38 protein-coding genes (2 of these 38 running past the window's edge) are annotated in these 57671 nt (G+C 36.4%); 22 read left to right on the forward strand and 16 right to left on the reverse strand.

The window, feature by feature from the left end:
* Positions 1-1401: the 5' end (the start) of a SusC/RagA family TonB-linked outer membrane protein gene (locus tag C1A06_RS06535; protein ID WP_101689445.1), read on the reverse strand. Its footprint begins 1809 nt before the window's first position; the window shows 1401 of its 3210 coding nt (coding positions 1-1401); its start codon is at positions 1399-1401; its stop codon lies off the left edge, out of view.
* Between the two features lie 30 nt (positions 1402-1431).
* The gene (locus C1A06_RS06540) at positions 1432-1656 is read right to left on the reverse strand and encodes a hypothetical protein (protein ID WP_101689446.1); all 225 of its coding nucleotides are present in this window, start codon (positions 1654-1656) and stop codon (positions 1432-1434) included.
* A 711-nt stretch (positions 1657-2367) separates the two neighbouring features.
* Between C1A06_RS06540 and C1A06_RS06545 the strand changes: the two genes are divergently transcribed.
* Positions 2368-3780: a family 43 glycosylhydrolase gene (locus tag C1A06_RS06545; protein ID WP_101689447.1), complete on the forward strand. Its 1413-nt coding sequence runs from the start codon at positions 2368-2370 to the stop codon at positions 3778-3780.
* A gap of 121 nt (positions 3781-3901) precedes the next feature.
* Here C1A06_RS06545 and C1A06_RS06550 read toward each other — a convergent pair whose 3' ends face one another.
* From C1A06_RS06550 to C1A06_RS06595, 10 genes are all read right to left on the reverse strand, one after another.
* The gene (locus C1A06_RS06550) at positions 3902-5284 is read right to left on the reverse strand and encodes a hypothetical protein (RefSeq protein ID WP_101689448.1); all 1383 of its coding nucleotides are present in this window, start codon (positions 5282-5284) and stop codon (positions 3902-3904) included.
* Between the two features lie 83 nt (positions 5285-5367).
* The gene (locus C1A06_RS06555) at positions 5368-6309 is read right to left on the reverse strand and encodes a hypothetical protein (RefSeq protein ID WP_101689449.1); all 942 of its coding nucleotides are present in this window, start codon (positions 6307-6309) and stop codon (positions 5368-5370) included.
* Positions 6310-6360: 51 nt separating this feature from the next.
* On the reverse strand, positions 6361-7311 hold the full coding sequence (locus C1A06_RS06560) for a DUF6175 family protein (protein WP_101689450.1): 951 nt from the start codon (positions 7309-7311) through the stop codon (positions 6361-6363).
* Between the two features lie 3 nt (positions 7312-7314).
* Positions 7315-7806, reverse strand: coding sequence for a hypothetical protein (locus C1A06_RS06565; protein ID WP_101689451.1), 492 nt, complete (start codon positions 7804-7806; stop codon positions 7315-7317).
* A 102-nt stretch (positions 7807-7908) separates the two neighbouring features.
* Positions 7909-8406: a hypothetical protein gene (locus C1A06_RS06570; protein ID WP_145996355.1), complete on the reverse strand. Its 498-nt coding sequence runs from the start codon at positions 8404-8406 to the stop codon at positions 7909-7911.
* Positions 8407-8752: 346 nt separating this feature from the next.
* The gene (locus tag C1A06_RS06575) at positions 8753-13603 is read right to left on the reverse strand and encodes a DNA repair ATPase (protein WP_101689453.1); all 4851 of its coding nucleotides are present in this window, start codon (positions 13601-13603) and stop codon (positions 8753-8755) included.
* A gap of 186 nt (positions 13604-13789) precedes the next feature.
* Positions 13790-15976, reverse strand: a complete 2187-nt coding sequence (locus tag C1A06_RS06580; protein WP_101689454.1) for a flotillin — start codon at positions 15974-15976, stop codon at positions 13790-13792.
* 32 nt (positions 15977-16008) lie between these two features.
* A complete protein-coding gene (locus C1A06_RS06585) occupies positions 16009-16659 on the reverse strand; it encodes an OB-fold-containig protein (protein WP_101689455.1) in 651 nt (216 codons plus the stop codon).
* Between the two features lie 66 nt (positions 16660-16725).
* Complete coding sequence (locus tag C1A06_RS06590; RefSeq protein WP_101689456.1) at positions 16726-17427, reverse strand: PspA/IM30 family protein; 702 nt, start codon at positions 17425-17427, stop codon at positions 16726-16728.
* Positions 17428-17431: 4 nt separating this feature from the next.
* Positions 17432-17824: a YbjN domain-containing protein gene (locus tag C1A06_RS06595; protein WP_221405679.1), complete on the reverse strand. Its 393-nt coding sequence runs from the start codon at positions 17822-17824 to the stop codon at positions 17432-17434.
* 154 nt (positions 17825-17978) lie between these two features.
* Between C1A06_RS06595 and C1A06_RS06600 the strand changes: the two genes are divergently transcribed.
* From C1A06_RS06600 to C1A06_RS06660, 13 genes are all read left to right on the forward strand, one after another.
* A complete protein-coding gene (locus tag C1A06_RS06600) occupies positions 17979-18653 on the forward strand; it encodes a helix-turn-helix domain-containing protein (RefSeq protein WP_101689458.1) in 675 nt (224 codons plus the stop codon).
* 261 nt (positions 18654-18914) lie between these two features.
* Positions 18915-19340, forward strand: coding sequence for a MarR family winged helix-turn-helix transcriptional regulator (locus tag C1A06_RS06605; RefSeq protein ID WP_159461387.1), 426 nt, complete (start codon positions 18915-18917; stop codon positions 19338-19340).
* Positions 19341-20645 (forward strand): TolC family protein, encoded by a 1305-nt coding sequence (locus C1A06_RS06610; protein WP_245872017.1) that lies wholly within the window; start codon positions 19341-19343, stop codon positions 20643-20645.
* Complete coding sequence (locus C1A06_RS06615) at positions 20645-21745, forward strand: HlyD family secretion protein (RefSeq protein WP_370738363.1); 1101 nt, start codon at positions 20645-20647, stop codon at positions 21743-21745. Before C1A06_RS06610 ends, C1A06_RS06615 begins: the two co-directional genes overlap by 1 nt.
* A gap of 14 nt (positions 21746-21759) precedes the next feature.
* Positions 21760-23373 (forward strand): MFS transporter, encoded by a 1614-nt coding sequence (locus C1A06_RS06620; protein WP_101689461.1) that lies wholly within the window; start codon positions 21760-21762, stop codon positions 23371-23373.
* Between the two features lie 432 nt (positions 23374-23805).
* Entirely contained in the window at positions 23806-24420 is a 615-nt protein-coding gene (locus C1A06_RS06625; RefSeq protein WP_101689462.1) for a DUF3575 domain-containing protein, read from the forward strand.
* A gap of 8 nt (positions 24421-24428) precedes the next feature.
* Positions 24429-25865, forward strand: coding sequence for a tetratricopeptide repeat protein (locus C1A06_RS06630; protein ID WP_101689463.1), 1437 nt, complete (start codon positions 24429-24431; stop codon positions 25863-25865).
* A 67-nt stretch (positions 25866-25932) separates the two neighbouring features.
* A complete protein-coding gene (locus tag C1A06_RS06635; RefSeq protein WP_185116824.1) occupies positions 25933-27561 on the forward strand; it encodes an Mfa1 family fimbria major subunit in 1629 nt (542 codons plus the stop codon).
* Between the two features lie 84 nt (positions 27562-27645).
* Positions 27646-28611, forward strand: a complete 966-nt coding sequence (locus C1A06_RS06640) for a FimB/Mfa2 family fimbrial subunit (protein ID WP_101689464.1) — start codon at positions 27646-27648, stop codon at positions 28609-28611.
* 10 nt (positions 28612-28621) lie between these two features.
* Positions 28622-30088, forward strand: coding sequence for a hypothetical protein (locus C1A06_RS06645; protein WP_145996356.1), 1467 nt, complete (start codon positions 28622-28624; stop codon positions 30086-30088).
* A 20-nt stretch (positions 30089-30108) separates the two neighbouring features.
* Complete coding sequence (locus C1A06_RS06650; protein ID WP_159461388.1) at positions 30109-33039, forward strand: fimbrial protein; 2931 nt, start codon at positions 30109-30111, stop codon at positions 33037-33039.
* A gap of 508 nt (positions 33040-33547) precedes the next feature.
* Positions 33548-35431, forward strand: coding sequence for a helix-turn-helix domain-containing protein (locus C1A06_RS06655; protein WP_101689467.1), 1884 nt, complete (start codon positions 33548-33550; stop codon positions 35429-35431).
* Positions 35432-35453: 22 nt separating this feature from the next.
* Complete coding sequence (locus C1A06_RS06660; protein WP_101689468.1) at positions 35454-36404, forward strand: DUF5106 domain-containing protein; 951 nt, start codon at positions 35454-35456, stop codon at positions 36402-36404.
* Between the two features lie 79 nt (positions 36405-36483).
* Here the strand turns inward: C1A06_RS06660 and C1A06_RS06665 are convergent, their stop codons facing one another.
* Positions 36484-38808, reverse strand: coding sequence for a glycoside hydrolase family 20 protein (locus tag C1A06_RS06665; RefSeq protein ID WP_101689469.1), 2325 nt, complete (start codon positions 38806-38808; stop codon positions 36484-36486).
* Between the two features lie 174 nt (positions 38809-38982).
* Here C1A06_RS06665 and C1A06_RS06670 point away from each other — a divergent pair, with 174 nt between their 5' ends.
* Positions 38983-41022 (forward strand): glycoside hydrolase family 20 protein, encoded by a 2040-nt coding sequence (locus C1A06_RS06670; protein ID WP_101689470.1) that lies wholly within the window; start codon positions 38983-38985, stop codon positions 41020-41022.
* A gap of 75 nt (positions 41023-41097) precedes the next feature.
* Here C1A06_RS06670 and C1A06_RS06675 read toward each other — a convergent pair whose 3' ends face one another.
* Both C1A06_RS06675 and C1A06_RS06680 read right to left on the reverse strand, forming a co-directional pair.
* Positions 41098-44181, reverse strand: a complete 3084-nt coding sequence (locus tag C1A06_RS06675; protein WP_101689471.1) for an AAA family ATPase — start codon at positions 44179-44181, stop codon at positions 41098-41100.
* Positions 44178-45389: an exonuclease SbcCD subunit D gene (locus tag C1A06_RS06680; protein WP_101689472.1), complete on the reverse strand. Its 1212-nt coding sequence runs from the start codon at positions 45387-45389 to the stop codon at positions 44178-44180. The genes C1A06_RS06675 and C1A06_RS06680 overlap by 4 nt, the downstream gene beginning before the upstream one ends.
* A 223-nt stretch (positions 45390-45612) precedes the next feature.
* Here C1A06_RS06680 and C1A06_RS06685 point away from each other — a divergent pair, with 223 nt between their 5' ends.
* The 7 genes from C1A06_RS06685 (at position 45613) to C1A06_RS06715 (ending at position 55950) form a co-directional block, all read left to right on the forward strand.
* Complete coding sequence (locus C1A06_RS06685; RefSeq protein ID WP_101689473.1) at positions 45613-46155, forward strand: RNA polymerase sigma-70 factor; 543 nt, start codon at positions 45613-45615, stop codon at positions 46153-46155.
* Between the two features lie 66 nt (positions 46156-46221).
* Entirely contained in the window at positions 46222-47223 is a 1002-nt protein-coding gene (locus C1A06_RS06690; RefSeq protein WP_101689474.1) for a FecR family protein, read from the forward strand.
* 193 nt (positions 47224-47416) lie between these two features.
* Positions 47417-50755 (forward strand): SusC/RagA family TonB-linked outer membrane protein, encoded by a 3339-nt coding sequence (locus tag C1A06_RS06695; protein WP_101689475.1) that lies wholly within the window; start codon positions 47417-47419, stop codon positions 50753-50755.
* Positions 50756-50775: 20 nt separating this feature from the next.
* The gene (locus C1A06_RS06700; protein ID WP_101689476.1) at positions 50776-52401 is read left to right on the forward strand and encodes a SusD/RagB family nutrient-binding outer membrane lipoprotein; all 1626 of its coding nucleotides are present in this window, start codon (positions 50776-50778) and stop codon (positions 52399-52401) included.
* Between the two features lie 31 nt (positions 52402-52432).
* A complete protein-coding gene (locus tag C1A06_RS06705; protein ID WP_101689477.1) occupies positions 52433-53485 on the forward strand; it encodes a glycoside hydrolase family 18 in 1053 nt (350 codons plus the stop codon).
* A 24-nt stretch (positions 53486-53509) separates the two neighbouring features.
* The gene (locus C1A06_RS06710) at positions 53510-54715 is read left to right on the forward strand and encodes a DUF1735 and LamG domain-containing protein (protein ID WP_101689478.1); all 1206 of its coding nucleotides are present in this window, start codon (positions 53510-53512) and stop codon (positions 54713-54715) included.
* A gap of 74 nt (positions 54716-54789) precedes the next feature.
* A complete protein-coding gene (locus C1A06_RS06715) occupies positions 54790-55950 on the forward strand; it encodes a BACON domain-containing protein (RefSeq protein WP_101689479.1) in 1161 nt (386 codons plus the stop codon).
* A 180-nt stretch (positions 55951-56130) separates the two neighbouring features.
* Here the strand turns inward: C1A06_RS06715 and C1A06_RS06720 are convergent, their stop codons facing one another.
* Positions 56131-57671 carry the 3' portion of a glycoside hydrolase family 31 protein gene (locus C1A06_RS06720; RefSeq protein ID WP_101689480.1) on the reverse strand. 916 nt of this gene lie beyond the right edge of the window, so 1541 of the gene's 2457 nt are visible here — the last part of the coding sequence; its start codon lies beyond the right edge, outside the window — the gene reads right to left on this strand; its stop codon occupies positions 56131-56133.

Consider the following 57671-nt stretch of genomic DNA (forward strand, 5'->3'; position numbering starts at 1 on the left):
ATAGTCGTAAGCCTGATTGCCATATTGATCTTTTTTGATAACAACATTACCAGCTTCATCTACTACACGTACGTAAACTGGATAGATAGGAGCTATCATCGAAGTATAATACATAAGGTTTGTAGAACCTAATGATGTATCCATGTTCGGGTTCGACATCTGGTTCGAATGTACATATGCAACATTTGCTCCGATTTTTAACCATTTTTTAGCTTGATAATCAGCCTTGATTCTTGCATTTAGACGTTCGAAACCCGAATATTCGATAATACCATCTTCGTTTAGATAGCCGAAACTTGCATAGAATGAAGATTTATCTGTTCCTCCATTGATACTAACGTTATATTCTTGACGTAGAGCACTCTTATATGCCATATTGGTCCAATCATCAGGTTGCATATAATATTCGGTACCGTTGTATGTGTATTTACGACCAAGAGTAGCGTTTGGATTTAGTCTACCATTTAGTCCTATCAATTGTTCGCCTTCTGGAACATTATATACATTGTATCCCAGATCACTGATCATTCTTGAGTTTGCGCTCGAGTTTGCACTCGATTGATCGTAACCCAGACCATAATAATAGTAGTTGTTAAGTTGTGCATAGTAAGCCTCATAGTATTGACCAGCATCTCTGATTACATCATAATCTTGAACACCTCTGGTATTAACACCCCATCTTACGTCTGCATTAACTATTGCGCTATTAGTCTTTCCTTTTTTAGTCGTCACGATAATAACCCCTGCTGCACCACGTGCTCCGTATAGAGCTGCAGATGCAGCATCTTTCAATACTGTGACAGATTCAATATCGCTTTGAGCAATATTTGATAAGCTAGCAGTGTAGGGAGCACCATCAACGATAATCAACGGATCGGTAGCCGCATACATTGAAGCGATACCACGGATGTTGATTGATGCATTCTCGGCACCTGGAGCACCGGAACTTCCACGCATTTGCAGACCAGGAACAGCACCAGTCAAGGCGTTAGCGACGTTTGTTGTAACACGTTTAGATATGTCTTCAGAACTAACAACTGCAGCCGATCCCGTAAATGCAGATTTTTTAGATGTGCTGAAAGCCACAACCATGACCTCGTCTAATGCTTTGAGGTCTTCTTTCATTACCACTCTCATTCCTTGTGTAGCTTTTGCTTCTACAACTTCCATTCCAATGAGTGTGAATACCAGAGTGTTTTTTCCATCGGGAACATTTATTGTAAATGCTCCATCAAGATCGGTAATTGTACCGATTGTTGTGCCTTTTACTGTTACTGTTGCACTTATGACTCCTTCGCCATTACCGTCAACTACGGTTCCGGAGATTTTAGTCGTCTGTGCCGCAATATATCCTATGCTCAAAAGCAAGCAGGATAAAATTAACATCACTTTTCTTCTCATACCTAAATTAGTAAATTAATATTTGACAAACTATTCTAATATCTTATTTGTATACAAGGCTCTTCCGTTCGGCTTATTATTGGGTACAACAATATCCGTCACGTATAAGAACCATACGATAATTTCTTCCTTACATCGGAAGCTTATAAGCTTCGATAAACGAGATAATTTTTGAGAGTGAACAGACTGAGGCTTCTTCTTATCTTGATTTCCGAAAATGTACGGATGAGATACATTTTCAGTTTTTTTCAGCATGTTCCTATTTCTAAATATGTCTAGCTAAAGAGATCTTGACAACTACCTAGAGTTGTATCCTCTTAATTTTTCTAATGGATGACAACGACTACTTTATTAATTCCCCTATCTAATTATTAAAATTATAACTTATGTCTATTTAGCGAGTATCCGCCTTGTTTTTCGGTAAAATTAATTGGTTGGAATGAGAAATGCTAGAGATTTGATAGTTTTTTTAATAGTTTGTGTGATTTTTGTTATTTTGATAGCGATGAGTTGTCAAAATAATATTTCATAATATGGCCTGAATTTTATTGTAACAAATTTATTAAAATGTTTTAAAATTGAATTATGATTATATATTATTTTTTTTGTATATAAAACGATTTGGTGTAATGTGTTGTTTATTAGCATTATATGTATGAGTGTATTTCTTGGCTATATAAGGCTTTTCTGAGTTTGTTGAATTAAATACTGTTATTTGAGAATGTGAAATTTGTTTTTATAAAAGAAAGCAAAATGTGTTAAAATGATATGGTTAAAATAGGCATTTTAGTGTATTGTTTCTTAAATAGCTTTAATGATATGGGGTAGGCTATATGAAATGTCTATATTTTTAACAATAAATGTGATATGATGTCATGGATAAATAGCTTTACTCAAACTCTAGTATTGAAAGTAATGTTAAAAAGGAGTATATTGCGCTCTAATTCATAAACCAAATAATAAAACATGATGTTAAGGAAAATATTTTTATTACTAATTACAGCTAGCACGCTAATAGCATGTTCGGAGAAAAAAGTAGAGGAATATGTAGAACTTCAAAATCCAATATTGCCTGGCTATTTTGCAGATCCATCGTTGGTGCAGCATGACGGCAAATTTTATCTTTATGCGACAGCAGATCCATGGGGCGCAAACTTTTTATCTTGTTGGGAATCTGCCGATTTTCAGAATTGGACTTTCAATAAATTGAATTGGCCGACTAAAGAAGCTTGTTCTTCTCCACTATCGACTTCGAGTATGGTGTGGGCTCCTTCTGTTATAAAAAAAGGAGATAAATTCTATATGTATGTTTCTGTTGGATCAGAAGTGTGGTGTGGTGTTGCCGATCATCCGCTAGGTCCTTGGCAGAATATGCTAGGAGATAAACAGATGATAGAGCACGATACAACAAGATTCTATCATGCAATTGATGCTGAAATATTCATTGATGATGATCAAAGAGCTTATTTGTATTGGGGATCGGGTTGGAACTGGATCAACGGACATTGCTATGTTGCAGAGTTGAACGATGATATGTGTACATTCAAAACAGAGAAAAAAGAGGTTACTCCTACAAATTATTTTGAAGGTCCGATCATTTTGAAAGATGATTCGAAATATTATCTAACATACTCAGAAGGACGCACGATGGATGATACTTACGAAGTGCGCTATGCAGTGAGCGATTCTCCGCTCGGTCCGTTCGAAGAAGGTGTGAACAGTCCGATTTTGACTACTAATAAAGAATTGGATGTATATGGCCCTGGACATCATACGCTTTTCTCTTACGAAGGTAAAAATTATATGCTCTATCATCGTCATCGCTTGCCTTTCGAGACAGAAACAGCTTTCCGTCAACTTTGTATAAGCGAAATAAATGTTGATAGAGAAAAAAATCAGATAAATACAATCATACCTTATGGTAAACAAGTTTTCCCTAAACTGGCATCTGCAGAAAAAGAAAATATCCAATTTGAGTCTGTAAAAGCTAGCAGCGAAAGTGCAGATTACAGAAATGTAAGCAATTTGTCAGACAATAGCTACGCTACACGTTGGGAAGCATCGAAAGATGAAGCTAACCCAAGTCTGTCATTCGAGTTTGCTCCCGAAACTACTTTAGAAACACTAAGTATTCGATTTGAATATCCATGGAAAAAATATTATTTCGATGTTGAAGTTTCTACTGATGGTGAAAATTGGACACAGGTAGCTGATTATAAAGCAGAAGGTATTGAAGGATCTCCGGTTGAGGTGCCTCTAAAATCGAAAGCTACTTTTGTGAGAATTAACTTCAACGCTAATAGCGGTGTAAGTAGTGAAGAAGATGGTGAAGTAAAAAGCGAATATGTGCCATCAATCTGGGAAGTGAAATTTTTCTAATTATCAATAAGGCCCATTGCTCAAATGATTCATAAAAATAAAAAAACACCATCATTGCGATGGTGTTTTTTATTGTGAAGATAAAGGATAACCTTTAGTTCAAGTAGTGTTAAGGTTAGGATTAGTCAATTTGTCTTATAAGCATTCCTGGATAAATGTTCTTGTTAGAACCAGTGAATGAAGTAGCTGTTATCGATTGAACTTCACCAGCATTGTTTGCTGCATTCTCGGCTTGCTCAACATCTGCTGCATAACGGTTATCCCATATTTTGTTTTTATCAACTTTTATTACTGCTACACGTTTGTAAGTCACAATTCCAGTTTCAGGATCTTGTATTTTCTCTAGAACTTCATATTTATCACCACCCTCAAGGTCTTCTTTCATTCCTATATGTGCAGTGATTTCAGGATCAGTAGTAACTAGAGGAGTTTTTGTTCGGAACGCCTCGAATTTTTTCTGCAATTTAGCAATCACGTTATCTATTGCACGTACTGTGGCACGTTCTACAAGTTGATCTTCAGATGACTTAGAAAATACAGAAGACTGAATATCTGCCCAAGCTGTTTCTGATCCTACATATTTCAGATTAAAATCATCAGTATGTGCAAAGTCTGCTAAATCACTGGCATTATAATACTCTGTATAGAATTTATTCGAAGCCTCGTCGTTCCAATCCAATTGGTATAAGAAAGCAGTTGCTTTGATTACATATCCTTTTCCTGCAACAGCAGATCCTGCCTGAACTACTGTATTTGTCAGAGCAGCAGCTTTACCTCCGATGAGACCAGTTACGGCACTTGTTGTAGATGCAAGTTGTTTAGCCATATCCTCTTTACTTACGTAGTTGAAGCGGATTCCTACAATAAATGTATTGTTTATAAGATTTTCTCCGGCATCAGCCAGCATAGCTAATCCGCGAGTTGATTTATCTGCAATGTTTTTATCAAATTCAGATGCACTATACAAACCTCGTTCTTTGATCAGTTCCATGTCAAAATATGATTGAGTCTCAGGATCGTATGAACCAAGGTTATACCATCTAGCGACCATTTGGTTTGCTATTTGCTTGTCCTTGAAGTATTTTATGAACTTAGCGGGGAGCTTACTAGTGTCTGTAGTGTCTATTACACCTGCCGAAGCATTACTTGCAGTTTTCTTAGCAAATTTGCCAATACCTTTTCCAATACCTCCTTTTTTCTTTCCTTCCTGCGATTTTCCGGTGACAGCTGCTACTTCGGCATCAGTAACTTCATATCTTGCAGGATCGAATGTTCTGTATTCGCGACTTAAATTATGATCATTAAATTTTTCGGGTAGAGGAGTTTCAAAGAAAGTATTCTTAATGATTTCGGCATTGTGTCCATCCATCAAACCATGATCGTCGAGAATTATAGTATATAGAGAACTTCTCATGTATTTTTCGATACCATCTTTCTTCTCTTGCGCAAACGAGATTTGTCCTGCTATGAGTGCGAGTACAAGTATTATTCCTGATTTTTTCATAAAAGTTTTATCTAATTGTTTTCTAAGTATTTGGTGTGTTTTTTAAGTATAAGTTTCAGATATAATGTCGATTGATTGCTTTTCTAGCGTCTCCAGTATACATGAGTTGTCGAAGGTTGTTGGCCTTTGCCATAAGCTACGCCAACTTCTTTCCAAGCATTGATTCTTTGCTTTTCAAGATTTACTTCATCATTATACATCTTCATTACAAAGTTCCAGTCGTCTTTTACCTTAGCTTTAATTTCTTTATATAGTACCATTGCGTCGCCATAGCATTTTGCATCTGGATAGATGTGTGTCAAGTATTCTCCAGCCTCTTCAGCTCCATAGCTGTTTTGTTGCGAAGCCCATGCTGTGCGAGCTTTGTTCAGATAACGGTTACACATGTCATCCACATATTGTTGATAAACCTTAGAAGCAACAGCTAAAGATGCATCATAGCCTTTGCTACATTCAGGGATTGCCATCAATAGGAACATAGCTTCTTCGAAATTTTTCTGAGCGGCTAAAGACTGTGCTTTCTTGATAATATTTTGATAATTGTTGTTGTAATATTCAACAATCTTATCTTTCCCGTCAGTTAGAAACGCTTGGATATCTTTCGATTTAGGAGCTATTTTTCGGATAGCATCTATATATGCTTTTGTCTCATTTTCACCAATGCCTTTCAGGCTAAGAGTTGTAGATGAAAAGATTTTCTGACCGAAAGAATCTCCAATAAATAGAGTTAGTTCGAAATCATATACAAATGAACGTGGAGGTCCAGGTAAGATGTTTTTTCCTAGAACTGAGAATTGTGGAGAAATTACGAACTGCGCATAACCATTGCTGGCTGCTAAACCATTGTCGGCTGCAACTCTAATCAATTTGTTTGACAATTGGCTTTCGGCAGTTCGCGGCAAAGATTCATCTTGCTCAGATATGTAAACCATTAATGGAATATCACATGTGCCCGTTTGTGCAACAATACTCTTCCCCGTAAAGAGGAAGAGTATCAGCATGCTGAATATCGATAGTTGTTTCATGAATTTATTTTATAAATGTGATGAATTTATCTAAGAGAGAAATCTCTATTGTTATTTTTCACCGATTATTAGTAATGCTCTACCTAAACCTCTGTTCACAACTTTCGACTCCAGATTATAAGGAGCTGCGCGAAGGAAACGTCTTAGATCGCGAACGAAAGCATCGGTATCCATAGCCATCCCGTTTTTCTTATAGAGAGGAATACGTACTTGCTCGAATAGTATGAAGGTTTCTGTTCCGTCAGATTTGCTGAATCTGTGATTAACGGTGTTTTCTGCCATCCAATTGTCGATGATCTCTGTCAGTTCATATCCATCAAATTCGCTTTCGAGATCTACACCCGAACCATTGTCAAATACTTGAATATCTACAGTTACTTCGCGTCCATTTTCAAGTAGATCATCAAAGTGCGATTGTAGTTGTGATACGAAGTTGTCCATATTAACCAATACAGCTTCTTCTAGAAGAATTGGAACTTCTGCCGAGAAAGAGGGTGCTCCGGTACCTTGTGCTCCGGCAACTTGTTTTCCGGTATAGGCATCTAATCCACGAAGATTGTACGTGATTGATTTTTTAGGACCTGTCGAATTAATAGTCCAATCTACTTCCATAATGATATCCGATTTGGCCGTACGTCTGATCTTATCGATTGGGCTTTCTGCTAAAACAGCTCCGCTTGTTTTGCTAGTAAGTAAGCTGTTTTCGGTATTTGTGTTATTTATCGATTTTAGAGTTTGTGATAAGTCTTTTAATGGAAAACCTCTGTCAGCCATCATTATGTTCAGCTTCGAAATAACATTCATCAAATCCGAACTAGTTTGAAGCGCTATTTTATAGTGGGGGATAAGTTCAGGACTTCCTTGGTTGTCGAACATTTCCATATAGCCGTTCTTCGTACACCAAGTATCAGCCGGAACTACCATTATCGAAGGCTTTTTCGCTTGCCCAATAGCCGCCAGTGTTATTACACACAGACTGATTGTAAGGAATATTTTTTTCATGTTTTAATTAAGTTTTAGTATGTTGTCATTTATAAGTTTTTCTTTCAATTCGGCACGTAGTACACGAACTACAATACTGTATTTCTGCTGATTGTCATTTGCTTCTCCTTTTATTGAGCTTTTGCGGGTATCTTTCATCGAAACGTATTTTTTATACTCGCCGTTGTCACGAAAAAAAGCGTTGAAGTAGTCCTGATACTTTACCTCAGCGTTCACTTCCAGCATCAGAGGTCTTTTGTTACATTGCCCTGTTCCGTCGACAATACCTTTAAAAAGGATAGCATGTACAGCATTCTTCTTAGCTTGTTCCAAAGCATCAGCTTTATTTTTTCCAGTTCCCCACGCTAAAAGGGTTTCAGAACCATCTAATTCGGTTCCTAAACATTCAATTTTGGAAGTATAATACGAACTTAAGTTCTGTTTGGGGCTGCTACATGCCATCATACTCAGTGTAACAAGAAAGACACTAAGCACTTTGATAATTGATTTATTCATAATTGGTTTGTGAGTTGATGTTATATGTATACTTCGATCATATATTGTTGATCGTATATATTATTCTGATTTTAAAACAACTTTGGGTCTTATAATTCTTTTTTAGAATCCAGAAGATAGGCTTCTGATGATCCCTGCGGCTTCTAGGTCTTTGCGTAGCTGGTCTTTCGAAATCGAGATAACATAACCAACTTTGTACTCATTTTTGCCAACTTTTACAATCTCAGGTGTTGTAGATATGATAGAAGCATATTTTAGATACGTATTTTCTTTATCGAAGAATTTATCAAAGAAGTCAGCCTTGTCGTTTTGAGTCGCAGGATCTTTCACGATTGCTTTTTGCGCAGTACAGCCTTGTGCTCCAGCAAAACCTTTGAAAAGGACACCATGTACGGCATTCTTTTTTGCTTCTTCAGCAGGAATATTGGCTTTTTTACCGTATGACCATACTTTTACCATAAAAGTTCCTTCGCTACCGGTACCGGCACACTCAATATCATACTTCCATTCTTTAGTTACTTTTTTTTGTTCTTTAGCGGTAGTTGTTGTAGTGTAGATTGATGCTACAAACATGATAATTAAAATGATCGTTTGTCTCATGTGGCAATTGTATTAATTCTGTTATTTGGTTATTGTTTATGCATGAATTAATATGGCCTAATTAATAGTTTGTTATGCCATATTGTTATATAATAGGGTAAAGGTAAATGATTTTGCAACGCTGATTCTTGATCTAAATCAAGAATATAGGTTGAGGTAAAAATGAAATTGGTATATGGTGCAGTGTAATAGTATTTTAGTAGACGAGTCACTCCAGCCCCTTTTGGTCGGTTTTAGTCAGTTATTAACATAAAAGTAAAACGACTTTGCTGCACTTTTGCGAAATAGCTGAGTGGCAAAGTCGTTTTGTTTCAACTTTATATAGGTCGTTCAGGAGAATTTAATTCTATTTACCTTTGCTTAGAGCTTTGATTATGCCTTGAAGATTGTCGTTGAATTCTGACAATTGTGCCAATACCTGCCCTGACTGATTACTCTGATCAATACCTGCAAACTTATTATTTTTTCTGAAGATGTCTTTTATTTGCTCCCAACGCTCTTTTTCAGAAGGGGTAAGGATATTTGCAAGCTCTTTCAGTTTCAGTAGATTGGCTTCACTGTCAGAGGTTAGAGTCTGCGATTCACTTTCGTAATGAGTAAGGATAAGATTCTCGATCTCCTCTTTATTCATAAGCGGAACAATTTGTCCGGCCACTTTATTCATATCGCGGTACGATCCTTGTAGTTTGAATGCCGGTTCGGTACGATACGCGTCTTGCATAGCTGCGCTGGTAATATAGTTCTGGTTCACTTTCAGAATGATATTCCTAACAGCTAGGCAATTTTTGATTACGGCTGCAAAGTTATCAATATCTTGCTGTATATGATTTCCTTCTAGCTCAGGCATTACTTCGCTGTTCGATTCTATGAATTCAACAAGGTTGTAGAAATCTTTGAAACTCTTACTTGCAATCTTCTGTATAAATGGATTCTCAACAATTGCATTTTCAAGCATACTGAGTTTGAACAATGTATCGGATCCGCCAATAACGTCTCCCAGATTATACACATCTGCACGATTGGCTAACATGTCTGGAATCTGGAATTTTTCACCACTTTCGGTGTACGGGTTTCCTGCCATGATGATACAAAAACGCTTGCCGCGTAAATCGTAAGTTCTGCTTTCGCCTTCGAATACACCTTCTATTTTACGTTGCCCATCGGCCAAAGAGATGAATTTCTGTAGGAACTCTGAACTGCAATGTTGTATGTCATCCAGATAAAGCATGACATTATCAGCCATCTCAAACGATAAGTTTATCTTTTTCAGTTCCTCTCTAGCTCCCGATGTTTTTGCTTCGTTCGGATCAATTGATGTGATGGAATGACCAATAGTCGGTCCATTGATTTTTACAAAAGTAAGTCCCATCACATTTGCCAGATATTCCATCAATGTGGTTTTACCATATCCCGGAGGCGAAATCAATAGCAACATACCCATGCGTGCAGTTCGCTTATTATCACCAGCAACGCCTAGTTGTTTGGCCATATTAAATCCGATTAATGGTAAATAAGTTTCATTAATCAATTTGTTACGAACAAACGAAGTCAATACTTTCGGTTTAAATTCGTCTAGTCGTAACGATTTCTTGTATGATTGTATAAGATTCTCTTTGAGTGAAGTGAAGTTATTGAAAGCAGGAACTACTCCGCTGGTAAACTTAGCCAGCTTCTTCATGAAAGCATGATAGTCTATCTCGTATAGATTATTTTCTATAATAGGGTGGCTACCTCTCAAATCCTGAGTCGAGAATCGGTCAGGACTTCTACGCAATAGATAATCATTTTCTTTCAGCAGAAGAATACATGCTGTTTCACCTATATACTTTCTGTACTTCTCATTTTCTTTCGAGATATCGATAAACGATGATAGCCAGTTCCGTACAAGGAAGTATCTTTCGACCACGCCGAAGTATTCGTCTTCCAGGTCGGCATTGAAGTCTTCAGTCAGTTTTTGTTCTTTCAGGTAGAATAAGAATTTATCTTCAAGCTCTTTTGCTTGCTGACTCATTGTAAATGCCGACGAATCTGCAAACTCGGTAAACAGATACATGGCAACTTCTTGTACCATATTGGATGAGGCGTTGAAATAGGTATTCCATTTTAAGAATCTCTCGCGAATTTGTCCCAGAACATATTCGTAGTTGCGCGATGTCGGGAAAGCTTTCAATACGTTATTAGCTGATTCTATCATGCCTTTCAGTACAACACGGTCGCTTGCATCCATCTTGTACCAATAGAGTTGTGCTACAGTTCTTACTCCCGGTCTGAAAGCCAATACTCCCAGCTCTTTATTTATTTCGACTAACTTCTCGTAAATGCAGATTGCGTCAAAATCGTGTACACCTTTCATGTACGATTCTGAATAGCTCTGCTCAACTTTCTTGGTTATAAATTCTTTCAGATTGAAATCTTTCGATTTCAGATGTTCTTCGTAAGCCAGATAGGCCAAATATTCAGATCTGTATACGTATTTGTTTTCCGAAACAATTTCTTGTTCCCAGATATCTTTATATTTTATCAGATCGTCATTCTTCATCTCGTGATAGAACCCAGTTCCGGTCAAATGATAGAATAACTTATCATCACGACGAACGACAGTTAGGTCAAGAAGCTGCTTGTTGACTGCAAATTTATAATTGCCAAGTGCGATAATATTTTCTCCATCAACAAATAATTCGGTCTTATCTTTCAGAATGCGCAAGGCTTCTTCTAGGGATGTTTTCAGACTGTTTAGTAAGTTTTCGGATTTCGATACATCACCAAGCTCTTTCAGTGATTCGGCTAGGCTTCGTACCTTATCAACCATTAGGTCGGTGGTATAAAATGACTGAATTTCTTCTTTTGTTTTGAATGATTTAGCCTTACTTTCGATATTCTTCAATACGCGAAGTCCGATCTGTTCTAGTGATGAAGTTCGTCTGTTTATCTGTTCGATCAGCTGATTTTTTTTGCTGTCAAAAGCTTTTACAATCTCATTTCTCTTATCGGAAATAATGAGAATGAAATCGTCGAAATCGGCAAATTTGCTTTCAATTTCTTCGAGTTGTACGCTTGCTTTTGTGAAATATTCGTCACACTTAGTAGGGCTGGTAGCTAGTTCCAGATAATTGACAATGCTTTGTTCAAGTAATGTCAATTGAGCTTTGAATTCAGCTATGGCTTCGTTATTCTTTAACGAATCTGTCTTTTTCTTGAGTTGGGCACGAACCTCGTTGAGCGAAGCAAAAATCAGAGAGATTTTCTCAATTATTTTCGTTGTATGCGTCGCGTCTTCTATCTTCAGACTATTCAGAATATCGATCAATAGCTCCAATTCGGAAGATATTGCCTTGCAATTATCTTCAATTTTATTGGCATCAACAACTTTCAGAACATTGCTTACTTCTTTCTTTTGTTCCGAAACTTTAGCTTCGTATGGCAGTAGAGCTTCATCTTTCAGGAGAAACTGTATAGTGGCATCAGACAACTTACTATTGATACTCGAAAGTGTTTCTTTGAGTTCGTCTATCTTAGCTATATTGATGTATTTCTCATTAACTAGCTCGATAACCTCTCCTTGCAATTTTCGAACATCAGCAAGCATCTTGACAAGCTGCTCCAAAGTATTGAATTTTGCATTCTTGGTAGCAATGAGAATACTGTCAACTCTTTTTTCTGCATTTTCCAATAGATCGGCAGAATGCTTTTTCTGCGCCTTTACTTTTTCGAACTCGTCGATGGCCGTATTTGCAACTTCTTTTATCTGAGCCAAAGGTTCCGATAAAGCATAAGTTTCGGGGTCGGATATCCAAAAATAAGCATCAAGCACATCATTTGCTTTCTTCATGATATCCTCGTAAAGCCTTTCGTAAGTATCTTCTTTGTTGATCAGAAGAATAACTTCATGGCTTTCGGCCATTGCTTTTACGATGTCTTTATTCCCGATTTTGTATAGTACATTATCTTTTTTCTCGTAATTCTCTTTTAGCCTTAATGAATATGGCGTCTGCCAAATCTGAATCTGATGATGGCGGGTTGCTTCGCCCTGTGCATCGGTGCGGAAGAAGATCAATGTGCCATCTGGAAATAATGTGAAGCCATTACAAATAATAGGAGTTTCTACACTTTGTTTGATAATGTTGTAAGACATCATCAGATATACATTCGTCTTTGGCTGATAGAATATATACATGAAATCCTCGCCATTCGGGGAGATGATTTTTCGGAAGAAACTGAATCCATTGACTTCACTGTCGAATGTCTTATAATCTCCGTTTTGTAAATAATAGCCATTCGAGAAAATTACACCCTGATTATCCGGTAAAAGAATTCCGTTGTTGTTCAAGGCTTTTATGTTGTGTACTTCTTTTGTCCTTGTATTGAATACAAAGGCTCTGAAATCTTCTTGATAGGGTTTTATCTTGATCAATATAAGATTTCCTAGATCAGCATAGTAATATTCGGCATCGTCTAACTGTTGATCTTTATTTTCAACAATCTCCGAATAGATTCCTTTACCCGTCTGTGTGTTATCCTCTACTTTGAAGGTTATATCGCCATTCACGGCTTCGATGAATACCTTGTTGAGGATAGATATATGCGGATGAACTCCCAATCGGCGATCTTCGAGTGTAGTCTTTTGCCACTTGAATTCGTATTGCGGAGCCTCAACAATTTCGTGAATACTTCTGTCGTCTTGGTAAACGAGTTGATTTCCTCTAATCAGCCATTTAAATGCCTTCAGCTCGCCGGTTTTTATGCTGGTACGAAATACCAGATATAGATAATTCTCTGTTTTGCGGAATCTGGCAAATTCGGCCTCTCTGTAGTATTTATAGAGATTCTGAAAATCAGTCATAAACGAATCGTCATCTAACAAATCGAGCGACTGAGGTATGAATTGATTGTTCTCGAACTGATAGATGCTGAATACATCACTCAGTTTTATATCGGTGCGCAGTCCGAAATGTACATTATATCCGAAAATACAGATATTGCCCAAAGCTAGAATACCTCTAGGAACGCAATTGTTTTCGGTAGTTATGCGCTGATTGGCAACAAGGCTTAAATCAGCCGAGGTGAAAACACTTTTCCGGGCTTCGTTCAGCGAGTTTAGTCGGCTGACGAGCTCTTCTTTTTGTGTTTGCAGGCGTTTTCTGATAATCTCGTAAGTTCCTGCTTCGAGTATTTCGGCTGGTTTTGTTTCTTTCGACATAGTTTGCTGTTTTTATCTTACAAGTTGGAACTTGTTTATTACTTCTTAACTCCAGCTGCAATTTGCTGTTCGAGAGGTAATAGCTGCAAAATAGTTATGTGATCAGTTGAGCCACACTCTGCCTCCTACTCATGGGGTACTTGGTAGAGTAGGAGATAGGTGTTGCTATGTATAATATTGATGGGTTTATTTCAGTTTTTTGTTTGACAAGCCCATCGATTTGGCCATGTTTAGTAAGTCAGACAAAAATCCTCTGTCTTCGTCGCTATCAACATTAGCCTGCATCTTCATGATCAATGCTGCGATACTTAGGTTTTTTACATCTTCGGTCGAGATTCCCGTACGATTCGCATAGTAGCGGATTCTTTCGAGCAAGTCGCCTTCCGATTGTCCGTCGCCTAGTAAAGCATTTTTTATCTGAGTAACATTTTCGCTTTCATTCACTAGGCGGTCAAAGCCTTTGGCATTCGATATTTGTTTGATAATATTTTCAAAGAACATTGTTTCACCACCCACGATGTCAATCTTAGCTTGTTTAAGCGCATCCGATAATACCTGAGCTTGTGATGCTGCAATATCTTTTTGGATATTGATCTGAGCAAGTTCCACGTCTTTCGCTTTTTGTAGAGAAAGTTTAAATTCTTCGTGATCTTTACCAACACCGTCAAGTTTCTTCATGGCAGCAGCTTTTTCTTCGATACCAGTTGCTTCGGCCAATGCTTTCTCCTTAGTAACTTCAGCTTCCATCAATCCTTCTTTACGTTTAGCTTCCGCTTTAGCTTCAATTCCTGTAGCTTCGGCCAACGATGTTTTCTCGATGATACTTGCTTCACCAACGGCAGATGCCAGTGCTTTTTCTTTAGTAACTTCGGCTTGAACAAGACCTTCTTTTTTCTGAGCTTCAGCTTTCACTTCAATGCCAATAGCTTCAGCTTTCGCTTTCTTCTCGATAACCAATGCCTCAGCTACACCTTGTTTTTCCAAAGCTTCGGCTTTAGCCTTGATGACTTCTGCTTCGGCAAGACCGTAAGTTGCATCTTCACGAGCTTTAGCATCAGCTAATATCTTACGAGCTTCGGCCTGTTTGGCAGATGCTTCTTTTTGTGCTTCAGCATCTATCAATAGCTCTTTTGCTTGTTGTTCGGCAGCCATTTTACTAGCTTCGGCACTCTTCACAGTTTGGATTAACTTTTGTTCTGCAGCCAATTGCGCTTCGGTCAATCCTACCTGTTTCAAACGTTCAACAGTTCTAAGTTCTTCGATGTCTTTCTTGTTTTGTTCTTCTTCAACAACACCTTTTTCCAGTTGGACTCTTTCGCGGATAACATCCTGAATATTCTTGTTCTCGATTTCGATAACACGTGTTTTTTCGATTTGTGCAAGAGTTACGATACGTTCACGTTCGGTTTGTTCCAGAGCTCTGTCTTTTTCTACGCGTTCAGTTTCTACAGCATCAGTGCGTTGCTTGTTCTTTTCGGCAATGATTATTTGGCGAAGTTTATTTTCTTCTTGAACAGCCAAACTTTCTTCGGTGCTGATGCGTACTGTTTCGGCTTTTAATCTTTCTTGTTCTCTTACAGTCTCTATTTCAGCTTGCTCTCTTGATTTTACATTTTCTATTTCGCGTCTTTGTTTTTCTTCTTTCTCCGCAAGCTGTCTTTCCAATTCGAGAATTGCCTCGCGAGCTTCAACATTTTGCTTTTTTATCACCTTTTCTTCTTCGCGGCGGATCAGGTTTGCTTTGATATTCTGCGCAGCAGTCAGGTCAGTAATCTTTCGGATACCTTCCGAGTCTAGAATGTTTTGAGCGCTAAGGAATTGTACTTCTGTTTGTTCTAGATAGTCAATAGCACAGTCGTCCAATACATAGCCATTCAAGTCGGTTCCGATGATGTTTATAATTTCATCGCGGAATTCACGGCGAGCCTCGTATAGTTCAATAAAATCGAACTTCTTACCTACGGTTTTCAACGCTTCCGAGAATTTTGCTTCGAATATATCTTTCAATGTCGAGATATCGCTGGCTCTCTCGGTTCCTATCGATTGTGCTACGTTCACAACATCATTTACCGATTTATTTACTCGAACGAAAAATGCTACTTTGATATCCGCACGGATGTTGTCTTTACAGATCAAACCATCGTGCTGCATCCTTTCGATTTGTACTTTCTTCAGCGATATATCCATGATTTCCATTTTGTGGAAAACCGGAACTACATACATTCCTTTGTTGAAAGCTACTTTTGTGCCGCCAACGCCGGTGCGGACAATTGTCTTTCCTTGGGGGATTTTCTTGTAAAATGAGGCCAAAACTGCAAAAAAGGCCAAGATGCCGATGACTACGGCAGCTACTACGATTAAGATTACATCCATTGTGTTAGTTAAGTTTTTATAGTTGTTAATGTTTAGATATTTCTTAGGCTGATTTCTTTGCTGACGAGATAAACTTTTCGGTCGGGAGTCTCGTCTGCTATGATTATATAATCTCCGTATTTCAATTCTTCTCCATCTATGCTTCTCACGTTGAGCCGGATCGGGTTCTTATCAACAACAAATTCGGCTGTTCCTACTTTGTCTTTGGCTATAGTAGATGTCATCTTACCCGAACGACCAAGAAAGTCTATCTCTTCTTCACCACGATATCCTATTTTGTCGAAAAATTTAGCCATAGGCGCTGTTGTTAGTTTGGTTAAGAAAATACTGACTATTGCCAGTGGTATAAGAATAAGAGCCGATAGGCTTCCAAGGAATTCTATATTGATTACACCGGTAATTATCAATGATCCAATCCATATAATCAGCATAAATACCGTGACGACTAGCATAAACGGAACTCGACCTATATTTAGAAAACTTAGAAACTCGGATACTGCACTTGGTGATCCTATATCTGCATCAATATCCGCGTCCACATCTACATCTCCGCCTATATCAATAGCATCCATATCCATGCCTCCCAGAAGTGTGAAAATCCAGAATATTGTGAGTATTGCAACTATAACGGTCATTATGCCATTAGGCAATGGATGCATCAGGTTGTATATAAAGTCTTGCATAGTATAAGTATCGAGTGTGAAATAAGTCAAAATAATTGAAATAGCATAGGTTTAAGCCCTAAAATGTCAGATCATACCCAGTTTACGTTTGATTTCGTCGAGTTCACTATTAACGTTAGCTGTATCGGTTCCAAGCACTTTATTGATCTCGTCGTCCACGTTCTTTGTCTCATTGGCAATTTGCCCATAAGCTTTTGCTAAAGCCTCTTCTTCTTCAACTTTCTCTTTCATGCGTTCAAGCATACTGATTGTACTATTGCTGTCTATTTGAGCTAGTTGTTTGTTGACTTCTTTAGTAGCTTTGCTTACTTTGACGCGAGATTTCAGCGTTCTTAGCTCATTTTCCCATTTAGTGATGTTGAAACGAAGAATTTCTACATTCTTGTGAATTTCATCAGCTGAATTTTCGTGTGTAAGTTGTTCTGTAGCTAGAGTGTTAGCTTCGTTCAATAGGTTCTCTCTCAGAGTAATAGCTTCTTTTGCAAGTTTTTCGGCCTGCTCTAGTGTGATCTCTTCCTTCTGAGCTTTAGTCATTAACTGTATAGCCTTGGTTTCATAATCTTTGGCTGCGGCTTCTTTCTTGTTTTTTTCGTTTTTTGTACGGATTGCAGCAGCTTTGATTTGTGCCAATGCTTCTAATGCCTTGTCCAGATCTTCGCGCATTTCGCGTATGCCTTGTTCTGTCATGCGGATTGGATCTTCCATTCTATCTACTGCCGAATGCATTTCGGCTTGTCCGATTCTGATTAATCTTTTAAAAATATTCATAGTGTTATTTTTTAGAGAATTCGATAATTTGTTCGTAATATTCGCTTAGTAATAAGCTTAGAGAGTTTAGTGCGCCTTCAAATTCGTTAATGTCCAGATTTTCGATTTGCATTGTGTAGCGGAAGATCACTTTCTTCCCTTCTTCGTCTAGTACAAATGCACCGTGTATCATGTCTCTGTTCTTCTTCAGAAGCGATTTCAGAACTTCATTGTCATCATTTCGTAGCTCAAAAATGAATTGTTCTATGATTACGATCGGCGGAGCGATCCCGATAATGAGGTTCTTGATGCCATCTTCTTCGTTTTCGATGCAGAAAATGCCTTGCTTTTCATTCTGATACGAAACCTGGTACCCTAGTTTCGAAATGTATGATTCTATTTTTCTGAAGTACATCATTTGTGTGTTTTTATTCAGGTTAGAAAATCAGTTTTCTGTTTTATTAAATTGAGTTTATCGTTTGGATTTGTGAAATTTTAAAAGTATGTTTGCTAATATTTTTAGCAATGTAGAAATAATATTTTAAATCTGCAAATATTTTTAGCAATATTTTATGTCTGTGATAGGAAAAAATATAAAAAAGATTAGAAACGTCAAAGGGCTTAGTCAGCAAGCTTTTGCCGATTTATTTCAGCTAACGCGTGGAAACATATCTTCGTATGAGGAATTACGAGCAGAGCCAAAGATTGAAGTGCTTATTAAGATTGCTAATTATTTTGGCATTCCGTTAACCGATTTTGTTGAAAAAGATTTGTCGGTTAATGAGCTTTTACATTATAATACCCGTTTGGTTTTCGATACTGAAAGACTAAAAGTTGGTCAGCAGATGGTAAATATACCTTTTGTACCTGCTATATATATTGGAGACTTGGTTCAGAAATATGAAGATAATGATTTTCTGTCCAGTCTGCCAAGTATTACTGTCCCATCCAATTCGCGACTAAAACTTTTAGCAATAGAGATTGATAATCCCGAATCTTTGCCGGCAGGTTTAGATCTTCGTAGTGGTGATGTCGTGATTTTAGAAAATGTGGTTGAAGAGAATTATCATCGCATAGATGGTAAATTTGGAATGATGATCAATCGTGAGGCTTTGAAATTTGGAGTTTTCAGAGAAACAGATGCTAAAATCTATTTGTCTCTTAATGAAATGGTGAAATATCCTTTCGATTTTAATTCTGCAACACAGTACTGGTTTTTAAAGGCTACTTATAAACAAGATCTGTAATATGCTACTTCGTTTTATTAAGAAATATTTTGGCTTATTGGAGGCTTATTGATTCTTGGATATTCTCTTTATGGACTTAGTATCAGTAGTTAACGTTCTGCTGTTAAAGCTGGATCTGTATCACTGATTTGGTTTGCTGCATATTACTTTCGGGTATAAATTTTAACTCTTATTTCATAATTTAATCTGTATACATATATTTTTTGCTATTATAGTTGAATGTTCAACTATTATTATTACTTTTGCAGAAAAATAAAGAATATGGTCAAAGATTTTGTTCAGGCTATACTTCAGACCCAATCTTCTTACCGGCAAGCTATCCATCGAAAAATACGAGAACATAATATTGATGTAACATTCGAGATGTTGCATGTAATGCGTTGTTTGGCTACCGAAGGAAAAGTGAATCAGCAGGAGTTGGCGTATAAGACTTATAAAGATAAATCGAGTTTGTCGTATTTGATTAAGAATTTGGAGAAACGAGGTTTGGTCTGTCGTGAAGAAGATGTACACGATAAGCGTAATAAATTAGTTGCATTTACGCACGAAGGTGAAAAGCTATACGAGCATATACATGGATTAGTTGAAGAAGTGTATAGTAAGATAGAACAAGATGTGAATCGTGATCACATGGCTAAGTGTATAGCTTATTTAGAAGAGTTTAATAAATCGATAAAAGAAGGTTAAGTGAAGAGAGTAATAATAGGAATTGTTTTGTCAATGTTTATTGCACTGCATGCACAAGAGCAAGGTTATCGTTTGTCGATAGATGAACTTTTTGCTAAGAGCATGGAGCATAGTGTACGTATTCGTAGTGCCGAGATGAGAACTCAGATAGCTACAGATAGAACAGCGTTGGCTAAAAATAAACAATTGCCAGATGTTGGATTCAGTGGCTCTTTTGGATATGCAGGAACACCAGTAGTATTAAATACCGATCTGTCGTTTATGCAAAGAGTCGATAATCCGGATTGGAAGCAAAATTATCAGATAAATGTATCGCAACCCCTTTACACAGGAGGTCAAATTAAAGGAAATATTGAGAAAGAGAAATTGGAGCAAAAAATAGCAGATCTTTCTCTGCTAAGGGATAAGTCGGAATTAAAGCTTTTTTTAGTAGGTCAATATCTCGATTTATTCAATAGTTATAAGCAACTTGAGGTTTATAAGGAAAATATCGAGCAAGCAAAAGTTCGTCTGCATGATATTGAGCAAATGAAAAGTCAGGGTATGCTGACTAATAATGATGTATTGCGTACTAAATTGTTAATTACAAATTATGAATTGGCCTACAAAACTGTAGTAAATAATATTAAACTGATATCGCAGCAGTTGGCTATAGTAATGGGTATGGATGAAGAAACAATTTATCGACCCGATGAGGCTTTTTTACTTCAACAACTTGAGGTCGAAACAGAGTCTGATTATGTCTTGAATGCTTATGGAAATTATCCCGATTTGCAGATTGCAGAAGTCAATGTTCAAAAAGCTCAGACTGATGTGAAACTAGCCAAAGCAAGCCTTTATCCAAAGCTGTCATTACAGCTAGGGAATGCTTTTGCTCGTCCTATACCAAACTCATCTCCAGCTCAAGACTTTTATGTCAATTCGTGGGGCATATCACTCAATCTGTCTTATAATATTTCGGCCTGGTTCGATAAGAAACACAATGTTGGAATGTCGAAACGGCAAGTTTACATGCAAGAGTTGGTTCGCGAAGAACAGAAACAGACAATTCGTACATCGGTGCGAAGTGCTTACGTAAAACATAAAGAAGCTCTGGACCGAATTGAAGCAAACGAGGAATCTCTGATTCAAGCGAAAGAAAATTATAGGATTGTCAACAATAAGTACTTCAATCAATTGGCTATTCTAACCGATTTGCTAGATGCAAATGCGGTATTATTAGATACTGAGTTGCAGATGATAAATGCTCAGACAAATGCTATTTATACATATTATCAATTACAAAAGGTCAGCGGACGATTATAATGGAAGATAAGAATAGAACAGAAAATATGAAAGAAAAGCAGTTTGTGAAAGAATCATATCACAAATTGAGAAAGAAGCGTATGCGAAACATAATTCTTAATGTGATAACTATCATTCTTGCAGTGATAGCTATTATATGGGTAGGGAATTTATTCTATCGCTATTATCGTTACGAGATAACAAATGATGCCACTGTTGAACAATATATTACCCCAATCAATGTTCGTGTTTCGGGATATATTAAAGAAATTCGTTTTACTGAACACCAGTTTGTAAATGCCGGAGATACGCTATTGATCTTGGATGATAGAGAATTTCGAATCAAAGAGAAGGATGCCGAGGCTGCATTGCTGGATGCCGAGAATTCATTGTCAGTTTTAGGTGCGAGTATAAATACAACAGCAGCCAATGTTGCTGTATCGAAGGCTAATATTGAAGAAGCTAAAGCCAGATTATGGCGTGCCGAGCAAGATTTGAAGCGTTATAAGAATTTATTGGATTCAGAATCCGTATCACAGCAGCAATACGATCAGGTGAAAGCTGATTATGAGGCTCAGAAAGCTCACTACGAAGCATTGGTCAACCAGAAAGAGTCATTGAAATCTACATCACAGGAAACTAGTCAGCGCCAAAAAAATGCTCAGGCAAATATTATGCGCCGTGAGGCTGATTTGGACATGGCAAAGTTAAACTTGTCGTATACGGTAATAATAGCTCCTTACAATGGTTATGTCGGTCGTCGTACATTAGAAGCAGGACAATATGTACAAGCAGGGCAGACAATAACCAATCTGATAAAAAATGAGAATAAATGGGTAGTTGCAAACTTTAAAGAAACACAAATCTCCAATATATATATTGGGCAATCAGTTCATCTGAAGATTGATGCCATAAAAGGCAAAGTATTCGAAGGGCAGGTATCAGCTATTTCGGAAGCCACCGGGGCTAAATATTCGATGTTACCAACGGATAACTCGGCCGGAAACTTCGTGAAAATACAACAACGTATTCCGGTACGTATCGAATTTGTAGATGCAACGAAAGAAGATATGGAACTGTTGCGTGCCGGTATGATGGTTGTAGTAGAAGCTACAAAATAGGATAAAGCAAGAATATGAAGAATTATAATCCGCTAACGATAAAAAATAACTTTAGAAGCTGGGTACCTGTCTGGCTTCAATTGACAGTTGCGTTTATAATTCTAATACCCGTGCTATTGGTTAATGGGGCATATGTGGGTAGTAATGTTGATATTGCAGGCTCGTTGGGCGTTTTGTCCGAAGATATCAATATGGCATATTATATTTCCTCGGCTGGAATGGCTATCTCTCATATTGCGATTCCTAAGATCAAACCTATTGCAACTGCTAAAACTATTATTCTTTTAGCTTTGTTTGCGCAAGTAGTGCTCAGCTATATCTGTGCCCGCACATCAATGATGGAAATCATCATTATTTGCAGTTTTTGGATTGGCTGTTTCAAAGGCTTGTCAATGATAGAGGTCATCGGTATGCTGATGCCTTATCTAGCACCAAGTGGTACACGAAATCAGTTTTATGCAGTTTTCTATCCAATCGTTTTGTGTGTTGGGCAATTGTCTCTCGTTATTACAGCCGAACTTGCTTATCAGTATCAATGGCAGCATATGTATTATTTTATGATTGTATTGCTGTTATTCGCTATGCTTGCTGTTGTGGTTTGTATGGCATACGCAAGGCGTTTGATACGTATTCCTTATAAAGAACTAGATTGGCTGAGCTTATTTCTCGTTTCTATTTGTGTAACTAGTATACTTTATGTTACTACATATGGCAAGGTAGAAGATTGGTTTAATTCGAAATATATAATAGGAGCTACATTTCTTATTCCGATTACCGGGTGGCTTTTTATTCGACGACAATTGATAGATACGGGTAAGCCTCCTGCTTTGGATCTGAGTGTGCTTAAGCATCGGAATGCTGTGACTGTGTATATTACATCATTTGTGATGATGTTTTACGTTTCATTCAGTCTTCTTGTGTCTGCTTATGTTCAGAATATATTGCATCTGACATCAGCTTTAGCCAATGAGTTGTATTTGTGGATGATTCCAGGGATTGTGTTTGGGGGACTATTAGCATATTATTTTTATGTGAAAGCTGTGCGTATGGCATGGTATATTCTCTTGGGATTCTTGTGTTTTACGATAGCTATCGGAATTTTGTATTTCAAAGTCGATCCGATGGGTAGGTATGAAGATTTATATTTACCTATGTTTCTGCGTGGAGCAGGAATGTTGCTTTTATTTGTTGCTTTGGCCATATATGGTATACAAGGTCTGGAAAGAAAAGAAATGTTGAGTAATGCTTTTTTTATGATTAGTACGCGTTCGGTTCTAGCTCCTGCCGTTGGTAGCTCTATATTGACCAATTGGCTGTATAGATCTCAGCAAAGTAATATAACCAATCTAATTCAGAATGTTGATTTTCAGAACGAAGTAGCAGTTTCGAGATTTAATTCATCTTTGCATACAGCTCTGGCTCAAGGTTGGAGTATAGAGGATGCAAATCGCATAGCTTCTAATACTATTTATCAAACTGTTCAATCGCAAGCTACGCTTGTCAGTGTAAAAATGATTTTAGGCTGGCTCCTAATAGGTGGTATTGCATTACTTATTTTTATCGTATTATACTTCTTCCACTTCAATGCTGTCCGTTGGATAAGTACGGATAGTGATATGACTACTTGATTCTTTATATATATCAATATTCATTTAATCAAGTAGTGTATTAATGAATAATTTAGATTTGCTTCAGGTAGACAGCCTTCTTGAATCCTGTTTATTGTAGCTTGTAAGGTGTTGGTACTCAGTGTTTATTTTGCTTTTTGCAAAAAGGAAACATTGATTTTGCGCAAAAAAAACACCAGCAAAAAAAGAGTCAATATTTTTGCTTTCGTAAGTAAACGATAATCTTAATTAACACATTCGTTTTTTACACGAACATACAAACAACATAATATTAGGTAAATACAAACTTTATAAAATATAGATAGAATTTTATCTGTCAATGTCTAATATCGACAAATATAAAGTCAAGTAATTTTACATTAATACATTAATAACAATACACAAAAAAAACTACGATATCCATAACAACGATACTAATAACTTTTGAAAAGTATGAAGCGAATAATACATAATTTGTTTATTGTTTTTCTGTTTTCGATGTTGGCGCATACAGCCAATGCCCAAGATAGTGTATTTGGTACTCCCGAATTGAAACAACCTAATTTTGCATTGAAAACAAACTTGTTGTACGATGCTACCTCAACTATAAATTTGGGTGCAGAAATTCGTCTGGACAAAAAGAAGACACTAACTCTTCCTTTTAATTTCAATCCTTGGACTTTTTCGGAAGGTAAAAAGCTAAAGCATATTGCTGCACAGCCTGAATTGCGTTTTTGGACTTGTGAAGCTTTTAATGGTTTCTATTGGGGAATTCATCTTCATGGAGGTCAGTTTAATGTTGGAGGACTTAAACTCCCTTTTAATATGTTCCCAACTCTGGAGCATCGTCGTTATGAAGGCTATTTCTATGGTGGTGGTCTAGGATTAGGATATCAATGGATCTTGAATAATCGCTGGAATCTTGAACTTGGAATGGGTGTTGGATATGCGCGTATACATTATGATAAATTCAAATGTGGACATTGTGGAGAGAAAATAAAAGATGATGTCCGGAACTATTGGGGACCAGACAGAATTGCTATTTCGTTAATATATGTTATACGCTAAAAATATAAATGATGAGACTTCTAAATATAACGTTAGTGTTTTTTATTGCTGTTCTTTCGCTAAAAGGACAGTCTGAAACTCCTGAAAAAAAGCTAGAACTGAAGGATGTAAACATTGCTTTGATTGATTCTATGTTTACAACAGAAGCAAAATTGGATTTCCTTTCATCTAAATTTCCTTCAGAAGCAATGATGGTCTTGACTCCTCGCTTGGAATCGACAAAAACAGGAGACTCATATACGTTTGACGACCAAATTTATGTTGGACGCAATCGAGCTAAAGTACTTAGCCGCTCTGATATGTTGACTGGTCAAAAAACAGAAAATGTAACAGTAGTTAGAAATAAAGAGAACCTGAATTCAGCATTCCTACGTATCGCAGTACCATTCGAAAGTTGGATGAACAAGTCTCGCTTGGTATTAGTTGAGCAGTCTACTGGTTGTGCGAGCTGCGATTTGGGTACAAATGAGCATATTGTGGAAATACCTACATTAGTCCCTTACTATCCTAATTATTCTTTGGCTTATGTAGTCCCTGAAGCAGAGGCTGTAAAAGAGCGTTCGCGTGAGTATTCTGCTAAATTGAACTTTATTGTAGCTAGATATGAAATAGTACCATCGTTAGGGAATAATGCTATAATACTGAATGAAGTACAAGAAGTGATTAATGAAGTTAAGAATGATAAAGATCTTACGATCAGTAAAATTTCGATGACAGGATATGCTTCGCCTGAAGGTAATGAAGCTAGCAATATGAAACTGTCAGAAAATCGCGCGAAATCATTTGCCAATCACTTACGCAAACTGTACAATTTCGATGGAAACCTATTCTCCTTAGATTGGAAAGGAGAAGACTGGAATGGGTTGAGAAAAGTAGTTGAGGCATCCGGTCTTACACACAAAAAACAAGTACTGGATATTTTAGATAATTCAAGTTCTGTTGCCGATAGAAAACGCAGACTAAAGGCTTTGGAAGGCGGTACTGTGTATAAAGAATTATTAGCAGATTACTATCCTGATCTTCGTCGTAATGAAATGGTTGTACATTTCGTAGTTAAACCATTTGATATAGAAGAGGCTAAAGAGATAATAAAGACACGACCTCAATACTTGAGCTTGAATGAAATGTATTTGTTAGCAAATAGTTATCCTAAGGATAGCAAAGAATTTAAAGAAGTATTTGACATCGCTTCAAGACTTTATCCAGATGATCAGACAGCAAATCTGAATGCTGCAACCGCAGAATTAGAGAATGGATCGATTGATAAAGCTATAGAAAAGCTATCGGGCGTAGATGTGCCTGAAGCCTGGAATAATCTGGCTGTAGCATATGCTAAAAAAGGAGACTTTGCTAAGGCATATGAACTGATGCAGAAAGCTGCGAAAGCAGGTGTTGAAAATGCTAATAATAATATAGCAGAATTAGAAAAAGCACGAGAAAACTAATAGAACTATCATATAGTACATTAACATAATTTTTAGACAATAGTAAACTTTTTAAAACAACATGAGTATGAAAAAACTTTTCTTATCAAGTGTTATCGCATTAGGCTTAGTTGCTTGTAGCGATAGTAATGAGTCTATCGACAATGGTGGCGGTACCCAAGCAGGGAATACGTATACCAGCGTTGAGGTTACATTAGGTAAAGGCTTGAGAGCAGCTTCTCAGAATGACAATCCAGGTACTGCTGCAGAACAAAAATTGAATGCATTGTTAGTCCTTTCGTCTAAAGCAGATCAAAACTTTACATATGCTGCAGCTCCAGCTGATCCATTGAATGCTGATGGCCAATTCTGGACTGTAAACGACAAGTACACAACATCTGCTTGGAAAACTACTTCAGGTTCACAATTCTTAGCTCTACTTTTTAACCAAAATGGTATAGCTGCTGGTACAGCCACAAATACTAAATCTCATCTGTATGAAGGTTGGTCAACAGCGTTGACTGCTACAGAAAGTCTGACTATGACATCAAAAGCAATTGCTGTTAATGTTAAGCCAAATATTTCTAAAGAAACTGCTACAAATGGAACTACTGAAGCTGATAACGTATTCGACGGAGTAGAAGTCGAAAGAGTCGTAGCAAAAGGAATTGTACGTCTTGCTGATAACGTAGACTATGATATCAAAGACGAAAAAGACCAGTCAGTGATAGCTGGTAAAATTTCGGATGTAACATTTGCTGCTGTAAATGGCGCTAAGAAAACTTACCTATATCGTGATAACGCAGGTGAAAGAACAATGCAAACTGCTGATCCTAATAAATATCTAGGATTTACTTCGGCAATTGATGCACTTGGTCCAATCAAAGATGCAGTTGCTGCTGATGCTGCAGGTTTAGTGCGTTTGGGAACTCCTGGTATCCCTGCAGAGTTGTCTACAGCTAAAGCTGTTAATGCTGCAGGAGCAGCAGTTGATGCAGAAAGCACTAATGCTTTCTATTTCCTAGAGAACTCGGGTAACCTTGATGGTGATAAAATGAAATCGGAAGGTTATTATCGTTTTGCATATGCAAAAGTTTATGCAGTTTTCACTCCAACAAGCTTATTAGAAGCGAATAAGGATGTTCCAGCTAGATTAGTAGAAGAAACTGGTACTGGTAAATTTTACAAGCCTAATGCAGAAGGTGGTTACGAAGTTTCTACAGATCCTGCAGATGAAGGTAGAAAAGAAGGATATCTGGTATGGCAATTGACGAAAAAAGAAAATATAGCTACAGGAACAACTTTCTATAAAGGAGAAAAAGATGGTATTCTATATGCAAGTTTAGATGCTGCAATATCTAGTGAATATGCTCCTAACCAATCTGCATACAAATATACAGATGGAAAATGTGGTTATCGTACACTATGGAATCGCCAAACTGCTGATGCAAATGCAGAAAGTGTTGTAAATGCTGATGTGCGTCGTAACAATACATACTTGTTGACTATCTCTAAATTCGCGAAATTAGGTTTCCCTTGGGACGAGTCTGATCCAGAAGATCCAAACCTTCCAAAACCAGATCCGGAAGATCCTAATCATCCAGATCCAGAAGATCCAACAGATCCACACATCGAACCTCAAGAAACTTACATGAGAGTAGTAGCTGAAGTTCTAGAATGGAATTTGGTTATTCGTGAAGATGTTGACTTACACTAATTAATCTATATTACTCAATCAAACGGGAGTAATTCCCGTTTGATTGTTTCTGAAATTTTCCACAGTTAAAGCACATTAGACCAAATGCGAAAAATATTTTACATTATACAGATTTTAGGGCTATTGATTCTGTTTACAGGATGCAATGACTTAATATATGACGATCTGAGCGATTGTGAACAGGGAGTGAATTTTACGTTCTACGCACAGACACCATGCCAAACTGGTCCGTCATATCCTGCCGAAATAAAGCAAGTTCGTGTTTTTGCATTCGATAGCAAAAATATTTTAGTTGAGGTCTACGAAGATAAAAGTGCTGTACTAGCTCCCGAATATTTATTGAAGACATTCTTCAACCAACTTGGTACTTTCACTTTTGTGGCATGGGGTGGAACAGATCTTGATTCGTATGATTTTAGTTCATTCGAAAAAAATAAAACAACAAAAGACCAGATGCTTGTTTCTTTGAAACGTCAGTCTGATCAATTTCCGGCTAATGCTGAGCCTCTATATTATGGGGTTTCTGAGCCGTTAACTGTAATAGATCGTACAGATGAGGGTTCTTTCTTCGATCTAGTAAAATTCAATATGCAAGAACTCACAAACCGAATTACATTCAATATACAAGGTTTATCCGAAACTGCAGATTATAGCGTGACTATCACGGACGATAATGGTGTGTACGACTTCGATGCCAATTTTGCTCCAGACTCTCGCTTCGATTATATAACAGATGTATATCGCGATCAAGGTAATTTGCTTGCTAACTTCTCAGTAATGAAATTAGCTGAAAATCGCAATACGCATCTTACAATTAAAAATATAACTACCGGAAAAGTAGTTTATGAAGTCAACCTAATTGATGATTTGATTCTATACACAGGTGATACGGGTATGAAGCCTCCATACAGCTTAGAGTGTGATCATGATTTCATCGTTATAATCAAATTTATTGATGATCCAGAAGGAGATGAAACTCATATAAGATTAGAAGTCAATGTAAATGACTGGAATGTTATCAATAGAACAGTAATACTTGGATTAGAATAATAATATAAATATGAAAAGAACTGCATTATACATATATTCCCTCGTTGTCGGGATTCTCTTGATGGCTTGTAGTGAAGATGGAGAAGCCAATGGCACAGATCCAAAGGTGGCTACGGTAGTTCGTATTCAGACAACTCTGGACTTGGGTGGAAGTATGTCTTCGACCAGAAGTCTCACTAAAGCAGCTGGAGAAACTGAGGATGGAAATACTGATTATAGTGAAGGAAAAGAACCTGGTAATGATGCAGAAAATAAAGTAAGCACAGCTCGTCTAGTAGCAGTCAATCCTCAGAGTGGTACTATTGCTAAAAATATTCTATATCGTTTGCCTGGAGAGACATTGGGGGCAGGCGAAAAAGAATTTGCATTTGATTATGATCCGAGTGTCGGTAAGATGAAGCTTAATCTTGATATGGAAATTATGAGTGGCAGCTATCTGTTTGTTCTTATAACGAATGAAGAAGCTTCATGGAATCTGGGAGCTGTTACTAGCTATTCGTCACTACTAAGTACTGCCGGCAATTTTTTGAATCCAATTGTAAAGGTTGATGATCTAGACGAAAAAGTAGTTAATAAATCGGGGATACCTATGATTGGACAAGCTGCTATATTGGTAAAACCGAATTCGAATGCTACGGCAGAGAATCCTCAGATAATAAACGATCCGATAATCGAATTGGAGCGTACAATTGCAAAAGTAGAAGTTTCGATACGAAATACTGATGATGGCGCTAATGTTATAGAAACGGCAAAACCATATCAGATAAAAAGTGCTACGCTGTTCAACGGCAATCAGAGATATAACCTTTTTAAAGAAAATAATGCAGCAGTCACAGAGGATTACAGCGATTATGTAAGTGCTGTTACGCATACAGCTGGCGCACTATTCACGAAGCAAAACATATTCACAGGATACATTGCCGAACGAAAAGGTATAACTGAAGACAAGGCTACAAAAGTAAGAATCGTAGTAGCAGCTAATGGTAACGACTACGAGTATGACATCCCTCTTTTCCAGTACGAAGATGCTGCCAAAACTAAGAAAAACTACGATATCCGTCGCAATACGATCTATCGTTTAGGTACAAGATTGGTCGGTAAAGAACTTTCTTATGAATTGGAAGTGTACACAGCAGTAGAAGGATGGGAAACTGTGAAAATTGGTGTATTAGAATTACCTCCTGTTGACTTTTTGAATCTTGATACTAAAACAGTCTATTTGGGAACAAATCTTGCAGGAAATCATGTAGAGAATATTTATTATAGTTCTAATCTTGTATACATGGGGTTTGAAGCAGATGGGATTGCAGGTGCGAACGTTGACGACCAATCAGAATATTTAGAGGTGACAATACCTAAAAATAGTTTCAAAGCGGGCGATAATAAACCTCTGAAGCTTATTTATGGCAAAAATGGCAAGATCGTACTGTATGTAACCATCATGGTAAAAGCAATAGAGAGACCGGAATTAAAATGAGAACCGTTAAGTTAGATAAGATGAAAAGATATTTCTTATATATTATTTCTATATTCCTTATTTGTTTTTCATCGGGATGTGTTGATGACAGCCTGATTGATGATACTGAATATAAAGGTAAAGCAAACATTCGCGTATTTACCACCACTCCCGAAGCCGAAATTGCAAAACTTGAAACTAAAGCAGCTCACGAAAATGATTTACCTACAGAAGCAGCGGTTAATAGCTTGATGGTATTGGTCTTTGAAGATGCAACTGATGAGGCCAAGTTGCTTCAGATAGAAAATGTTACGATGACGAATGAATATGATGGTACTGTTAGTTTGTCAGGTAGAAATAATGTGCATATTCGTCTCGTTGCAAACTATGATTTACCGAAAAGCCTTAAAGGTAAGACTTGGAGCGAAATCCGCACATCTCACATATATAATGTTGATAATTCGACTAGCCAAACTTTTCCTATGACGGCCGATATTCCTAATTTCGATATCAAGCTCAATAATCATATTGGGAAATCGGAACGTATAAAGCTAGTACGTGCAATGGCTAAATTAACATTGAACATTAGTGGTGATGGCAATTTTAATTATTTAGGGAACAAAATACAACAGATCGAAAAACAAGGATATCTGTTTGCTCAAGGATTGAATGACTATACAGGACCAACATCTACTACCAGTAGATATAATGAAACAGAGTATAACAAGAAGAAAGTTACTTATACTCCCGAAAGGAAGAATACTGGTAAAGACCAGAAAACTCCTCTGGATACACGTACCTATGTATTGATAGAAGGTACATATAATGGGGTGAAAAGCTTTTATAGAGTAGACTTTGGAAGTCGCAATTCGAGTGAAGAAATGGAGTATAAAGACTTCAAGCGAAATACGAATTATTTGCTTAATGTAAATATTGTTAATTATGGTTTTGCTACAGAAGAAGAAGCTATAGCTGCGCCGGTAAATTCTGACATTATAGAAGTATCCATTGTCGAGAGTTCAGCTTACGAGCTTCTTGTCGACGAATCGGGACACTATCTGGGTGTATCCAATAGTGTCGTAATGATACGCGGAAAATCACAATATATGTCTGATGGATTTGAAGGAGAACCGCAGGACCATTCTTATGTTTTTACTACTATCACAAACGAGAAAACCAGTGGATGGGACGAAAAGGATATTGAAATAATTAGTACTGATGGTATTGATATAAATGATTTAAAAATTATAGTGGTAGATAAATACGATGAAGATGGCAATCCTATATCCGGGATGAAAGAATATCTATTGACAGGTAAAATCACAAGTGTTTTCTATGAATCAGATCAAACGGTGGAGCCTGAAAATGAGACATATGGCTATGCTACTGTGAGTATTCGTTATGGCAGATTGGTGAAAGAAATCACAATATTAAGATTTGGATACTTAGACTGCACCTTTGGATATAGATCTTTAGGAGCACTTTCCGAAATTTCGGTAGCTACCATCAAAAAACACCGTATGGCAGATGGTAACTTTTTCGAGAAACCTATTGATTGGGTTATGTTAGCTGAACTTGAAGGGAATTGTAAACTCGCAGATTATGGAAACTCTGAAAATCAAACCATTCACAGTACTAGTACTTCTGGAGGAATTGTTTCTTTACGCTTCAGAGAACATTTAGATGGATCTGCTATGGGTGTAAAATCAGCCAATGCCAAAAATGAAGGTTTTCGTTTCGCTGATGCCTATTATTCATATTTTGATAGAACCGTAAGGTATAAGTTAATTCTGGCACAAGCTAATGCTGACTTGAGTGGATACTTTGGCGGAGATTTTAATGTGCCTTTAGTCGATGAAGGAAAAGAGCTTGAGGTTGATGATGGTGATGAATATGATAGTTATCTTGTCAGTAATCGTATTTATAGAAGACAACTAGGTGTCACCTGCTCAGATTTAGGTCCATCTGATGGTCAAGAATTATGGCATTCGCCTTCCAATAGACAGCTGATAGGACTATGGTTGACTAACAATAGCAATAGCCAGAGGGTAAACTCAATAACAGACCCTGTAAATCCACCAATTGACGGTCACATATATGTTAGATCGCGTGCTGCAGGATATACTCAAGCCCATCATGACTATTATTATAGTACTGGATTATGGGGCAATGGTCAAGCTAACACAGATATAACAACACTTACTCAATTTAGATATCTTTATTTATATAAACTTGATCGCAGTTGGCATATAGATTTTATGAATGGAGAATCTACAAGATTTGAATATGGACCTGTTTATGTCCGCTGTGTTCGTCGCTTGCCTCACGATAATATTCCAGTAGATATACGAAGTAAAGTAACAATATCTCCTGTTTCGAACAAACAAGTAACGATGGACCCTGCCGGTTATTTGAGTGAAGATTATTTCAATCAAGAAGTTGGTAATCCGATTGCACGCAAAATAGAGGTGCAACCAAAAGTGACTGAAACAGATCAAACAACTATTTATATTGCCAAAGGTAAAAGTTGGGAAACGCCTACTAAGTATATTGAAAAAGAATATACATTAGCAAATGCTTATGCAAAAGCTACAACAGGAGAGAATCGTTTGCCGACACAGCGCGAGTTGCTTATGATTTATGTATATCACAAGTTGTTGGTTAATGCTGGTATGGAGCCTTTCTATAAAGACGAGGCAGATGGTTATTATGATCCTACAGCAGGAGGCTCAACAGATAAGCCTAATAAGCTTCTATATAAAATGTATCGTTATCCGGCTACCAATCATGATGCCTATCTACATTGGTATTGGACATCTACAACTGATGGTGGCCAATTTACAGGCAAGGATAATGGTTCTGTCATACCTCACCGTGTTAGCTTCCATTTTGGCGATGTAAATCGCAGAGGGGGAAGTGAAACTACATCAATGGATCACTATCGGGCAGTGAAGACAATTCAAAAACAATAATAAAAAACTTGTAGCGTCCCTATTTACGGGACGCTACGATATAAGTCATCTGTTGCTTGACCAGCCGAATTCATATCACTAAAAAGGTATGAATAGTAAGAAAATTAAAAAAGAATATCAAGAAGGTAAAAATGATATAAGGAACAGTAGAGGTGTAAAACGCCCTATTGTAGTTTTGTAAAGTTTGTGTTCTAGAATGCGTGAGTTGTGATAATTCGCGCATTCATTTTATTTTATGTAAAATAAATACTCAAAATCAATATTATGCAATTTAAACAATAAAATTGTTAAAAAGGCTAATGCAAATAAATTTTTAGACTAAATGCATTATCAAAATTTATTTGCAATTGACAAAGAAAATCCGAAATCTACATTAATAGTAGGAAAGCTAAAAATAAAGTTATAATAAACAGAAATAATCTGCTTAATAAGCTGTATATCTAAAGATTTGAATTATTTTTGTATCAACAAACATTAAGCTACGCAATTAATAAGCTATACCCATATCATGAGTAGATCTTACGCCTTTACACTATTTTTTTTATTATTATTTCCTTTTCTATTGTATGCTGATGACACCAAGCTTGAAGCAGATAGCTTACTATTGATTGTTCGCAATACTGAGAAAAGCAAGCAGTTGGAATTACTCAACGATTATGTCGATCTGCATCCTGCTAATATAGAGCTGATTAAAGCGCTGGAATTGCAATCAGCTATAGAAAATAATTTATTTTATCAGGTTTTAGCTAATCGGAAATATATATATTACTATGCTATTGTCGGAGACAGGGATTCAATGAAAGTCTATCTCGATCGTACTAATAAATCTCTTAATCGCTTGATGGAGGAGGGTGACTATAGCAGTCTAAGCAAAAAAGACAAAATAAAGTTTCAGCGCGCCAAAATAGTTGTAGTAGCTACTAAGGTTACTATATATATCGACGAAGGCAAATACAATATAGCCCTGAATGAGTTGAATAAGGCGATGAATGATCCAATTATAAATTCTACGCAAGATTTCAAAAGTCAGGCTTATAGCCTTATGGGCATTGCTTATCTGTATACAAAGAAGAACTCCGAAGCTTTAGATTGTTTCCTGAAAGCAGATGAAATTGAAAAAGAAGTAGAAAAAGAGAATAAATCGAAGGATACTTACATTGGTAAATACCGCTATTATTCATCAATGGAAGGAGCCGTAATTGCATATAATGCGTTGAAGCGGTATCAAGAAGCATCCGATTTATCCCAAGAACTGAAAAATAAGATAGAAGACGAGTATAGACAAGTTAAAATATTGCATGGCGATAATTCCAGTGATGATTTTGTTTATAATTTTATGAAAAATAGAATATTATGTTATTCTGCATTAGCAAACGTTTATCTTAAAGACTATAAAAAAGCTCGTAAAGATCTGGATGAAGTGAAAAAATATGTACCCACAATCAGTGGAAGCTCTATTCATCAGGATTTCGATATATATTATACTGTAGAAATTGAATATTATTTGTCAGTAGGCAATTTCGATCAGGCTAAAAATATAGCAAAATCAATGACCGATAGGGTTACTGCCGAAGAGCACACATACACCTATATGAAATCCCATATTCTTTTATCAAGAGCATTAAACGAAGAAGGAAGAAGTAAAGATGCCTACGATATCCTCTACGATCTGTATAATGTAAATGACTCGATTAATGCGGTCAACTTTTCGAAAGAATTTGCCGAAATGGAATCGAGATATGATTTGGCCGAAGCTAAACTCGCAATAAGTGAAGCTAATTTAAGATTAAAGAATACTCAAAAGCTGTTACTTGTGTTTGGCATATCTTTCGTATTGGTTATCATTATTGCTATTATCATTTGGCGAAATAAAAAGCTATTGAAGGATAAGAATATATCGTTGTATAAGCAGTATAAGGAAATAGAAGCACGGAATGTTGAGATATTGAAACTGCAGTCGATAAATGTTGGTCTTGATGAAACTCAAGTTGAAAAAGAAGAGGTTAATGAAAAGGAAAATCAGCAAATATCGATAATCAAGGCCTTAGATAAATATTTATTGACAACTCAAGCATTCTTAGATCCTAGAATATCAAGAGAAGATGTTGCTCCTAAAATTGGTACTAATAGGCAATATCTGATAGAAGCCATAAAAGACCAAACTGGCAAAACATTCAACGAATTTATATATACTTATCGTATCAAATATGCTTATAACCTGATTGTAAATAATAAGAATAAAACAATATCAGATGTTCTCGAAGAGTCGGGTTTTCATTCACGGGCAACGTTCTACAATGCATTTAAAGAAATATACGGAATGACTCCAAGTGAGCTGAGAAGTATATTGGAAGATAAAAAAATCAGAGATAACACAAATCTGTCCAGATAAGACAATCTAAATTATTCGTATTATGAAAATTTATTGGAGAGTAGGGGGAATTTGTACTTTACTTCTGATCGGTATAATCAGTTGTAAGAAAAATGAGATTAAAGTAGAAAGTACTACTACGCAAAAGGTATTTGTTATGCCCGAAATTCCCGATTTGATAGTAGATGATGCTGCAAGGATAAATTATCTGATCGAGAACTATTGGAGTCAAATGGATTTTAACGATACATCGTATGTGCATTATCCCAAAGTAACAGATCAGGCGATAGTAGACTATATTGATATGTTAAGAACTTCAGACGATACGTTGCTTGTAAATAAATCTGTTGCGAATTTTTTAGCTGGAGTTTCAACAGATAGTAGCGGTGTTTTATTTAACTATCTGATTGATGTATTTACTAGATATACAAACAATTCGAATTCGCCTGTCAGGAGTGAGAGGTTATACAGACTGTTAGCTCGAAGTGTGATCACCAGTGACTATCCCAGGTTAGATATGGCTCTCAAAGAGAGAATACATTTCGATCTGGAAATGATAAATAAAAATAGAGTAGGGCAGAAAGCTAATGATTTCCAATTTATACTGGCTTCGGGTAAAGTTGGGAGTCTTTATAAAACGAATGCACAATATACAATTTTATTCTTTTATGATCCTGATTGTAATGTTTGTAGCAATTATGTGGATATCTTCAATAAACACACTTTATTGAATTCGTATATTGAACAAAAAAAGATAAAAGTATTAGCTGTTTGTGTGGAAGATAAATTCGAACAATGGAAAAATGATATTGAAAAGCTACCTTCTACATGGATCAAAGCTTATGACATAGAACAACAAATTACGCGTAAAAGAATATATTCTTTGGATGTCATGCCAATGATGTATCTATTGGATAAAGATAAAAAAGTGATACTGAAAGATCCCGAATTGTCAGAATTGCTTGGTTGGATTGATAATCAAGAAAAGAATTAATTAGTGTTCTTGCCTATAAAAAAGGCGGTCTTTGAAAAACTTCAAAGACCGCCTTTTCATATATAATTAATAAATTACCTTAGTCGATTTTTATCTCGTCAATGAACAGATGTCCTGTATGTTTTGGACCAGCTGCCCATTCAGGTTGAGCACTTATGCGCTTAGCTGTAATTTTGACAAACTTAGCCTTTGTCTCGTCAAACTTAGCCTCTACAGATGAAGGCCCAACGTGGATACCATCGGCAACAGGTGGGTATTTCTGTGAAAATACTTGAGTGAAATTTTTATTATCCATTGAAGTTTCAACGATTAATTCTTCGAGGTTAAAAATCCAACTGGCAGGATCGATAAATGTACCAAGTGTTATTTTTGAAACTAGTTGAGCTTCTTCAAGATCTATCGTAGCAGTTACATCACTATCGTATCCGATCCATGTGCCATCAGAGTACACTCCCGAACCTAATTCTCCATCAACTAAAACTGGAGCACCACCATATGCATGATTTTTCCATGGCTGAGGATCCAAAGTTATAGGTTTGAATGTAGCCTTATTCAGATCGATGTTTTTTTCATATATTCTACTATTTGAATATCCGTTATCACGTAATGCAATTGCTTTGATGTTAGTAGTCTTATTTATCTGAATTGGAGATTCATATAAAGTACTACTACTAGAAGGAACACTGCCATCTGTAGTGTAGTATATCGGAGCATTGTCGAAGGTAGAAAGCGTTAAAGTTGCGTCTTTACTTTCAGAATTGAACGCGTAGTCGGCAGTAATGTCGAAAATATATGTTGCATAATTATAGCCGTAGTAATCATACAATTTTGTCAAATTAGCGAGTCGAGGTAAAAAGTCTGCATAGTCTTTTTTGTCAGGCATAGTCCATTGTACCTCACATAGTGCCGCCATACGTGGTAGAACCATATGTTGTGCCTGTTTGAAACTCTTGATGTATTCAGACCATAAATTAGCTTGAACACCTAGAATATGTTTTTGTTTGTCTAATGGCAATTCTTCTGCTACAGGCTCGTAGCTATATACTTTTTCGACTGGAACAAATCCTCCGATTCCAAAATATTCGTCGTTTAGGTTAGCTGATTGATAATAATCGAAATACATGAATGATGTAGGAGTCATAATCGCGTCATGCCCTTGTTGTGCAGCGATTAGTCCACCTTCTGTACCACGCCAAGACATGATAGTGGCATTTGGTGCTATACCACCTTCCAGAATTTCGTCCCAACCTATTATCTTACGTCCTTTGTCGTTGATGTATTTTTCAATACGTTGTATTACATAGCTTTGCAATCTTTGCTCGGCAGTATGGCTTTTGTCTGCTTTTAAACCTAATTCTTTTATTTTAGCCTGACATTTAGGACATTTTTCCCAATGTGCTTTTGGGCATTCATCGCCGCCAATATGAATATACTCGGATGGGAATAATTCGATGACTTCATCAAAAATATCTTCGAGGAAAGGGTATATATCATCATTGCCAGCACAAAGCACGTCGTCAAATACGCCCCAAGTTTGAGCTACTTTGTAAGGACCTCCTGTACAGCCTAAATTTGGGTATGTTGTCAATGCTGCAAGCATATGTCCCGGTAAGTCTACTTCAGGAATTACTGTGATGAAACGATCTTTAGCGTATTGGATAATTTCCTTAACTTCTTCTTGCGTATAGTAACCTCCGTATGGTTGACCATCATAAACACCACTATTTTTACCGATAACAGTTTGTTCTCTCATCGAGCCAATTTTTGTTAGTTCAGGGTATTTTTTTATTTCCAAACGCCAGCCTTGGTCATCAGTTAAGTGCCAATGAAAACGATTGATATTGTGCATGGCCAACATGTCGATGTAAATCTTTATCGAATCTATCGAAAACATATGTCTAGCTACATCCATGTGCATTCCACGATAGCTGAAGCGAGGAAAATCTTCGATAGATACAGCTTTAAATTCGACCGAACCGATATTTTTGCCTGCAGGTATAGCTTTACGTAAGGTTTGAACACCATAGAAAACGCCAGCTTCTGAGGTTCCGTCAATAATTATTTGATCTTTTGTGACAGCTATTTTATATGCTTCCGGATTATCCGAAACATTTTCATTTTTTAGAATAATAGAGTTTTGATCAATTTTTTGATCTGTGACGCTGACTGTGATTCCAGTGTTTAACTTTATGTACTCTGCCAAAAGATCAGCAGTCTTTTTATTCTCTGCCGAATGTACTATCTTCGTAGTATTGTTAAGGACGAAACTTTCAGCATTGCGAAGTTCTATTTTTTGTATTTTGGGGACAATGTTATAAGTCGCATCGACTTTTTTAGTTTGTCCACAACTGATCAGAAAAAATATAAAACTGAGAACAAAGAGATACTTGTATTTGTATTTCATAAACTTGGGTGTATTAAAAAGATGTTATTTTGGGTATTATGATTTATGATAATGACAAATATATCTGTATTATTTTGAATACCCAAATGTTTTGTAATCGTATAATCGGTTGATAAGTTATACTTAAATAATACTGACTAGAATAATAAAATTATAAATCTGAATCAAATAACCATGAAATATTTTTATTTACTACTGTGTAGTACCTTGTTGTTTTTCTATTCGTGTGATAAACATGTTGAATATAGTAAATCTATCATTCCAGAACCTTTCAGAACTAAAGTTGTAAGTGGCTCTTTCCAATTGATTGCCAGTCCGAAAGTTTATACTGATCTGAAAGATGAAGAGAAAAATGTAATCCTTAATTATTTTGATACGTATATTGCGACTACACCTATTGATGAGAAAACGGATGCAATAATTAAACTGTTGACTAATGATTCTTTCGATGATGAAGCTTATAAGTTGACGATTTCAGAAGATGATATTTCCATCGAAGCTAAAGATGGAAGAGGGATCTTCTATGGAATACAATCTTTTTTACAATTATATGACGTAAACGAAGATCATACGATACCTTGCATGGTAATTGAAGATAAGCCGCGATTTGAATATCGAGGATTTATGTTAGATGTGTCAAGGCATTTTGCTTCAGTCGAATTTATAAAGAAGCAATTGGATGTGATGGCTTATTTCAAATTGAATACTTTCCATTGGCATCTGACCGATGGTGCCGGTTGGAGATTAGAAATAAAGAAATATCCCGAGCTAACCGAAAAAGCAGCGTGGAGACCTATACAAGATTATCGCAAATGGGGTGAAAATGGAAAGCCTTTCTGTACGAAAGATCATCCAACGGCTTATGGTGGATATTATACTCAAGAAGAGGTGAAAGATATAGTTCAGTACGCAAAAGAACGCTTTATCACGGTAATTCCCGAAATAGAAATGCCGGCTCATTCAGAAGAAGTGTTGGCAGTATATCCTCATTTGTCATGTTATGGTAAAGGAGGAATGAATTCGGAGTTTTGTATCGGAAATGAGGAAACGTTCGTTTTCTTGGAAAATGTATTATCTGAAGTAATTGAGCTTTTCCCATCTGAATATATCCATATAGGTGGCGATGAAGCCGGACAAGATGCTTGGAGAAATTGTAAGAAATGTCAAGCTCGTAAAGCTGAGAATAAGCTTAAAGATGAATATGAATTGCAAAGTTATCTTGTAGTAAGAATTGAAAAATTCTTGAATGAGAAAGGGAAAAAGCTATTGGGTTGGGATGAGATTCTGGAAGGCGGCATAGCTCCTAGTGCAACAATCATGTCGTGGAGAGGAGAAAAAGGAGGTATTAAAGCTGCACAATCAGGACATAATGTAGTTATGACACCTGGGGAATATTGTTATTTCGATAGTTATCAAGATGCTCCGCCAACTCAGCCCGATGCCATGTCTGGTTATTTGCCTCTGAATAAAGTTTATGGATATAATCCTATACCTGATATTCTGAAAGAAGATTCGATATATATATTGGGTGTTCAAGCCAACTTATGGCGTGAATGGATAGTGACTGACGAACACACAGAGATGATGATGTATCCGAGATTGTTGGCTTTAGCCGAAGTAGCTTGGACATATCCAGGCAATAAGGATTTGGAAAGTTTCAGAGAAAGAGTTATTCCGGCTATAAGTAATCTAAGATCAAAAGGTGTCAATGCATATGATATAGCCAATGAGGTAGGGGAACGTAAGGAGTCGTTTGAAGATGTTAATCATTTGGCATTAAACAAGCCAGTATCTTATACAAATAAATATCATGAATCATATGCCGCTATGGGGGATAAAACTCTGACAGACGGAAAGCTTGGCACATGGTCGTATGGAGATAAAAGATGGCAAGCTGTACTGGAATCAGATTTCGAAGTCGTTATAGATCTGGAGAAAGTAATGCCTATTCACAGCATTCAAGCAACATTTATGCAACAATACCATGCTTGGATATGGTTCCCTACGCAAGTTGATATTTATGTGTCGAAAGATAATAAAGATTTCGAATTTCTGACTACTGTAACACACGACTTATCAGAGGAGATAACGGGATATCATTTGAAAGATTTCGGATGGAATGGTAATGCTGAGGCTCGTTATGTTAAATACAGTGCAAAGATTGTAGATAGAGCAGGGGCGTGGTTATTTACCGACGAAATAATTATACGATGACTATATTTGAAAAAGACTTACATTTTGTGTAAGTCTTTTTCTTGTACATTGTTAATGTTTTACCTATAAATATATTTATCCGATAATCTTAACAGAACTTCTGCCATTGGCTGATTTGATTACCTGAATTTGTGTAGTTATCCGTTCTTTCATTTCTTCTACGTGAGATATTACGCCGATTTTTCTTCCTTGTGTTTGCAGATTATCCAATGCATCCATGGCTACGCTGAGGGTGTCAATATCCAAGGCTCCGAAGCCTTCGTCAATGAAAAGCGATTCAATTTTCATCTTGTTCGACGAAAGAGACGAAAGGCCAAGAGCAAGTGCCAATGATATCAAGAAAGATTCTCCACCCGATAAAGAATGTACAGAACGAACTTCTCCCAACATATCATTATCTACGACTTGGAGAGCCAATGTATCGGGAATTTTCTCAAGGCTATAACGTTTCGTCAATTCCTGAAGGTGCTTATTTGCGTAGCTAAGCAATATATCCAAAGTATATCCTTGGGCGATCGTTTTAAACTTATTCCCGTTAGCTGAGCCTAGAAGATCATTCAGTTTCGACCAATTTTCATAAAGTTCTGATTTTTCATCCTTTTCTTTCTCAAATGTTTTGATCTGCTCTTTTCCCTTCTCATGACTTAAAAGAGCAACTTCGATCTCAGACAATCGTTTGCTTATATTTTCAGTTTGTTCTGCTATATTATTCAATTTTGAAGACAGAAAATCTCCAGTTTCCTCTTCTGTTGGCTTATCTTCTGATTCTGAATGTTTAAGAATTCGATTTCTACGTTCATTCAATGTAGCCTCTGCAGTAAGTCGTTTGTTTTGTATTTCAGAAAGATATTGTTTCTCCTGATTGATCCAATCTCTTGATTTAGAAATCAGATCTTTCAATATTTCAGCAGTTATCTGATGCTTCTCATTTCGAAGCCATTCTTGGATATGAGTTTTAAGATGCTCTATTTCATTCTTATTGACCTCTGAAATCTGTTTTTGTTGTTCTGTCTTTCCGTTGAGAGCAGATTTTTGAACTTCGATCTTTTCTTTCTCGGCATTCAGTTTATCCAGTTGTTTTGCCTGAGCCTCTCTTGTGTTGGTATACTCTTTTTCAACATCTTCTACCGCTTTCCCATTTAAAAGTAACCTGCGTTGTTCTTTGTTCTTATTGTGAAGATCTTCTTCTATCCGATATGCTTTTTCTTTATTCGATAAGGTATCCTTAATCGGAGTTTGCGCTTTCTCTTCAGTAACGAGCTTCGCCGAAATATTTTCAAGTGTTAATGCAGAACCTTCCAATCTTTTTTTATTGTCATTCCACATAGAGGCTAAACGAGTCAGATCTCTCCCTAAAGTTCCAGCTTCTAGCATGGTTTCCCAATCCGATATCAAGCTTAAATTATCTTTCAGACCATTATAAGAATTGACATATTGCTCTTCAAAATTTTTGATGTAAGTTTCGAATTCAGTAATGCCTTTCTGGGCTTGCTCAATCTGAAGTTTTAGTTTGTCAATATTGTTTTGTACTTTTTGCTTATTTGCTTCCAGTTCTTCTTCGTTTATTTTTTGCGATTGCTCTATATTAGCTTTGAAAGGATGATGGATGCTACCACATACTGGGCAAGATTCTCCTTCTATCAGTTTATGCCGAAGATTGATTATCTCTGTAGGAAGAAGATTATTCAATCGTTCAGCTTCATCTTCTAGACCTTTTAGCTGTTTTAGGTAAGTGGATAACATGGATCTGTTTGTACTCAAACTTTCCGACGCATTATCTTTTTGTTTTCGAGCAGAATAGGTGCTGTTTATCAGATTTTCGATCAGATCTACCTTCATGACAATGGTTTTATATTTATCATTTTCTGAAAACCATTTTTCCAGTTGTGTCTTTTCTTTGGCTACTTTATCCCGTGATTCTTTTAGGCTCGTTATAGTTTGTTCGGAAGCTGAAAATTGTTTTCTGTAAGTCTCCAATTCATGTTTCAATTCCGACAATTTCTCAATCGATGTACGGATTTTCAAATCAAGCTCTTTAGCTAGATTTATATCAGGCTTTATGCTGTTGTATTTTGTGTCTGTTTCTTCTAAAGCCGATTTTGCATTAATTAGGTTCTTAGTAATATTTGCTAGTTGTTCAGATGTTTTGATTAGGCTTGCCTCATTGTTTTCTATTTCAGCTTGTATTCTTTTCTGCTCTTGACTTTTATTGAAACATTCGATATATGAATCTCTAATCTCAAGAGATTTGTCTATCATATCCATGTACTCGTAACGCGGGCTAGCGTCTCGTATATTCAGTAGAATAGCGTCAAACGATTTCTCAGCTTGACTGAGCTCTAGCTTCAATTGTTCATCTTGTTTGATCCATGCTAGTTTTTTATCAATTTGCCTAGTCTGTATTTTGAATGGTTCTAATTCCTCTTTCTTTGCTTTCCGTTCATTTATAAGAACATCCAATTCTTCATCCGATAGAAGCTTAATATCTTTCATCCGTTGCATAACCAGATCGAAAGCATGCTTTGCTTCGGTCGTTTTCTGATAAATAGAAACTGATATCTTGGAATATATTTCTGTTCCAGTAAGTTTTTCCAGTAATTCTGCTTTTTCGCTTGATTTGGCTTTGAGGAAATTGGCAAAATCACCTTGTGCGAGTAACACAGCACGTGTAAATTGATCGAAAGTCAAACCGATCAGTTCAATAATACGGCTAAGTAAATTACTCTTAGTGCCTTGTTCTTCCTTGTTTGTAGTTAAATTGTCAAGTTTAATAGAAGTCGCTTGTAATGCTCCATCAGCTTTCCCACGAGCACGTCTTACCATCCATCTCGAACGATACTTGTCTCCATTGAGTGCTATAAAATCGACTTCTGCATATCCTTCACTTGTACCTCTTCTGAGTATGTTTCGGCTATCTTTTTGCGTAATAGTTTTGTCTTCTATATCGTGTACGTTGACAGAAACTTCGGCTTTGTTCAATCTCGGAGCATTGTCGAAAAAAGCAAGACAGAGTGCATCCAGAATAGTCGATTTGCCGGCGCCAGTTTGCCCGGTAATAGCAAATATTCCCGATGATTTTAGCGGCTCTTCTGTAAAATCAATCTCAAACTCGCCTTCCAGCGAAGCTAAGTTCTTTCCTCTGATTGCTAATATTTTCATATATTGATTTCGTGTATCACAGTTTGTAACAAAGATTTCATTTTATCGGGCATTTCACTCCCATAACGACGCGCATAGATATCGTCTGCCATCTCTATCGGATTGATAGTCTTTAACTCTTCGTAAGTAATCGCTTTAGCTTCCCGATCAGACTTTACTCTGAAAGGAACAGCACTCGCCAGCCGAACGGCTTTACCTTGCAACGCTACTTCTATCTGATTACGCATCGAGGGTTCGGGCTCTGTCAGTAAGACTTTCAATTCCAAGTAAGGGGATGATTTTGTAATCTCCCCATCGGGTAGAGCTCTTATCTCCTCTAATACGTCAGCTAAAGGCCTAGGCTCTTTCGGTAAGCTTATTAAACCAGCTAGAGGCGCGAAATCTATACGTTCGATGCTTTTTAGCTTATTATTTTCGATCTCAATAAGGTTAACCCCTTGTTTATAATATTTCTCAGAAAAAGACATGGGCAAGGGACTTCCCGAATAACGCACATTTTCTCTTCCCGATACGCGTTGTGCTTTATGTAAATGCCCTAACGCTGTATACACAATATCCGATCTGTCAAATACTTCGGGCGATATACATTCCAGACCTCCGATAATAGTTCGTTCCGATCGATCATTTTCCGAAACTTCCGATCCAGTTGCTTGCAGATGTCCCATAACCACAACAGGTATATCATTGTCTTTCACTAGTTGCAATTCAGAGTGTAGCTTATCATAGAGTGCAGTAACTCCTTTTGAGTAGCTCTCAGCATTTGGATAATCTCCCTGGCGAAGATAAGGCACAGTCAAACACCAAGCTCGTATTTCGTCCTCCTTGTATATAGGAACAAGTAATTGATGATAATCAATTTCTCCTTCTACTGTTTTTCGGACTACTCCCTTTACATGAATATTCATCTCTTCGAGCAAAGGTGTAGGAGCTTCCAATCGACCTGCTGAGTCATGGTTGCCAGCTATGATAATAATTTGCAGATCGGAATTTTCGGCTGTGACTTCACGCAGAAAACGATAATATATTTTTTGCGATTCGGCAGAAGGATTCGGGCTGTCGAAAATATCGCCAGCAACGAGGAGTACATCTACTTGATGGCCTTTAATGGTCTTTTTCAGCCAATCGAAGAAGTAAATATGTTCTTCTTTTCTATCATATCCGAAGAAATATTGACCTATATGCCAATCGGTTGTATGTATTAACTTCATACTTACTATTCCTAAATTTGATAAACTAGATTATCTCCATCAAATTTAATAAAAATAAAGATAATGGTTTAGAATATGGCCTTAGTCTTGGTGTCTAATATTTCGTCTTCATAGATTGATTTTGGATTAATAAACTTTATTTAACAAATTGTTAAAGTTTATTTATTCTTACTACCTTAGCAGATATTTAAGAAATTATACGAATAAGTCGGAATAATATCGAATGATAAATGAAGGTGAATACATACAGAGATTAGCATTAGGAGATCACGATGCTTTCCGTTATGTTTTTATGAAGTATTTCCCAAAAATGAAATATTTTATAGCACATCTTGTTAAATCAGAGGCTATAGCAGAAGAATTATCTCAGGATGTATTTGAAAAGATATGGAGGAATAGGTCTGAATTGTCAGATTTACGAACTTTGAGTTCGTATTTATATAGAATGTCTAAAAATATTGCGATCAACCATATTGAACATAAGTATGTTGAAAGAAATTATGTTCAAGATTACAAAGTAGAGTTTGATTTTTCGTTAGAGGATCAATTGGATGCAAATGAGATGAAATTGCTGATTATGCTCGAAGTTGAAAAAATGCCTGAACAAAGGAAAAGAATCTTTGAAATGAGTAGATACGAAAATGTTAAAAACGAAGAGATCGCTGAAAAACTTAATATATCAAAAAAAACTGTCGAAAATCATATAAACTTAGCATTGAAGCAGATTCGGAAAACTTTAAATTTTATAACAGCATTTATTTTTTAAATTTTTTAAATTTTCGATTGGGTGTAAAGGCTTCTTCGCTTGTCTTATATATAAAAGCAGGAAGTTATGTCGCAAATACGTCAGATTATAAGGAAATATTTTTATAATACACAAGCTCCTCAAACTCGTGTGTTTTTTGCTAGCTGGCTGAAAAATAAGAAATCAGTTGAAGAAAAAGATGAAGTGCTTCGTGAAGTATGGGACGAATTAGATATTGCTTCTGACCAATCTACAGAAGACTCATTTACTCAGTTTAAGCAGCGAGTTATATTGGGATATGAAGAACCAATTCGTTCGAAAAATACTATTCCTCTATATCGCAGATTACTACGAATAGCATCTATTCTTGTCATACCTTTCATCTCGATTGTAACTGCCTATATATATGTTGAGAATAGTAAAGGATCAGCCGGATCGGTGGAATTGGTTGAATACTTTGTACCTTATGGAGAAGTTCGAGAAGTCGTCTTACCCGATTCATCAATAGTAAAACTCAATTCGGGTAGTTTATTGATCTATCCCAAAACATTTTCAGGAAAAACTCGAGATCTATATCTGAATGGTGAAGCTTTGTTCTCAGTAACGCATAAAGAAGAACAACCATTCATAGTGAAGACTGTAGATATGGATATTGAAGTTTTGGGGACAGTATTCAATGTGTCTTCTTATCATACGAGCGAGAGAATAACAACAACGTTGGAAACCGGCAAAGTTAGTGTAACACTAAAGAATAAAGGTACAAAGCCAATAATATTATTTCCTGAAGAGCAAATCTTGCTAGACCGGACGACTGGAGAAACAATTGTCAAAATGGTTAATGTAGAGAATACCGTCGCTTGGCAGAATGGTTATCTGATGGTAGAAAGTCTAAATATACGTGATATATCCCAAATATTGGAAAGAAAGTACGATGTGAATATACGTCTCAATACGGATAAGTTTGACCACCAGTATGTGACTGCTAAATTTAAGAATGATGAAAGCTTACTAGAAAGTATGTCGGTTTTACAACAATTAATACCAGGAATGAGATACAAAGTAGAAGCAAATAATGTTTATATATATTAAGAAAATGAAATAAAAAGGCCCAATAGAAATCTATACTAAGAAACCATAATGAAAAATAATATGCTATGAAGAAAAGAGCCAGAGAGCCTGATGCAATAACCTCCCTGGCTTGAAATCGATGAATTTTAACCGTTCAAATAACAGAATACCCTGAATTTAAACTAATATTCACCAAAAACACTTTAACAAAAGTATGAAAATAATAAATTGTTTATTCCGACAATTTAGGAAAATAACGACTTATGTAATACTCTTATTATTCCTATCAATCAATTTAAATGCTCAAGATCAGAAAATAAAGTTTTCTAAAGAGCAAATGACTATTCGAACTGCTTTTGAAGAAATCGAGAAGCAAACTAATTACACAATAGCTTACAATGAATCTTTAGTAGATGTTGATAAGACTATTGTTGAAAAAACAAAAGATCTGACCCTTCAGCAAGCGTTGACTAATATACTAAAAAATACTGATGTAACTTTCAAAATTCAAGGAAAACAAATCCTTATAGTGAAAGAAGTTACTCAATCAGCACCCAAAGAATACAAGGGCGTTATAGTTGATGAGGCTGGCGAAACAATTATCGGAGCCAGTGTATCGATTAAAGGTAACCGAAATATTGGAACCATAACAGATATTGATGGAGCTTTTACATTGAAAGCTCCCGTAGGATCAATATTGCTAATCTCTTATGTAGGATTTATTCCTCAAGAAATAGTACTGAATGAGAATGAAACTACGTTAGATATACTTCTTAAAGAAAATAATCGAGTTTTGGATGAGGTTGTTGTTACTGCTCTAGGTATCAAACGTTCAGATAAAGCGCTAACTTATAATGTGCAAAAATTGAAAGGAGATGATCTTCTAAACACAAAAGAAGTCAGTGTGCCAAATGCTTTGGTCGGTAAAATAGCAGGTGTTACGGTTAATCAAGGTGCTTCGGGAATCGGAGGCTCTACGAAAGTAGTTATGCGTGGTAGTAAATCAGTCAGTGATGGAGGAAACAATAATGCACTTTATGTTTTAGATGGTATTCCTTTACCAGATTTACTCCCAAGAAGAGGAGGAACTTCTAATGGACAATATGGAGGTGTAGATGAAGGTGATGGTATCTCGAGTTTGAATATGGAAGACTTCGAAGAAATTACTGTATTGACAGGTCCATCAGCAGCAGCTCTTTATGGAGGACAAGCTGCAAATGGTGTTATAATGTTGACGTCCAAACAGGGAGGACTAAAAGATGGTAAACCAAGAATTACATTCTCTCATTATACAGACTTTTATACTCCAGCTCTCTTACCGGAATTACAAAATTCGTATGGAAGCCGTCCTGGAGAATTTTCTAGCTGGGGGCCAAAATTAGCTAATAATAAAAATTATGATCCGGCAGACTTTTTTGATACTGGAGTAAGTTTTTCAAATAGTGTAGGACTGCAATTCGGAAATGAGAAAAATAAAACTTACATATCGCTTGCGGCTTACAATGCTGATGGTATAATACATAACAACAAGATAGACAGATATAACGTTACATATAATGGTATGTATGATATTACCAACAATTTGACTCTAGCTGCAACAATGATGTATGCTAACAAGAGAAGTCAAAATATGGTATCGCAGGGTGAATATTACAACCCGATAGTACCTATTTACTTATTCCCTCGTGGAGATGAAATAGATAAATATAAATCTTTTGAACGTTATGATCCAGATAGAGGATTTGCGACTCAATTCTGGCCGTATGGCGATCAGAAAAGAAATATACAAAATCCATATTGGATAACACGTCGTAATTTCAATACTTATAAAGATAATCGTCTAATACTAGGGGCAAATTTAAAATATACATTTAACGACTGGATCAATATATCTGCTCGTTATAGAATTGATCGTAATACAAAATTAAATGAGCTAAAGAACTATGCCAGTACAAATCTATTGTTAACCTCTGGGTCTGATAAAGGGTCCTTTTTGCGCGCAACAGATGAAAATAAGAGCGAATATGCTGATATTCTCGTTAATATTCAGAAACAAGTGTCAGATTTTGAATTTGTTGTTAATGCCGGAGCTAGTTTGACAAGAGCGAAGAATAATTATACAGCCAATTCTAATAAACTGGAATTTGGTGCTCCTTTAGCTACTGTTCCTAACAAGTTTACATTAGATAACTTAAGTCCTGAACCTCAGTATCAAGCAGGTGGAAGATATGAGAATCAATCCGTATTCTTAAGTGCTTCAATAGACTATAAACGTAAAATATTTTTGGATTTGACTGGACGTGCCGAATGGACTTCGATGATGGCAAATACTCCTAGCTATAGCGACTTCTATCCTTCAGTTGGGTTATCTACTATTATTACAGAGTGGATTAAAATACCTGAAAATATTTTAAGCTTTTCTAAATTTAGAGTTTCCTATGCTGAAGTTGGTAATGTACCTCTTGGCCTGATAGGTGTCACTTCTACGTCTTATCCAATTAGTCCAGGTGGAGGTGTTAGTATTAATGCAGATCTGCCTATTACTGATCTTAAATTTGAAAGAACTAGATCGTATGAAGTAGGATTAACATCTCGCTTTCTAAATAATAAATTAGGCTTTGATATTACTTATTATAATTCAAATACATTTGATCAGCTATTTAAGTTTAGAGCTCCGGTTGGAAGTGGTTACGAAAACTTTTATGTGAATGCCGGTAAAGTAAATAACTATGGTATTGAAGCTGCGATTGATGCTGATCTTAAGTTTGGAAATGTAGGTTATTCTCCGATGTTAACCTTTACTTATAATAAAAATAAAATCAAAGAGTTGGTTAAGAATGAGAAGAATCCAATCAGCGGAGATGTGATGAACTATGATCGTATCGAGCCATCAGCAGGTTTGGCATCATTTCGTAATTATCTAGATGTCGGAGGCTCAGTAGGTGACATGTTCGTGAATTCGTTCGTTAAAGATGGTAATGGCTATGTTTATGTGAACCCGAATACAATGCAAATGTTGGTTGATAACCAAAGTCTTATTTATGCGGGTAATTCTAATCCAGATTACAGCATAGGTTTTAATAATACATTTACCTATAAAGGATTCTCTTTGTCTTTCTTGGTTGATGCTCGGATTGGAGGAAAAGTTGTTTCGGCTACACAAGGAATCCTAGACTCGTATGGTGCTTCTAAAGCAAGTGCTATTGCCAGAGATAATGGCGGTGTTTTGGTTAATGGTGTTCGTATGGATGCTGAATCTTACTACCAACAAGTAGGTGGAGGCGCAGGAGTTCTCTCTAACTATGTATATGATGCCACTAATATTCGTTTGAGAGAGGCTTCTCTTTCATACATGTTTGCGAAACCTCTTATTTGTGGAGTCGTTAAAAATTTAACTATATCATTGACTGGACGTAATCTATTTATGATCTATAATAAAGCTCCTTTCGATCCGCAGCTGACTTCTTCGGTAGGTACTTTCTATCAGGGAATCGACTACTTCTTAATGCCAAACATTCGCAGTTTTGGACTAAATGTTAGATTTACTCTGTAACAATTTAACTGACTAATAAAATGAAAAAATACTATTTAAACATAAAGGCAAACTTAATTATACTAGTATCTGTATTGATTCTAGGCTCTTGTACAGATGACTTTGAGAAAATCAATCAAGATCCTAATGCTGCTACTGAAGAGGAACTAGGTTATGATAACCTAGGTGTTGGTTCTTTAATTACACAAATTCAATATCAAATATTCCCATGTGTAACAAAAGACCAAAATGTTGATGTCAATAACTATCAAAAGATGCTCAGCTTGGCAGGAGATGTGTATTCCGGACATCAAGGAGCTTCGAACAAGTTTGATAATAACGGATCAAACAATACGACTTATAACATGACCCCTGATTGGTATAGTGTTGCTTATAATCTAGGTTATCAACATTATATGACACCGTGGTATAACCTTTTTCAGAAAAAGACGATAAGTCCTGAAGCATTTGCTGTTGGACTAATAATGAAGGTTTATGGTATGCATCGAATAACAGATATGTATGGTCCTATTCCTTATAAGGACTTTGTGCCAGCTTCCGTTGTACCTTTCACATCGCAAGATGTTGTGTATGATACCTTCTTTGCCGAGCTGGATGAGGCTGTAGTTATCTTGGAAGATTATATCAAAAAAAATCCAACAGGAAGATCATTAAAAGAGTATGATAAAATATACGAGAGTGATTTTAATAAATGGATATTATTTGCTAATTCGCTAAAGCTTAGACTTGCAATTCGTATTGTATATGCAGACGAAGCAAAAGCTAAACAAAAAGCGGAAGAAGCTATTAAAGCAGGTGTCCTTGCGTCGAATGAAGATAATGCGATAATTCGTGTGAATGGAACATCAACAGTCAACCCTCTATATATGATTTCTGATTCATATGGTGACACACGTTTAGGTGCAACAATGGAATCATACTTAAAAGGATATGAAGACCCGAGACTTGAATTACTTTTCAAAGCGTCAGAACTTTCCAATAAAAAAGATTATAACGGAGTGAGAAGTGGTATTGATATCAAAGGAGATGAATATAAAGTATTTTCAATGTTGAATGTTACGGCTGGTACCCCAATTCAGATAATGACAGCTGCGGAAGTATATTTTCTACGTGCAGAGGCAGCTCTGCGTAACTGGAATGCCGGTGGAACTGCTAGATCTTTGTACGAAGAAGGGATTAGAACAGCCTTTGCTCAACCGATGGGCGCTTCTCAAGGTAATGCAGGAGATGCTGAAAATTATATAAAAGGAAACTCGCTACCAATATCATATAAAGACATAGTTACTTCTGGAAATAGCTATTCTGAAGTGGGGCAGGTGTCTGTTGCATGGGATGAATCTGTCGGAAAAGATAGATTATTAGAAAAAATTATTACTCAAAAATGGATTGCACTATATCCTGATGGACAAGAAGCCTGGAGTGAATTCAGAAGAACTGGTTGTCCGAGAGTGATTCCAGTAAAAGAGAATAAAGGGAATAATATAATAGATACTGAAAGACAAATTGCAAGATTGCCCTATCCTAACAGTTTAAGCGGAGATTACCCAGAACTATACCCTGAGGCATTGAAACTACTAGGCGGATTGGATACTGGTGGTACAAAATTGTGGTGGGATAAAAGAACAGATAAACCATATCAGAAATAAATTTATTTGACTGTAATTAAAATACGTTTTTATGAAAAAGAATTTATTAATAACTATATATTGCCTGCTTCTTGTTATGTTCGCGAGTTGTGAATCTTGGACAGATGTTGAAGCAGATGTATTGCCCGAAACGCAAATCTCATCATTGACTCCAGAGGAAGAGGCTGCCCTGATTGAATATAAAAATTCAGACCATAAATTGTTTTTTGCCTGGTTTAATTATACACCTGAAAATCCATCTATGCAGAGCAGAATATCAGGTATACCGGATAGTCTTGATATAGTTTCTTTCTTTACAGGTTACGTAGATAATGAACAGAATAGACGAGATGTTAAATTCCTTCAAGAACGAAGAGGTACAAAAGTATTAGTGACAATGTGGCCTGATCCATATTTTAGTACAAAAGGAGCAGGAAGTCATGATCTTGATTCGATGAAAATTTATGCTAGAAATCTAGCTGAATCTGTTATCGAATGGGGATTAGATGGTTTTGACCTAGACTATGAACCAAATTTTGGAGGTGATGAATACTTTCAAGATATGATGAGAACCTTTATTGATGTTATGAGCGAATATATGGGCCCAATGTGTAAAGAAGAATACAAAGTAAATGGTAAACACAGATTATTGGTAGTAGATGGACAGTGGAAAGATGCCGAGTATGCCGATCGTTTCGACTATTTTATTGGTCAAGCATATGATACAAAAAATGCGGGACAGTTGGATCAAAGATTATCAGGAGGAGGTAGTGATTTCGGAATCGGATTTCCTAACGAAAAAAGAATTTTTACCGAATGGACTAGTGATGCAAACAACTATTTTGGGCATGGAGGAGATAAATATACTTACTTCAATAAAGAAACGAATGAAGAAGAATCTATACCAAGTTTATGGGGAATGGCTCATTATGCTACTGAAGGAGAGATTGCAGGCTGTGGAGTTTATGTATTACAGTTTGCCTATGCCGAAGGTAATCACATGAACAAGCCTACTCCACCTAACAACTATTTTTATGCAAGAGAGGCTATTCAAATAATGAATCCAGCAACTCTAAAACGAGTGCCAGCTCCGAATGAAAAATGAAGTTTAAACTAAAGATCAAAGAAAATGAAAATACTATCAAAAAAATATATACTAATTTTATTGAGCCTTGTATCTCTTGTCATATTTGAGGCATGTAGCGAAGATGTTGATGTAGAAGCGGTATATATTACTGCTGCAGAAAAAAGTAAAACTGTAAGTTTTTCTGCTAGAAACAATGGAGACAATATGGGTATAACTGTATCTACTTCATTAGTTGCAAACTCAGAAGTCGAAGTGCTTCTTTCAATTGATAATTCATTAGTTGAAAAGTATAATAGCGAGAATGGAGAATCATTCCAATCTCTACCTGAAGGAACTTGTTCTTTGTCAGAAACTAAATTGGTTGTAGCAACCGGTACTTATCGATCAGATGCAATAAAGTTGGTCGTTAATGATGTTGAGAAAATAGGAAAGGGGCTAAACTATCTAGTTCCAGTAAAATTGACAAGCAAAAATGGAAATTATCCATCATTGCCGGGAAGTGATGTGTTATATGTCATAATCAATAGGACTTTATTGATGAATGTTCCTACGTTCAATGGGGGAAACTGCTTGAAAGTTAATTTTAAAGATCAAGATGTTAGTCGTTTACAGAATTTAGAGTCGTTTACCTTGGAAGCCAGGGTAAGTATGTGGGATTTCCCTAAATATTATCAAGGAAATCTGATGGGTATTCTCGGATTCCCTGAGGACGAAAATCTTGACTTGAATGCATGGTTGTTTGTTGATGGAACACCCGACAGAGTCGGCGGTGCAGGAAATATACCAGTATTTATGTTTGGCGTAAGAAAATGGGCTTTGTATGCCGGAAAACTAGGATACACAATCGAAAGAGATACATGGTATCATATTGCAGGAGTTTATTCTAATAACACGTTGAAGTTATACATTAATGGAGAGTTGTTTACAGAAGCAGAATATAGCAAAAAAGTATCATTTACTAACAATTTCTATATTGGTGGTGCGCCAGGTGCCCAATCAGGTAATCCTTTCTATCTAAAAGGGTCTGTGAGTGAGGCTAGACTTTGGAGAAGAGCCTTATCTTCAGCAGAATTAAGAAATCCTCTGCATCAATGTTTTGTTGAGTCTGATAGTGAGGGGCTTGAAGGGTATTGGAAATTAGATGATAATTCTAATACATGTAAAGATTATTCTGGAAATGGACATGATGCGGTTATAATAGGATCAGGAGATTTAAAATGGACTGAAGGAGTTCCATGCCCTAACTAATAAAAATAAAAGAGGAATCAGATCATTGAGATTTGATTCCATACTTAAAAAATTAAATGCTTTAAAATTGTATTATGAAAAATATACTTTTGATATTTGTTGCCATATTAGTACTATCTGGTTTTGTAGCTTGCAGCGATGATGATGGTAATGGGGATATAAATATGAAAATTGAGGAAGTTCATTTCACTGCAAGAGGTGGAGAAACAGAGCTCAACCCCAAAGTGTCGGGATCTTTCAATGTCTCTTCGGATCAAGAATGGATCAAAGCACGTGTTGAAAAAGGTGTTATTAAACTCGAAGTACCTCCATTTATTAGTGGAAAAAAACGGAAAGGCAGTATAGAAATTACGAGCAGAACATCTTCTCGTGAAATTCAAATTGTTCAATTGTCAGATATATTGGAGATTAACGGTGATAAGTTGATGGAAACTTCAGTAAATGAAGAGTTGGTGCATAAATTCTCAATAAAAAATACTTTTGATGATAGCTCATTATCACGAGTTAAATTGTGTTTGAAAGACGAAGAAAATGCAAGTTGGTTGAAAGCCGAATTCTCGAGTAGAAATGAAGTAACTGTAACTAAAAAAGTAGATCCAAAGAGGATACCCAGGCTTGCAGTTATATATTTAGTTGTAGAAGGAGATACAGAAACAACAATTACTGACTCTCTGATGGTAGATGTCACCTATACAGCTTCAGACTTTGTTAATACAAAGTGGGTAGCTTCCTTTGTAAATAATAAATCTGTAGCCTTTGAACAGGAAGTCGAAATTGTAGCTGGTGAATATGGTAGTATGTACATAAAAGGTTTATCTGCATATGAGAATTCTATAAAATCAGTTGAAATCCCATTTCGTTACGCTTCATGGAATAAGACTATATCTTTAGTTGTTAGTAATAGATATTCGTCTCCTCTTATAACTGAGGATGATAATAGAGAAATCTACTTCCTTGGTTCTACTAAGAAACTTCCATCATATGAGTTGACGGATGATAATATACCTGATAGCTATATTGGAGTTATGAATATTGAAGGAGGAAATGTAATATTAGACTTTTCCGAATACAAATATGCACCATCTTGGTTACAAGGATTCAGTTATGATATGAATGGGTTCGTATTCCGTGCATATAAGAATGAAGGTATGGATGAGTATTATACTCCGAAACTAATACCTATTGAAACGACTAGATGGTTATTGAACTTTAAATTAACCTTGATTAAAGAATAACAAAAGTTAAAGTACCTTCCTTATAGCAAATGCCCGATATATCTTAATTGATAATATCGGGCATTATTTTAGAAGAAATATTCTTTATCAACCGAAGTAATACAACGATTTCTAGTTGGAATGACTGTCGGAGTAAGCTTTTACAATTTGCAGTAAAATAACTAATTTTTCACAAAGGTTTTATTTGAAGGAGATAGTAATCTCTTCACCTGAATAATCTACAGTCTTTTGTGATCCATCTTGTAAAACGATAGTAAATTTTCTTTTGTCAATCATTCCTGCAAAAGAACCTTTTCGTTTTCCTATTGTTAATTTGTGACTCTTATTTTCCCATGAGATAGGTATTTCTGTATAATCACCTTTCTCGTAATTGTAATTGTCAAATTCATCTTCATAAAGTGTAAAGTATCCATCAGCACCCTCGTATATCTTTAATGTAAGATTATCCCATTTCTTTTCTGTTGCATATTGCACTTTTGGTCCTATTGGTATAATACTGCCAGCTTTGATATAAAGAGGAATCATGTCGAGAGTCGTTTTTATGGTAATTTCCTGTCCTCCGTTATGTTTCTCATTAGTCCAGTAATCATACCAAATAGTACCTTTGGGTAAGTAAACTTTTGCTGACTTTATTTCTTTAAAATCTACAGAGCTATTACTATCGCTATTATTCGAATCTTTTTTATCCCAGCCTTCTTTTTCATCAACTTTGATAAAAGTTTCCGGTGTATATTGAGCTTCCAAAATTGGAGCTACAAGAATCGACTTACCGAACATAAATTGATCATTCATATCCCAAACTTTTTTGTCATTGCTGAAATCCATAACTAAAGCACGCATAAAGCTAGATTGTCGATGTGTAACATCCCAAGCCGTAGAGTAGATATAAGGTAGTAATGAATAGCGTAGATTGATAGCATTTTCGATAGCATCATAAACAGGTTCGCCTTTCTCGCCAAAATAATATATTTCTCGTTTCAAATCCGTACCGTGCGAACGCATCATTGTATTAAATACCCCTTGTTGAAGCCAGCGAACATACAACTCTTGGTAAGACGGATTTTTGGTGGCGCTTCCATCATTCCATGTATTATTATAATGTCCAGCAAAAAAGCCGCCAATATCTGAGTTGAAATTAGGATTACCAGTCAGTGTGAAGTTTAAACCTGCAGGAACTTGATTGCGCAATGATTCCCAAGAAGAAGAAACGTCGCCAGACCAAACATTCGCACCATAGCGTTGCTGTCCAGCAAAAAAAGAGCGTGTGAGGATAAATACTCGTTTGTCAGATGTAGTGGCACGCTGATTATTATACACACCACCTACTGCCATCAGAGGATAGGCATTGCGTACTTTTCTGAAAGATCCTAAGTGTGTTTGAGTATCGAAGTCTTCAGGCTTCCAGTTATAATGATCAGGCTCTGTTGAATCCATCCACCAGCCATCCATTCCCAGTGTAAATAAACCTTCATTCATATATTTCCAGTAGATATCACGAGCTTTTGGGTTATATGCATCGTATACGCGTACACCTGAAGGATAGTTCATATCGGGTGGCCATCTGTCTGCTAAACCTGATTCTGGCCATGTCTTAAAGTTGAAAAGCATATTATTTGCATCTAGTTCTCGGTAAGGTTTAGTCATCGGACCAAACGAAGACCAAATTGAAATCATAATATGTGCATTTTGTTCATGCACTTTATCTATCATTTGTTTCGGGT

Origin of the sequence: Dysgonomonas massiliensis, from assembly GCF_900240225.1 — a bacterium.
Lineage (GTDB): Bacteria > Bacteroidota > Bacteroidia > Bacteroidales > Dysgonomonadaceae > Dysgonomonas > Dysgonomonas massiliensis.

Coding starts and splice junctions, on each gene's coding strand:
- C1A06_RS06540 (WP_101689446.1), bottom strand. CDS start 1,656: ATGCTGAAAAAAACTGAAAATGTATCTCATCCGTACATTTTCGGAAAT.
- C1A06_RS06545 (WP_101689447.1), top strand. CDS start 2,368: ATGATGTTAAGGAAAATATTTTTATTACTAATTACAGCTAGCACGCTA.
- C1A06_RS06550 (WP_101689448.1), bottom strand. CDS start 5,284: ATGAAAAAATCAGGAATAATACTTGTACTCGCACTCATAGCAGGACAA.
- C1A06_RS06555 (WP_101689449.1), bottom strand. CDS start 6,309: ATGAAACAACTATCGATATTCAGCATGCTGATACTCTTCCTCTTTACG.
- C1A06_RS06560 (WP_101689450.1), bottom strand. CDS start 7,311: ATGAAAAAAATATTCCTTACAATCAGTCTGTGTGTAATAACACTGGCG.
- C1A06_RS06565 (WP_101689451.1), bottom strand. CDS start 7,806: ATGAATAAATCAATTATCAAAGTGCTTAGTGTCTTTCTTGTTACACTG.
- C1A06_RS06570 (WP_145996355.1), bottom strand. CDS start 8,406: ATGAGACAAACGATCATTTTAATTATCATGTTTGTAGCATCAATCTAC.
- C1A06_RS06575 (WP_101689453.1), bottom strand. CDS start 13,603: ATGTCGAAAGAAACAAAACCAGCCGAAATACTCGAAGCAGGAACTTAC.
- C1A06_RS06580 (WP_101689454.1), bottom strand. CDS start 15,976: ATGGATGTAATCTTAATCGTAGTAGCTGCCGTAGTCATCGGCATCTTG.
- C1A06_RS06585 (WP_101689455.1), bottom strand. CDS start 16,659: ATGCAAGACTTTATATACAACCTGATGCATCCATTGCCTAATGGCATA.
- C1A06_RS06590 (WP_101689456.1), bottom strand. CDS start 17,427: ATGAATATTTTTAAAAGATTAATCAGAATCGGACAAGCCGAAATGCAT.
- C1A06_RS06595 (WP_221405679.1), bottom strand. CDS start 17,824: ATGATGTACTTCAGAAAAATAGAATCATACATTTCGAAACTAGGGTAC.
- C1A06_RS06600 (WP_101689458.1), top strand. CDS start 17,979: ATGTCTGTGATAGGAAAAAATATAAAAAAGATTAGAAACGTCAAAGGG.
- C1A06_RS06605 (WP_159461387.1), top strand. CDS start 18,915: ATGGTCAAAGATTTTGTTCAGGCTATACTTCAGACCCAATCTTCTTAC.
- C1A06_RS06615 (WP_370738363.1), top strand. CDS start 20,645: ATGGAAGATAAGAATAGAACAGAAAATATGAAAGAAAAGCAGTTTGTG.
- C1A06_RS06620 (WP_101689461.1), top strand. CDS start 21,760: ATGAAGAATTATAATCCGCTAACGATAAAAAATAACTTTAGAAGCTGG.
- C1A06_RS06625 (WP_101689462.1), top strand. CDS start 23,806: ATGAAGCGAATAATACATAATTTGTTTATTGTTTTTCTGTTTTCGATG.
- C1A06_RS06630 (WP_101689463.1), top strand. CDS start 24,429: ATGATGAGACTTCTAAATATAACGTTAGTGTTTTTTATTGCTGTTCTT.
- C1A06_RS06635 (WP_185116824.1), top strand. CDS start 25,933: ATGAAAAAACTTTTCTTATCAAGTGTTATCGCATTAGGCTTAGTTGCT.
- C1A06_RS06640 (WP_101689464.1), top strand. CDS start 27,646: ATGCGAAAAATATTTTACATTATACAGATTTTAGGGCTATTGATTCTG.
- C1A06_RS06645 (WP_145996356.1), top strand. CDS start 28,622: ATGAAAAGAACTGCATTATACATATATTCCCTCGTTGTCGGGATTCTC.
- C1A06_RS06650 (WP_159461388.1), top strand. CDS start 30,109: ATGAAAAGATATTTCTTATATATTATTTCTATATTCCTTATTTGTTTT.
- C1A06_RS06655 (WP_101689467.1), top strand. CDS start 33,548: ATGAGTAGATCTTACGCCTTTACACTATTTTTTTTATTATTATTTCCT.
- C1A06_RS06660 (WP_101689468.1), top strand. CDS start 35,454: ATGAAAATTTATTGGAGAGTAGGGGGAATTTGTACTTTACTTCTGATC.
- C1A06_RS06665 (WP_101689469.1), bottom strand. CDS start 38,808: ATGAAATACAAATACAAGTATCTCTTTGTTCTCAGTTTTATATTTTTT.
- C1A06_RS06670 (WP_101689470.1), top strand. CDS start 38,983: ATGAAATATTTTTATTTACTACTGTGTAGTACCTTGTTGTTTTTCTAT.
- C1A06_RS06675 (WP_101689471.1), bottom strand. CDS start 44,181: ATGAAAATATTAGCAATCAGAGGAAAGAACTTAGCTTCGCTGGAAGGC.
- C1A06_RS06680 (WP_101689472.1), bottom strand. CDS start 45,389: ATGAAGTTAATACATACAACCGATTGGCATATAGGTCAATATTTCTTC.
- C1A06_RS06685 (WP_101689473.1), top strand. CDS start 45,613: ATGATAAATGAAGGTGAATACATACAGAGATTAGCATTAGGAGATCAC.
- C1A06_RS06690 (WP_101689474.1), top strand. CDS start 46,222: ATGTCGCAAATACGTCAGATTATAAGGAAATATTTTTATAATACACAA.
- C1A06_RS06695 (WP_101689475.1), top strand. CDS start 47,417: ATGAAAATAATAAATTGTTTATTCCGACAATTTAGGAAAATAACGACT.
- C1A06_RS06700 (WP_101689476.1), top strand. CDS start 50,776: ATGAAAAAATACTATTTAAACATAAAGGCAAACTTAATTATACTAGTA.
- C1A06_RS06705 (WP_101689477.1), top strand. CDS start 52,433: ATGAAAAAGAATTTATTAATAACTATATATTGCCTGCTTCTTGTTATG.
- C1A06_RS06710 (WP_101689478.1), top strand. CDS start 53,510: ATGAAAATACTATCAAAAAAATATATACTAATTTTATTGAGCCTTGTA.
- C1A06_RS06715 (WP_101689479.1), top strand. CDS start 54,790: ATGAAAAATATACTTTTGATATTTGTTGCCATATTAGTACTATCTGGT.